This is a genomic window from Desulfosporosinus sp. BICA1-9, from assembly GCF_000802135.1.
In genome coordinates this window covers 1-46026 of the sequence record NZ_JUEE01000250.1, presented here as the reverse complement: position 1 = coordinate 46026, position 46026 = coordinate 1, and the positions used below count along the sequence as shown (strand labels likewise).

61 protein-coding genes and 1 other annotated feature are annotated in these 46026 nt (G+C 45.3%); all 61 genes read left to right on the top strand.

All coding sequences use genetic code 11. The features are described from left to right. Positions 1-98: 98 nt before the first annotated feature. On the top strand, positions 99-248 hold the full coding sequence (rpmG, locus tag JL57_RS31305) for a 50S ribosomal protein L33 (protein WP_014901220.1): 150 nt from the start codon (positions 99-101) through the stop codon (positions 246-248). An 84-nt stretch (positions 249-332) separates the two neighbouring features. Further along, the gene (gene secE / locus JL57_RS31300) at positions 333-554 is read left to right on the top strand and encodes a preprotein translocase subunit SecE (protein ID WP_034145786.1); all 222 of its coding nucleotides are present in this window, start codon (positions 333-335) and stop codon (positions 552-554) included. A 42-nt stretch (positions 555-596) separates the two neighbouring features. Continuing rightward, positions 597-1124 (top strand): transcription termination/antitermination protein NusG, encoded by a 528-nt coding sequence (nusG, locus tag JL57_RS31295; protein ID WP_034145785.1) that lies wholly within the window; start codon positions 597-599, stop codon positions 1122-1124. Between the two features lie 32 nt (positions 1125-1156). After that, entirely contained in the window at positions 1157-1585 is a 429-nt protein-coding gene (gene rplK / locus JL57_RS31290; protein WP_034145784.1) for a 50S ribosomal protein L11, read from the top strand. Positions 1586-1665: 80 nt separating this feature from the next. Next, positions 1666-2358, top strand: a complete 693-nt coding sequence (gene rplA / locus JL57_RS31285; protein ID WP_034145783.1) for a 50S ribosomal protein L1 — start codon at positions 1666-1668, stop codon at positions 2356-2358. A gap of 48 nt (positions 2359-2406) precedes the next feature. Next, positions 2407-2539 (top strand) — a sequence feature (ribosomal protein L10 leader region). 24 nt (positions 2540-2563) lie between these two features. Further along, complete coding sequence (gene rplJ, locus JL57_RS31280; RefSeq protein ID WP_034145782.1) at positions 2564-3091, top strand: 50S ribosomal protein L10; 528 nt, start codon at positions 2564-2566, stop codon at positions 3089-3091. A 56-nt stretch (positions 3092-3147) separates the two neighbouring features. Continuing rightward, on the top strand, positions 3148-3522 hold the full coding sequence (gene rplL, locus JL57_RS31275) for a 50S ribosomal protein L7/L12 (RefSeq protein ID WP_034145781.1): 375 nt from the start codon (positions 3148-3150) through the stop codon (positions 3520-3522). Between the two features lie 371 nt (positions 3523-3893). Then, complete coding sequence (gene rpoB / locus JL57_RS31270) at positions 3894-7268, top strand: DNA-directed RNA polymerase subunit beta (RefSeq protein WP_034145780.1); 3375 nt, start codon at positions 3894-3896, stop codon at positions 7266-7268. A 26-nt stretch (positions 7269-7294) separates the two neighbouring features. Beyond that, complete coding sequence (gene rpoC / locus JL57_RS31265; protein WP_034145779.1) at positions 7295-10729, top strand: DNA-directed RNA polymerase subunit beta'; 3435 nt, start codon at positions 7295-7297, stop codon at positions 10727-10729. A gap of 65 nt (positions 10730-10794) precedes the next feature. Then, positions 10795-11049: a ribosomal L7Ae/L30e/S12e/Gadd45 family protein gene (locus JL57_RS31260; protein ID WP_034145789.1), complete on the top strand. Its 255-nt coding sequence runs from the start codon at positions 10795-10797 to the stop codon at positions 11047-11049. A gap of 108 nt (positions 11050-11157) precedes the next feature. Beyond that, positions 11158-11577 carry a 30S ribosomal protein S12 gene (gene rpsL / locus JL57_RS31255; RefSeq protein WP_034145778.1) on the top strand — a complete coding sequence of 140 codons (420 nt, stop codon included), beginning with the start codon at positions 11158-11160 and terminating at the stop codon, positions 11575-11577. Between the two features lie 50 nt (positions 11578-11627). Then, positions 11628-12098, top strand: coding sequence for a 30S ribosomal protein S7 (gene rpsG / locus JL57_RS31250; protein WP_034145777.1), 471 nt, complete (start codon positions 11628-11630; stop codon positions 12096-12098). Positions 12099-12137: 39 nt separating this feature from the next. Next, complete coding sequence (fusA, locus tag JL57_RS31245; RefSeq protein ID WP_034145776.1) at positions 12138-14216, top strand: elongation factor G; 2079 nt, start codon at positions 12138-12140, stop codon at positions 14214-14216. A gap of 99 nt (positions 14217-14315) precedes the next feature. After that, on the top strand, positions 14316-15518 hold the full coding sequence (gene tuf / locus JL57_RS31240; protein WP_034145775.1) for an elongation factor Tu: 1203 nt from the start codon (positions 14316-14318) through the stop codon (positions 15516-15518). Positions 15519-15762: 244 nt separating this feature from the next. Beyond that, the gene (gene rpsJ / locus JL57_RS31235; RefSeq protein ID WP_034145774.1) at positions 15763-16068 is read left to right on the top strand and encodes a 30S ribosomal protein S10; all 306 of its coding nucleotides are present in this window, start codon (positions 15763-15765) and stop codon (positions 16066-16068) included. Positions 16069-16249: 181 nt separating this feature from the next. Continuing rightward, on the top strand, positions 16250-16879 hold the full coding sequence (gene rplC / locus JL57_RS31230; RefSeq protein WP_034145773.1) for a 50S ribosomal protein L3: 630 nt from the start codon (positions 16250-16252) through the stop codon (positions 16877-16879). Between the two features lie 23 nt (positions 16880-16902). Further along, the gene (rplD, locus tag JL57_RS31225; protein WP_034145772.1) at positions 16903-17526 is read left to right on the top strand and encodes a 50S ribosomal protein L4; all 624 of its coding nucleotides are present in this window, start codon (positions 16903-16905) and stop codon (positions 17524-17526) included. Beyond that, positions 17526-17813 (top strand): 50S ribosomal protein L23, encoded by a 288-nt coding sequence (rplW, locus tag JL57_RS31220; RefSeq protein WP_034145771.1) that lies wholly within the window; start codon positions 17526-17528, stop codon positions 17811-17813. The genes rplD and rplW overlap by 1 nt, the downstream gene beginning before the upstream one ends. A gap of 32 nt (positions 17814-17845) precedes the next feature. Then, on the top strand, positions 17846-18673 hold the full coding sequence (gene rplB, locus JL57_RS31215; RefSeq protein ID WP_034145770.1) for a 50S ribosomal protein L2: 828 nt from the start codon (positions 17846-17848) through the stop codon (positions 18671-18673). Positions 18674-18691: 18 nt separating this feature from the next. Further along, complete coding sequence (gene rpsS / locus JL57_RS31210; protein ID WP_034145769.1) at positions 18692-18973, top strand: 30S ribosomal protein S19; 282 nt, start codon at positions 18692-18694, stop codon at positions 18971-18973. Positions 18974-18994: 21 nt separating this feature from the next. Beyond that, positions 18995-19336 carry a 50S ribosomal protein L22 gene (gene rplV / locus JL57_RS31205; protein ID WP_034145768.1) on the top strand — a complete coding sequence of 114 codons (342 nt, stop codon included), beginning with the start codon at positions 18995-18997 and terminating at the stop codon, positions 19334-19336. A 3-nt stretch (positions 19337-19339) separates the two neighbouring features. After that, the gene (gene rpsC / locus JL57_RS31200; protein ID WP_034145767.1) at positions 19340-20002 is read left to right on the top strand and encodes a 30S ribosomal protein S3; all 663 of its coding nucleotides are present in this window, start codon (positions 19340-19342) and stop codon (positions 20000-20002) included. After that, positions 20003-20440, top strand: coding sequence for a 50S ribosomal protein L16 (gene rplP, locus JL57_RS31195; protein WP_034145766.1), 438 nt, complete (start codon positions 20003-20005; stop codon positions 20438-20440). It begins immediately after the preceding gene. Then, positions 20430-20633 carry a 50S ribosomal protein L29 gene (gene rpmC / locus JL57_RS31190; protein ID WP_034145765.1) on the top strand — a complete coding sequence of 68 codons (204 nt, stop codon included), beginning with the start codon at positions 20430-20432 and terminating at the stop codon, positions 20631-20633. The genes rplP and rpmC overlap by 11 nt, the downstream gene beginning before the upstream one ends. Before the next feature lie 23 nt (positions 20634-20656). After that, on the top strand, positions 20657-20920 hold the full coding sequence (gene rpsQ / locus JL57_RS31185) for a 30S ribosomal protein S17 (protein WP_034145764.1): 264 nt from the start codon (positions 20657-20659) through the stop codon (positions 20918-20920). A gap of 36 nt (positions 20921-20956) precedes the next feature. Continuing rightward, entirely contained in the window at positions 20957-21322 is a 366-nt protein-coding gene (gene rplN, locus JL57_RS31180) for a 50S ribosomal protein L14 (protein WP_034145763.1), read from the top strand. Positions 21323-21350: 28 nt separating this feature from the next. Next, entirely contained in the window at positions 21351-21704 is a 354-nt protein-coding gene (rplX, locus tag JL57_RS31175) for a 50S ribosomal protein L24 (protein WP_034145762.1), read from the top strand. Positions 21705-21724: 20 nt separating this feature from the next. Beyond that, positions 21725-22264: a 50S ribosomal protein L5 gene (gene rplE / locus JL57_RS31170; RefSeq protein WP_034145761.1), complete on the top strand. Its 540-nt coding sequence runs from the start codon at positions 21725-21727 to the stop codon at positions 22262-22264. A 20-nt stretch (positions 22265-22284) separates the two neighbouring features. Next, positions 22285-22470, top strand: a complete 186-nt coding sequence (locus tag JL57_RS31165; protein ID WP_034145760.1) for a type Z 30S ribosomal protein S14 — start codon at positions 22285-22287, stop codon at positions 22468-22470. Between the two features lie 28 nt (positions 22471-22498). Continuing rightward, positions 22499-22897: a 30S ribosomal protein S8 gene (rpsH, locus tag JL57_RS31160; protein ID WP_034145759.1), complete on the top strand. Its 399-nt coding sequence runs from the start codon at positions 22499-22501 to the stop codon at positions 22895-22897. Positions 22898-22920: 23 nt separating this feature from the next. After that, entirely contained in the window at positions 22921-23475 is a 555-nt protein-coding gene (gene rplF, locus JL57_RS31155) for a 50S ribosomal protein L6 (RefSeq protein ID WP_034145758.1), read from the top strand. Positions 23476-23529: 54 nt separating this feature from the next. After that, positions 23530-23898 (top strand): 50S ribosomal protein L18, encoded by a 369-nt coding sequence (rplR, locus tag JL57_RS31150; protein ID WP_034145757.1) that lies wholly within the window; start codon positions 23530-23532, stop codon positions 23896-23898. A gap of 25 nt (positions 23899-23923) precedes the next feature. After that, positions 23924-24424 carry a 30S ribosomal protein S5 gene (gene rpsE / locus JL57_RS31145; RefSeq protein WP_034145756.1) on the top strand — a complete coding sequence of 167 codons (501 nt, stop codon included), beginning with the start codon at positions 23924-23926 and terminating at the stop codon, positions 24422-24424. A gap of 12 nt (positions 24425-24436) precedes the next feature. Continuing rightward, on the top strand, positions 24437-24619 hold the full coding sequence (gene rpmD, locus JL57_RS31140) for a 50S ribosomal protein L30 (RefSeq protein WP_034145755.1): 183 nt from the start codon (positions 24437-24439) through the stop codon (positions 24617-24619). 18 nt (positions 24620-24637) lie between these two features. Next, positions 24638-25078, top strand: coding sequence for a 50S ribosomal protein L15 (gene rplO, locus JL57_RS31135; protein WP_034145754.1), 441 nt, complete (start codon positions 24638-24640; stop codon positions 25076-25078). Between the two features lies 1 nt (position 25079). Next, entirely contained in the window at positions 25080-26366 is a 1287-nt protein-coding gene (gene secY, locus JL57_RS31130) for a preprotein translocase subunit SecY (RefSeq protein ID WP_034145753.1), read from the top strand. Positions 26367-26381: 15 nt separating this feature from the next. Then, positions 26382-27023 carry an adenylate kinase gene (locus JL57_RS31125; RefSeq protein ID WP_034145752.1) on the top strand — a complete coding sequence of 214 codons (642 nt, stop codon included), beginning with the start codon at positions 26382-26384 and terminating at the stop codon, positions 27021-27023. Positions 27024-27028: 5 nt separating this feature from the next. Then, a complete protein-coding gene (gene map, locus JL57_RS31120; protein WP_034145751.1) occupies positions 27029-27775 on the top strand; it encodes a type I methionyl aminopeptidase in 747 nt (248 codons plus the stop codon). Positions 27776-27812: 37 nt separating this feature from the next. Continuing rightward, positions 27813-28031, top strand: a complete 219-nt coding sequence (infA, locus tag JL57_RS31115) for a translation initiation factor IF-1 (RefSeq protein ID WP_007778476.1) — start codon at positions 27813-27815, stop codon at positions 28029-28031. 21 nt (positions 28032-28052) lie between these two features. Further along, positions 28053-28166 carry a 50S ribosomal protein L36 gene (gene rpmJ, locus JL57_RS31110; protein WP_034145750.1) on the top strand — a complete coding sequence of 38 codons (114 nt, stop codon included), beginning with the start codon at positions 28053-28055 and terminating at the stop codon, positions 28164-28166. A 94-nt stretch (positions 28167-28260) separates the two neighbouring features. Continuing rightward, positions 28261-28632: a 30S ribosomal protein S13 gene (gene rpsM / locus JL57_RS31105; protein ID WP_034145749.1), complete on the top strand. Its 372-nt coding sequence runs from the start codon at positions 28261-28263 to the stop codon at positions 28630-28632. Between the two features lie 18 nt (positions 28633-28650). Continuing rightward, a complete protein-coding gene (rpsK, locus tag JL57_RS31100) occupies positions 28651-29040 on the top strand; it encodes a 30S ribosomal protein S11 (RefSeq protein ID WP_007778485.1) in 390 nt (129 codons plus the stop codon). A 13-nt stretch (positions 29041-29053) separates the two neighbouring features. Continuing rightward, positions 29054-29683, top strand: a complete 630-nt coding sequence (gene rpsD / locus JL57_RS31095; RefSeq protein WP_034145748.1) for a 30S ribosomal protein S4 — start codon at positions 29054-29056, stop codon at positions 29681-29683. Positions 29684-29752: 69 nt separating this feature from the next. Then, positions 29753-30700 (top strand): DNA-directed RNA polymerase subunit alpha, encoded by a 948-nt coding sequence (locus JL57_RS31090; RefSeq protein ID WP_034145747.1) that lies wholly within the window; start codon positions 29753-29755, stop codon positions 30698-30700. A gap of 26 nt (positions 30701-30726) precedes the next feature. Then, positions 30727-31065: a 50S ribosomal protein L17 gene (gene rplQ, locus JL57_RS31085; RefSeq protein WP_034145746.1), complete on the top strand. Its 339-nt coding sequence runs from the start codon at positions 30727-30729 to the stop codon at positions 31063-31065. 78 nt (positions 31066-31143) lie between these two features. After that, positions 31144-32691, top strand: coding sequence for an ABC transporter ATP-binding protein (locus tag JL57_RS31080; RefSeq protein WP_291300805.1), 1548 nt, complete (start codon positions 31144-31146; stop codon positions 32689-32691). Beyond that, complete coding sequence (locus tag JL57_RS31075; RefSeq protein WP_366557142.1) at positions 32675-33472, top strand: energy-coupling factor transporter transmembrane protein EcfT; 798 nt, start codon at positions 32675-32677, stop codon at positions 33470-33472. The genes JL57_RS31080 and JL57_RS31075 overlap by 17 nt, the downstream gene beginning before the upstream one ends. Positions 33473-33504: 32 nt before the next feature. Further along, a complete protein-coding gene (gene truA / locus JL57_RS31070; RefSeq protein ID WP_034145744.1) occupies positions 33505-34287 on the top strand; it encodes a tRNA pseudouridine(38-40) synthase TruA in 783 nt (260 codons plus the stop codon). Positions 34288-34439: 152 nt separating this feature from the next. Next, a complete protein-coding gene (gene rplM / locus JL57_RS31065) occupies positions 34440-34871 on the top strand; it encodes a 50S ribosomal protein L13 (protein ID WP_034145743.1) in 432 nt (143 codons plus the stop codon). 25 nt (positions 34872-34896) lie between these two features. Beyond that, on the top strand, positions 34897-35292 hold the full coding sequence (gene rpsI / locus JL57_RS31060; protein ID WP_034145742.1) for a 30S ribosomal protein S9: 396 nt from the start codon (positions 34897-34899) through the stop codon (positions 35290-35292). A 180-nt stretch (positions 35293-35472) separates the two neighbouring features. Beyond that, positions 35473-36204 (top strand): N-acetylmuramoyl-L-alanine amidase, encoded by a 732-nt coding sequence (locus JL57_RS31055; protein WP_034145741.1) that lies wholly within the window; start codon positions 35473-35475, stop codon positions 36202-36204. A 277-nt stretch (positions 36205-36481) separates the two neighbouring features. Further along, positions 36482-37138 carry a hypothetical protein gene (locus JL57_RS31050; RefSeq protein ID WP_291300804.1) on the top strand — a complete coding sequence of 219 codons (657 nt, stop codon included), beginning with the start codon at positions 36482-36484 and terminating at the stop codon, positions 37136-37138. Next, a complete protein-coding gene (locus tag JL57_RS31045) occupies positions 37135-37575 on the top strand; it encodes an endolytic transglycosylase MltG (protein ID WP_034145739.1) in 441 nt (146 codons plus the stop codon). The genes JL57_RS31050 and JL57_RS31045 overlap by 4 nt, the downstream gene beginning before the upstream one ends. 243 nt (positions 37576-37818) lie before the next feature. After that, positions 37819-38397 (top strand): RNA polymerase sigma factor, encoded by a 579-nt coding sequence (locus JL57_RS31040; protein WP_034145738.1) that lies wholly within the window; start codon positions 37819-37821, stop codon positions 38395-38397. Further along, positions 38351-38815: a hypothetical protein gene (locus JL57_RS31035; RefSeq protein ID WP_034145737.1), complete on the top strand. Its 465-nt coding sequence runs from the start codon at positions 38351-38353 to the stop codon at positions 38813-38815. Before JL57_RS31040 ends, JL57_RS31035 begins: the two co-directional genes overlap by 47 nt. Before the next feature lie 139 nt (positions 38816-38954). After that, positions 38955-40121, top strand: coding sequence for a M20 family metallopeptidase (locus tag JL57_RS31030; protein WP_034145736.1), 1167 nt, complete (start codon positions 38955-38957; stop codon positions 40119-40121). Positions 40122-40301: 180 nt separating this feature from the next. Beyond that, the gene (gene argC, locus JL57_RS31025) at positions 40302-41327 is read left to right on the top strand and encodes an N-acetyl-gamma-glutamyl-phosphate reductase (protein WP_034145735.1); all 1026 of its coding nucleotides are present in this window, start codon (positions 40302-40304) and stop codon (positions 41325-41327) included. A gap of 308 nt (positions 41328-41635) precedes the next feature. Then, on the top strand, positions 41636-42895 hold the full coding sequence (argJ, locus tag JL57_RS31020; protein WP_034145734.1) for a bifunctional glutamate N-acetyltransferase/amino-acid acetyltransferase ArgJ: 1260 nt from the start codon (positions 41636-41638) through the stop codon (positions 42893-42895). Between the two features lie 113 nt (positions 42896-43008). After that, entirely contained in the window at positions 43009-43902 is an 894-nt protein-coding gene (gene argB / locus JL57_RS31015) for an acetylglutamate kinase (RefSeq protein ID WP_291300806.1), read from the top strand. A 96-nt stretch (positions 43903-43998) separates the two neighbouring features. Further along, positions 43999-45207, top strand: a complete 1209-nt coding sequence (locus JL57_RS31010) for an acetylornithine transaminase (protein WP_034144116.1) — start codon at positions 43999-44001, stop codon at positions 45205-45207. Positions 45208-45409: 202 nt separating this feature from the next. Then, a partial coding sequence (locus tag JL57_RS31005) for a carbamoyl phosphate synthase small subunit (protein WP_034145733.1) occupies positions 45410-46026 on the top strand: 617 nt, incomplete at its 3' end.

Below are 46026 nucleotides of genomic sequence, written 5' to 3'. Positions count from 1 at the left end.
AAGACTTTTCTCTTGACAGTGGAATTGTCTTATGATAAAGTATTTTGAGTAACCGATTAAAATACAGCGTCCTACCGTTGTCCGGGAGGTGTTCGTGAATGCGTGTTGGCATTATATTAGCGTGTACGGATTGCAAGCACCGTAACTATGCTACGATGAAGAATAAGAAAAATAACCCTGATCGCTTGGAAGCTCAAAAGTTTTGCAAGTTCTGCAAAAGCCATACTCTCCATAAGGAAACCAAGTAATTTTTTTTTGCAATGGTTTAAAGGTACGCCAGGAGGCGTTGTCACTGGTTGATGGCATCGATGTCGTGTTAAGGATGTGAAGTGATGGGCGAGTTGAAGAAATCGGCTAATGCTCAGCGTCAGAAGGAAAAGGCTGCGGAGTATTTCCGCGGGGTTTTGAGCGAGTTGAAAAAGGTTCATTGGCCAAGCCGTATGCAATTGCTCACCTACACAGGAGTTGTGTTCTTAGCGGTGACGATTGTATCCATTCTAATGTGGATTGTGGATAGTGGTCTAAGCGCGGTCTTGACCAAGCTGCTGCCCTAACTGGCGAGTTTCTGCGGCAGAGTCTGAGGAGGTCCCTGGGAAATGGCAAAAGATTGGTTTGTTATTCATACGTACTCTGGCTATGAGAACAAAGTTAAGATGAATCTTGAAAAACGAGTCGAATCCATGAACATGGAAGAAAAGATCTTTCGAGTACTTGTTCCGATGGAAGATGAAATCGAGTTCAAGAACGGAAAGCAGAAAATCACGAAGCGCAAAGTATATCCGGGATATGTACTCGTGGAAATGGAAATGACTGATGATTCATGGTATGTAGTGCGTAATACCCCTGGTGTAACTGGCTTCGTTGGAACTGGTACTAAGCCAATTCCATTGCTGGAAACTGAAGTAATCAAGATTTTGCAACAGATGGGAATGGACGAGATCCATACTCGGATTGAATTTGAGATTAATCAAAGTGTCCAGGTCATCGCGGGTCCCTTTAAGGATTTTGTTGGGGTAGTCCGCGAGATTCTTGCTGACAAAGCGAAATTGCGTGTTGAAGTATCCATGTTTGGGCGAGAGACTCCGGTTGAACTTGAATTCACACAAGTTCAAAAGCTAGATTAATAAGATTATCCTATCAAGGAGGTGTAATGACAATGGCGAAAAAAGTAATTGGGATGGTAAAATTAGCGATAACAGCAGGAAAAGCGACACCGGCACCTCCAGTTGGTCCGGCTCTAGGTCAGCATGGAGTCAATATTATGGGCTTCTGCAAAGAATACAATGAGCGCACAAAGGATCAAGCAGGTTTAATTATTCCGGTTGAGATTACGGTCTATGAGGATCGCTCCTTTACCTTTATTACCAAAACACCACCAGCCGCTGTGCTATTGAAGAAAATGGCTAACATCAATTCAGGCTCGGCTGAACCAAATCGCAAAAAAGTTGCAAGTCTTCCAAAATCAAAAGTACGCGAAATTGCGGACATTAAGATGAAGGATCTGAATGCAGCGAGTATCGAAGCAGCAATGCGCATGGTTGAAGGTACGGCGCGAAGTATGGGTATCGATATCGTTGAAGGATAAAGATAGTTCATGCTTCTAACAGTAGGACTAAATTAATTGTGGGAGGGCTTAGCCCGCATTACCACAAGGAGGTTAAAAGAATGGCTAAAGTTGGAAAAAGGTATCAGGAAGCTATTAAATCGTTTGAACGCGCGACACTCTATGAGCCTACAGAGGCTATAGAAATTGTGAAAGCTAACGCAAAGGCGAAATTTGACGAAACAGTTGAGGTTGCCTTTAAATTAGGCATTGATACCCGTCATGCAGACCAACAAATTCGTGGTGCAATTGTACTCCCGAATGGCACGGGTAAAACCCGTTCAGTTTTGGTATTTGCTAAAGGGGACAAGGCCAAGGAAGCAGAATTAGCTGGTGCAGATTTTGTTGGAGCCGAAGATATGATTGCGAAGATCGAACAAGGTTGGTTTGGCTTCGAAGTCGTTGTTGCAACTCCAGACATGATGGGTATGGTCGGTAAATTGGGACGAGTTCTCGGACCAAAAGGACTTATGCCAAACCCTAAAACTGGAACAGTTACCCCTGATGTAACTCGTGCGATCAAAGAGATTAAAGCTGGTAAGATTGAATACCGCGCAGAAAAGGCAGGTATCATCCATGCTCCGATCGGTAAAGTATCGTTTGGCACGGAACAACTATTTGAGAACTACCGTACATTAGCAGAAACTTTAGTGAAGGCCAAGCCTTCTGCTGCTAAAGGTCAGTTTATTCGAAGTGTTACAGTCACCTCGACAATGGGTCCTGGTGTACGAATTAACCCTCTGAAAGCACTCTAATAGTTTGTAGGTTCTTGACATTGTTTTGCAAGTAGGATATGCTTACCAAGATTTAAATACAGTCCGCTGTAGAAAGCAGGTGCCGTAAGGCTTAATGTCCTGCCGAGGTTGGAAGACTAGCCGATAGATACTTATTTGGCATTCTTAACCTCTGCAACAGCGGAGGTTTTTTGATGAGTTTATCAGAAGGAAGGAGGTACACAGAATGCCTAATTTTGAAGAAAAAGGTCTAGTTGTCTCGGAGATTAAGGAAAAGTTCCAGCAAGCTTCCGGAGTTGTCTTAGCAGATTATCGAGGACTGACCGTAGCCCAAGTAACGCAATTGCGTGCTCAACTGCGCCAAGCAGGAGTAGAGTATCGGGTTATGAAAAATACACTCGTGCGTCGTGCTGCTGATGAACTAGGGGTTGAAGGGCTCGATTCTTATCTTAAAGGGCCAACAGCGCTGGCTTTTAGTGCAGATCCTGTCGCTCCAGCTAAAGTGTTAATGGAATTTGCCAAAGTCAATAAACTGAAGAAATTCCAAATTAAAGCTGGTGTCTTAGAGGGGAAAGTAATTGGGCCTGAGGGTGTTAAAGCTCTAGCCGAACTACCATCCCGCGAAGTGTTGCTCACTATGGTTTTACGCGGAATGCAGGCTCCTCTTGTTGGTATGGTCAATGTTCTCCAAGGGCCGATCCGAAAAATGGGATACGCATTGGAAGAGGTACGCAAACTCAAGGAAGCTCAGTAATTTAATAATTTAAGTAATTTATAAAAAAGCTTCATAATATTAAGGGGGAAATAAAAATGTCTAAAGTAAATGAAATTCTCGAAAGTGTTAAAGGTCTAACTGTCCTCGAATTATCCGAACTCGTAAAGGCATTCGAAGTAGAATTTGGTGTAAGCGCAGCTGCTCCAGTGGCTGTTGCTGGTGTTGCTGCAGCTGCAGTGGCTGAAGAAGTTGAAGAGAAAACCGAATTCGACGTTATGCTCATGAACTGTGGAGCTTCCAAAATTGGAGTTATCAAAGTAGTACGTGAAGCAACTGGCTTAGGTCTCAAAGAAGCTAAAGATCTCGTTGACAATGCTCCAAAGGCAGTCAAAGAGAAAATCTCCAAAGATGAAGCAGAAGCTTTAAAGGCTAAATTAACTGAAGCTGGTGCGACTGTAGAAGTTAAGTAAGTTTAGTAATAGAGAAGGTACTCTCTCTTGGAGGGTGCCTTCTTCTTTGTTTTATTTCAATTAAAATGCTTCAAAATAATATGGTAAATTGAATGAAAAGAAGCTTAGAAATTACTTGACAACATACTCTGATTTTGTTATACTTTATAAATGTTACTATGGATAAATGGAATTTATTACTTAATCCATCCATGGTATGGCAATCAATGCAAGCATTAGATAATAAGGAGACATTATCTTTGAAATTGTCGGAATGATGGTGGAACATCATAAACAGTTAAGCGAGGTTCTTTTTAAGGCCTTGCTTTTGGCTGTATATGTCAATATATTATCCTCAATGAGAGAAAACCGCACTGAGGGGTGAAACGTACATGTTCTATCCTGTTAAGGTTGGGACGAGAGAACGCTGGAGTTATTCCAGAATTCGAGAAGTCCTAGACATGCCAAATTTGATTGAAATCCAGCAGAACTCCTATCGTTGGTTTCTTGATGAAGGGTTGCGCGATATGTTCCGCGATATTTCGCCGATTCAAGATTTCACAGGCAATCTCGTTTTGGAATTTGTTGATTATAGCTTAGGAGAAGCTAAATACCAGGTGGAGGAGTGCAAGGAACGTGATGTTACCTTTGCAGCGCCTCTGCGAGTAAAGGTGCGTCTGATCAACAAGGAAACTGGTGAAGTAAAAGAACAGGAAGTCTTTATGGGGGATTTCCCGTTGATGACAGACAAGGGTACCTTTATTATCAATGGAGCTGAACGGGTTATTGTCAGCCAACTTGTACGATCGCCGGGAGTCTACTATGCGGAACAAATTGATCCGAGCGGTAAGAAGCTCTTTGGAGCAACGGTAATTCCGAATCGCGGGGCATGGCTAGAATTTGAAACAGATATCAACGATAATATCTTTGTAAGGGTTGACCGGACTCGGAAATTGCCGGGAACTGTCCTTATTCGAGCTTTAGGATATGCCAGTAACGGACAAATATTAGAGTTATTTCATGATAACGAATATATCCGTGCAACCTTAGAAAGAGATAACTCAGAGTCAACCGAAGAAGCCTTGGTTGAAATTTACAAACGCTTAAGGCCGGGTGAACCCCCGACAGTTGACAGCGCGCGCTCACTTTTGGAAGCGCTGTTCTTTGACGCCAAACGCTATGATCTTGCGAAAGTAGGCCGGTATAAACTCAATAAAAAGTTAGGTTTGGATATACCCATGGATGTGCGTCACTTGACGCGTGGGGATATCATAGCCAGCGTCCAGCGGATGCTAGCCTTGATGAACGGAGAAGGTTCTAAAGATGATATTGACCACTTGGGCAATCGTAGGTTGCGCTCAGTAGGAGAACTTCTTCAGAATCAATTCCGTATTGGCTTGTCACGTATGGAACGTGTCGTGCGCGAACGGATGACGATTCAGGATGTCGAGGTCATTACTCCTCAAGTCTTAATCAACATTCGTCCTGTTGTGGCAGCAATCAAGGAGTTTTTTGGCAGCAGCCAGCTATCTCAGTTTATGGACCAAACAAATCCTTTGGCCGAATTAACCCATAAACGTCGCTTGAGTGCCTTGGGACCTGGAGGATTGAGCAGAGAGCGCGCTGGTTTTGAAGTGCGCGACGTCCATCATTCCCATTACGGGAGGATGTGTCCTGTAGAGACGCCAGAGGGTCCAAACATTGGTTTGATTGGTAGCCTAAGCACCTTTGGACGGATCAATCCCTATGGATTCATAGAAGCCCCTTACCGGATGGCAGATAAAGAGAACGGCAGAGTTACAGACGAGATCCATTATTTAACCGCTGACGAGGAAGAAAAATATGTCGTAGCACAGGCCAATGCACCACTTGATGCAGACGGTAAGTTTTTAGGAGAAAAAATTGACGGTCGTCATGGCCCTGACTTTGTTCATGTTTCGCCGAACCAGGTTGATTACATGGACGTATCCCCTAAACAAATGGTATCCATCGCCACGGCGCTGATTCCATTCCTCGAACATGATGATGCCAACCGGGCTCTAATGGGCTCTAACATGCAACGACAGGCAGTACCACTACTACGTACGGACTCTCCTTACGTCGGTACAGGCATGGAGTATAAAACAGCGAAGGACTCGGGTGTTTGTGCGATAACCAAACAAGCAGGGGTTGTGGAACGAGCTACTGCGGATGAGATTATTGTCCTTCGTGCTGATGGTACAACAGAGAAACATAAACTCCTCAAATATTCACGTTCTAACCAAGGGACCTGCATTAATCAGCGACCCATTGTCATGAAGGGGGAAGTGGTGGAGGCCAGTCAGATCATCGCAGATGGTCCATCCACAGACCATGGTGAACTGGCCTTAGGGCGTAATGTTCTGGTTGCCTTTATGACCTGGGAAGGGTATAACTATGAGGACGCAATCCTGATTAGTGAAAAGCTCGTCAGAGAGGATTATTACACCTCCATTCATATAGAAGAATATGAATCAGACGCGCGGGATACGAAACTTGGTCCAGAGGAAATTACACGTGACATCCCCAACGTCGGGGAAGATGTTTTGAAAGATCTTGACGAGCGTGGAATTATTCGGATCGGAGCAGAAGTTCGTCCCGGAGACATTTTAGTCGGAAAAGTTACGCCCAAGGGTGAAACTGAGTTAACGGCAGAAGAGCGTCTACTCCGCGCAATTTTCGGAGAAAAAGCGCGTGAAGTACGGGATACCTCCTTACGAGTGCCGCATGGTGAAGCGGGTAAAATTGTAGATGTGAAGGTCTTTACGCGTGAAAACGGCGATGAATTATCTCCTGGAGTCAATCAACTTGTGCGCGTTTACATTGCTCAAAAGCGAAAGATTTCAGTGGGTGATAAGGTAGCTGGTCGCCATGGAAACAAAGGGGTTATTTCGAGAATCATGCGTCAAGAGGATATGCCGTTCATGCCGGATGGTACACCGATTGAAATTGTACTCAATCCCCTAGGCGTGCCGTCGCGAATGAATATCGGTCAGGTTTTAGAAACTCACCTCGGTCGGGCGGCCAAGGCTCTAGGGATTCGAATCGCGACTCCAGTCTTTGACGGTGCCACTGAAGATGATATTTTTGAAACTTTAGAGAAAGCAGGTCTTTCAAGTGATGGTAAGACCGTCCTGTACGATGGTCGTACAGGAGATCCGTTCGACAGCAAGATCACTGTGGGCTATATGTATGTGCTTAAGCTTCACCATTTGGTGGACGATAAGATTCATGCCCGTTCGACCGGTCCTTACTCTCTCGTGACACAGCAGCCGTTAGGTGGTAAAGCACAGTTCGGTGGCCAACGCTTTGGAGAAATGGAAGTTTGGGCACTGGAGGCCTATGGAGCAGCATATACTCTGCAAGAAATTTTAACGGTAAAATCGGACGACGTCGTAGGACGTGTGAAGACGTATGAAGCGATCGTTAAAGGAGAGAATATCCCTGAACCAGGAATTCCCGAATCCTTTAAGGTTTTGATCAAAGAAATGCAGAGTTTGGGACTTGACGTTCGAGTCTTAGCAGCAGATGATCGGGAAATTGAGATTCATGATACCGATGAGGATATAACGGAAACCGCAAAGGAACTTGGCATTGATTTACATGAGGAACTTTTACTCCCCTCGAGTCGCATAGCTGGTAAACTAGAGGAGGAGGAAGAGCTCGCAGTCGACGATGAAGATCCGCTCGATGAATTAAATGTGGAAGTCCTAGAGGACGAAGATATAGATCTTGGCGATCTCAAATAGTCCCCGGACGAAAGGAGCGATATGGATTGCTAGACGTCAATAACTTCGACCGTATGCGTATTGGCTTAGCTTCTCCCGATATGATTCGTGAGTGGTCGTTTGGAGAAGTAAGGAAACCTGAAACAATTAACTATCGGACCCTAAAGCCCGAGCGAGAGGGATTGTTTTGTGAAAAGATTTTTGGTCCAACTCGAGATTGGGAGTGTCATTGCGGAAAATACAAACGGGTCCGCTATAAAGGCATTGTCTGTGATCGTTGCGGAGTAGAAGTAACCCGATCTAAGGTTCGTCGTGAACGGATGGGACACATCATACTTGCTGCACCGGTATCTCATATTTGGTATTTTAAAGGGATCCCGAGTCGTATGGGATTACTCTTGGATATGTCTCCTCGTGCCTTGGAAAAGGTCCTGTATTTTGTCTCCTATATTGTGACAGACTCAGGCGATACGTCCTTGATGAAGAAACAACTTCTAACCGAAACAGAATATAGAGAATATCGTGATAAGTATGGGGATCGTTTCCGGGCAAGCATGGGAGCGGAAGCAGTTAAACAGTTGCTCGAAGAGATGGACTTAGATAAACTGAACGACGAGTTGCGCTTAGAATTAAAAGAAGTTTCTGGTCAACGTAAGATCCGGGCAATTCGTCGTCTAGAGGTTGTCGAGGCTTTCAAGTCTTCGGGAAACCGTCCCGATTGGATGATCATGGATGTAGTTCCAGTAATTCCACCAGAATTGCGACCCATGGTTCAGTTAGATGGTGGTCGGTTTGCTACATCTGACCTTAATGACCTTTATCGCAGGGTAATTAATAGAAATAACCGCCTAAAACGTCTTCTGGATCTTGGCGCACCTGATATTATTGTCAGAAACGAGAAGCGGATGCTCCAAGAGGCAGTTGACGCCTTGATTGATAATGGACGTCGCGGACGTCCAGTTACGGGTCCAGGAAATCGACCACTTAAGTCCTTAAGTGATATGTTAAAAGGTAAACAGGGGCGTTTCCGGCAAAACCTCTTAGGAAAACGGGTCGATTATTCAGGACGTTCTGTTATCGTGGTCGGACCAAATCTTAAACTTCATCAGTGTGGACTTCCCAAGGAAATGGCTTTGGAACTTTTCAAACCCTTCGTCATGAAAAAACTGGTCAATGAGGGACATGCTCATAATATCAAAAGTGCAAAACGGATGGTTGAGAGGGTACGTCCAGAAGTGTGGGATGTTCTCGAGGAAGTAATTACTGATCACCCGGTTCTTTTGAATCGTGCTCCAACCCTTCACCGCTTGGGCATTCAGGCCTTCGAGCCAATCTTAGTCGAGGGTCGAGCCTTACAGATTCACCCGTTAGTATGTACTGCCTACAATGCGGACTTTGACGGAGACCAGATGGCAGTTCACGTTCCACTCTCGGCAGAGGCTCAGTCCGAAGCTAGGCTGTTAATGTTATCTGCGCACAACATTCTAAACCCTAAAGATGGACGTCCAGTCGCCACTCCAACTCAGGATATGGTCTTAGGATCCTATTATCTAACGATGGAGCGACCAGGTGCTTTTGGAGAGGGAAAAATATTTAAAGATTATGATGAAGCAGTTTTAGCTTATGATACAAAAGCTGTTCACTTACAGGCTAGTATTAAAGTTCGCCGCGACGGGAAACTATTAGAGACGACCGTTGGACGATTAATTTTCAATTCCGTCATTCCTCCTCAAATAGGCTACTTCAATGAAGTCGTCGGTAAAAAAGGTCTGGCCGACATCGTTGCCAAAACCTACCGTAAGGCTGGATATGAAGCGACGGCTAGCTTATTAGATGGATTGAAGAGCCAAGGATTCAAATTCTCCACCCGGGCGGGGATGACCGTCGGTTTGACGGACATTACCGTTCCCAAGGAGAAGACAGAAATCCTCACCAAGGCTGATTTAGCGGTGGCTAAAACTGAGCAGCAATATCGTCGGGGTTTGATTACGAACGAAGAGCGCTATAATTTGGTCATCGATACATGGGCTAAAGCTACTAAAACAGTAACCCAAGCCTTGATGGATACTCTTGATGAGTTTAACCCGGTCTATATGATGGCGACGTCCGGTGCCCGTGGTAATATTCAACAGCTCAGACAATTAGCAGGTATGCGGGGACTCATGGCAGATCCGTCTGGACGTACTATTGAGTTACCAATTAAGGCAAATTTCCGTGAGGGATTGACAGTCTTGGAGTACTTCATTTCTTCACACGGTGCACGTAAAGGTCTTGCGGATACTGCTTTAAGAACTGCTGACTCAGGTTATCTGACCCGTCGTCTCGTCGATGTGTCACAAGATGTGATTGTTCGCGAAGAAGACTGCGGAACTTTAACCGGCATTATGGTTGAGGATATTAAAGATGGTCCGGAAATTATCGAACCTTTGGTAGATCGTCTTGTGGGACGCTTTGTACTTGAAAACTTGCTCCATCCTGAAACTGGAGAAGTACTGGCCACACCTGACACCGAAATAACCGAAGAACAGGCCATCGAAATTGCCAACACGAATGATTCAGCCATCATTCGTTCCGTTCTCACCTGTAAGTCGCGCTATGGAGTATGCAAGAAGTGCTATGGTCGAAACCTTGCAACTGGCCGACCAGTAGAGATGGGCGAGGCGGTCGGGATTATTGCAGCACAATCGATTGGTGAGCCTGGAACACAGCTGACAATGCGTACCTTCCATACTGGTGGGGTAGCAGGGGATGATATAACCCAAGGTCTTCCAAGGGTAGAAGAACTGTTCGAAGCTCGTAAACCAAAAGGGCAAGCGATCATTTCGGAAGCCATCGGTAAAGTATCCATCAGTGAAGTTAAAGGACGGCGTGAAGTTGATCTCCTGACTGAAACAGAAGAGCATATTATCTATACAATTCCTTATGGTTCACGCCTCTGCGTTAAAGAAGGTCAGATGGTTGAAGCCGGGGATGAGTTAACAGAAGGAAGCATCAATCCCCATGATATGCTCAAAGTCAAAGGTCAACGCGGAGTCCAAGTCTACCTATTAGGCGAAGTACAACGTGTCTACCGACTTCAAGGGGTCGATATTAACGACAAGCATATCGAAGTGATGGTACGCCAAATGTTGCGTAAGGTAAAAATTGATGATGCCGGGGATACAACCTTACTTCCAGGCGGCCTGATCGATGTCTTCGATTTCCAAGACGAGAACGCCAAAGCGATTGCTGGAGGTGGGGAACCTGCAGTAGCTCATCCGGTTCTTTTGGGAATTACCAAAGCTTCTCTAGCAACTGATTCATTCCTCTCGGCGGCCTCTTTCCAAGAGACAACCCGTGTTCTCACAGAAGCGGCCATCAAAGGGAAAGTTGATCCATTACTCGGCCTGAAAGAGAATGTGATCATCGGCAAATTAATCCCAGCTGGAACGGGCATGTTGAGGTATCAAAATATTAAAACTTTGGAATCTAAGCTGACTTAATTATTGACACCTTAGACCTCAAATGCTAAACTACTATAGTGTGATTAAGGGGGGAAAGCATTTTGGTGCTTGATGAAACCTTCAAACATGCCAAAAAGAAGACGGTTGGGTTAAAACAAACTCAACGTGCCTTGGATAAAGGGCGAGTTAAACGTGTTTTTATAGCAAAAGATGCTGAGACGCATGTCCTTCGACCCATCCTTGAGTGGTGTGACAATCATCATATCGAGCGTACTGACGTTCCTACGATGAAGGAATTAGGTAAAGCATGTGGGATAGATGTGGGCACTGCCGTAGCGGCTATCTTAGAAGATTCGTAAAGCGTTTAATTAATAGCTGGAACACATAAGCGGATTTTGGAATTGCTTGTAAAATGCTGCTGCAAGCAATTCCTTGTATATTGATTTCATTAGAAAGGAGGCGGAGACATGCCGACAATTAACCAACTCATCCGTAAAGGACGTAGTTCAATCGAGCAAAAATCGACAGCTCCAGCTTTACAGTGGGGCTATAACTCCCTTAGACGTAAGCAATATCCATCAGGAGGATCCCCTCAAAAACGAGGAGTCTGTACAAGGGTTTATACTACAACTCCTAAAAAGCCTAACTCTGCACTTCGTAAGGTAGCTCGTGTGCGCTTGACCAATGGGCTTGAGGTAACCACTTATATTCCGGGAATCGGACACAATCTGCAAGAGCACTCCGTGGTTCTGATCCGCGGTGGTCGTGTTAAGGACATCCCAGGTGTACGCTATCACGTTATCCGTGGAGCTTTGGATACAACTGCTGTTCAGAAACGAGCACAAGGTCGCTCTAAATATGGTGCAAAACGACCGAAAAAAGCCTAAGTTTAAGCTTATGCTGATGATCGGAAATACGATAAAAAGGAGGGAAAATTATGCCACGTAAGGGATATGTTGCAAAACGAGAAGTTCTGCCTGATCCGATTTACAAGAATCAAATTTTAACCAAGTTTATTAATCAGATTATGTTAGATGGTAAAAAAGGAACGGCAGAGGCTATTTGCTATAGCGCCTTTAATATGATTCAGGAAAAGTCTGGTAAAGATCCACTTGAAGTCTTCTCCACTGCCCTGAAAAATGTTATGCCAGTCTTAGAAGTAAAGGCTCGCCGTGTTGGTGGTGCGAATTATCAAGTCCCCATTGAAGTGCGTGCAGAACGTCGTACGACTCTGGGTCTTCGTTGGCTTGTTGCCATGGCGCGTAAGCGCGGTGAAAAAACAATGCAAGAGAAGATCGCTGGAGAGTTACTTGATGCCTCTAACAACACTGGTGGTTCTGTCAAGAAGAAAGATGATATGCATAAAATGGCCGAGGCCAATAAGGCTTTTGCGCATTACAAATGGTAATTTGATGCATACTGACTTTGACAGAAAGGGTGAATCACAGTGGCAAGAGCATTTTCACTAGACAATACGCGCAATATAGGAATTATGGCGCACATTGACGCCGGAAAAACAACCGTCACAGAACGAATTCTTTTCTACACCGGACGTGTGCATAAAATTGGCGAAGTTCATGATGGCGCAGCGACCATGGACTGGATGATCCAGGAGCAGGAACGTGGCATCACCATTACGTCTGCTGCTACAACCTGTGAGTGGAGAAATAATCGCGTTAACATTATCGACACACCAGGGCACGTGGACTTCACTGTGGAGGTCGAACGATCTCTGCGCGTTCTTGATGGCGCAGTGGCTGTGTTTTGCTCCGTTGGCGGGGTAGAACCTCAATCCGAAACTGTTTGGCGTCAAGCAGATAAATACAAAGTTCCGCGTTTAGCTTTTATTAATAAAATGGATCGTTTAGGGGCTGACTTCTTCCGCGGTGTTTCAATGATTAAAGACCGCTTAGGAGCAAACCCTGTTCCAATTCAGTTACCGGTTGGTAGTGAGGAAAACTTCAAAGGGATTGTCGATCTCGTCTCTATGACAACGACTATCTATACTGACGACTTAGGCAAGACCGAAGAGCACAATCAGATCGCGGATGACTTAGTCGAAATGGCTAACGAATATCGTGAGAAATTAATTGAAGCTGTCGCCGAAACAAGTGAAGAACTCATGATGAAGTATCTTGAGGGAACAGAAATCACTGAACAAGAAATTCGCGAAGGTATACGCCGCGGAGTTATCGGGAATAAGTTCATCCCAGTTCTGTGTGGATCTGCTTTCAAGAATAAAGGTGTACAGCCGCTCTTGGATGCGGTGGTGGACTATATGCCTTCCCCACTAGATGTACCACCTATTAATGGAGTGCATCCTGATACGGGAGAGGAAGATCATAGGACAGCTTCTGACTCTGAACCATTTTCGGCGTTGGCCTTCAAGATCATGTCTGACCCATTCGTTGGTAAGTTAGCGTTTTTCAGAGTATATTCGGGTGTGTTGAGTGCAGGATCTTATGTCTATAACTCAACTAAAGGCAAGAAAGAACGTATTGGACGGATACTCCAAATGCACGCCAATCACCGTGAGGATATTCAAGAGGTTCGTTCAGGAGACATTGCTGCCGCAATTGGTCTGAAAGACACTACAACGGGTGATACTTTATGCGATGAGAAGACTCCTATTATTCTTGAAAGAATGGTCTTCCCTGAACCGGTTATTCACGTGGCTATCGAGCCTAAAACTAAAGTCGACCAGGAAAAAATGGGCGGCGCACTCTCTCGTCTTGCGGAAGAAGATCCTACCTTTAAAATGCATACGGATACTGAAACAGGACAGACGATTATTGGGGGGATGGGTGAACTCCATCTTGAGATTATCGTTGACCGTTTACAGCGGGAGTTCAAAGTACAATGTGATGTAGGACGTCCACAAGTTGCTTACAAAGAAACCATTCGGAAGACGGTCAAAGCCGAAGGAAAGTTTGTTCGTCAGTCTGGTGGACGTGGACAATACGGTCACTGTTGGGTTGAACTTATGCCACTTGAACCCGGAAGCGGCTTTGAATTTGTCAACAAGGTGGTCGGCGGCGTTATTCCTAGGGAGTATATTAACCCGATTGGTGCCGGTATCCAAGAAGCCTTGCAAAATGGTATTCTGGCCGGATATCCAGTTCTTGATTTACGGGCAACCGTTTATGATGGTTCTTACCACGATGTTGACTCTTCAGAAATGGCCTTTAAAATTGCCGGATCCATGGCATTTAAAGCTGGAGCACTGAAGGCAGACCCTGCGATCATTGAGCCAGTCATGAAAGTAGAAGTGACTGTTCCTGAAGAATACATGGGAGATGTCATCGGCGATATTAGCTCGCGCCGAGGACGGATTGAAGGAATGGAAGCGCGTGGCAATACTCAGGTTGTTAGGGGATTTGTTCCACTTTCTGAAATGTTTGGTTATTCAACCGACTTGCGTTCCGCAACTCAAGGACGTGGAGTCTATGTGATGCAATTCGATCACTATGAGGAAGTCCCCAAAGGCATCGCTGATGGCATTATTGCCAAGCGCCATGGGTCATAGGCGAGGTTCGAGGCATTAAATGAAGTTCGAACTCTAAAGTCCGAACTTCGCAACCTCACTGAATTATAAAGTTACTATTATTTTAAAGGAGTGAAAAAAATGGGAAAAGCGAAATACGAACGTACTAAACCACATGTTAACGTAGGAACCATTGGACACGTCGACCACGGTAAAACCACCACTACAGCAGCGATCACTGTTGTTCTTTCCAAACACGGTGGTGCTGTAGCTACAGCCTTCGACCAAATCGACAAAGCTCCAGAAGAGCGTGAGCGTGGGATTACTATTTCAACAGCACACGTAGAGTATGAAACAGATAACCGTCACTATGCACACGTCGACTGCCCAGGACACGCTGACTATGTTAAAAACATGATCACCGGTGCTGCTCAGATGGACGGCGCAATCCTTTGCGTTTCCGCTGCTGATGGCCCTATGCCTCAGACCCGTGAGCACATCCTCTTGGCCCGCCAAGTTGGTGTTCCTAGTATCGTCGTTTGGCTGAACAAAGTAGACATGGTTGACGATGAAGAACTCATCGAACTTGTTGAAATGGAACTTCGTGAACTTTTAACTGCGCAAGAGTATGATGGCGACAATGTTCCCATCGTTCCTGGTTCAGGACTGAAAGCACTTCAATGTGGTTGTGGAAAACGCGAGTGCGAGTGGTGTGGAAAAATATGGAATCTCATGGATGCTGTTGATTCCTATATCCCGACTCCAGCACGTGACACTGACAAGCCTTTCTTAATGCCTGTCGAGGATGTCTTTACAATTACTGGACGTGGAACCGTTGCTACAGGTCGTGTTGACCGCGGACGAGTTAAAGTCGGTGACGAGGTCGAAATCGTTGGTTTGACTGACGCTGCTCGCAAGACTGTCGTAACAGGCGTTGAAATGTTCCGTAAACTTCTTGATTCAGCTCAAGCTGGAGACAACATTGGAGCTCTACTTCGTGGAGTTGAGCGTAAAGACATTGAGCGCGGACAAGTGTTAGCCAAAGCAGGTAGTATCAAACCTCACACCAAGTTCTCTGGTGAGGTCTACGTTTTGAATAAAGAAGAGGGTGGACGTCACACTCCATTCTTCCATAACTATCGCCCCCAATTCTACTTCCGGACAACGGACGTAACCGGTGTAATCACACTCCCAGAAGGTACTGAAATGGTTATGCCAGGAGACCGCGTGACGATTGATGTTGAACTTATCACACCAATCGCTATGGAAGAAGGACTTCGCTTTGCTATCCGTGAGGGTGGCCGTACCGTTGGTTCAGGCATCGTTGCCAAAATTACTGGCTAATTGAACTAAGGGATCTTGTAGAGAGGAAGAATTTCTTCCTCTCTACAACAAAGTTCAGATAAGGGTGCCCTTTTTATGAGGACTGTTCAATCCGCCCTCTGGCATCTGAGCTACGGCCTCGATGGCATCTGACTTCTGATTTCAGGTAAGGCGTAAGAGGTTGCTGCCAGGTGACTCCGCTGAATCAGGGAATTTTTACGCTTAAAGCCCGTATAACGGGAATTACGAGGAGGTATTTATACTAATGAGCCAAAAGATAAGAATCCGGCTTAAAGCATATGATCACAAAGCTCTCGACCAATCAGCAGAGCGCATTGTCGAGACTGCCAAGCGAACTGGTGCACAGGTTAGTGGTCCTATTCCACTTCCGACTGAGAAGAACATTTACACCATTTTGCGCTCACCTCATGTCAACAAAGATTCGCGTGAACAGTTTGAGATGCGCACTCATAAACGTTTGATTGACATCTTGGAACCTACGCCGAAAACAGTTGATGCCCTGATGCGTCTCGACTTACCTGCTGGCGTAGATATTGAAATTAAACTCTAATTGTCCATAAATTAGAAGTAGCTTAATAGTATGTTCTGTGATATACTATAGTTATGTTTGTCGCGTGAAACACCCGGTAGCGTGGAGTAGTTGCCGAGAGGTTAGCGATAAAATAATAAAACAAGCGCTCTCGTGCTCCGGTAAATCCGGCGCACTTCAAGGCGTTTAGGAGGTGGCATTCGTGTCAAAAGGAATTTTAGGCAAAAAAATTGGTATGACTCAAGTTTTCACAGCCGAGGGACGTGTGGTTCCAGTTACTGTCGTTGAAGCGGGTCCATGCCCAGTCGTTCAAAAGAAGACTGTAGCAACTGATGGCTACAACGCAATTCAGGTTGGCTTCTCGATGCTTCGCGAAACCTTGAGCAATAAGCCGCGTAAGGGACACTTTCAAAAGGCTTCACTGAAGCCGATGCGGTATGTTCGTGAGTTTAAAGTAAGCGATGTCGAAAGTTATGAAATCGGCCAGGAAGTAAAAGCGGATTTATTCACTGCTGGTGACAAAATTGATGTTGTTGGCACTTCTAAGGGAAAGGGCTTCGCAGGTATGATCAAGCGTCATAATGGAAGTCGTGGACCGATGGCGCATGGATCAAAATATCATCGTCGTACAGGTTCCCTTGGCGCGAAAGGCCCAGCTCGTGTATTTAAGGGCCGTGAGCTGCCAGGACGTATGGGTGGCGAACGTATTACTGTACAAAATCTGGAGGTAATCCGGGTTGATGTGGATAAAAACCTGATCTTAATCAAAGGATCTGTTCCAGGAGCGAATAAGTCGTTGCTCATTCTGAAGCCTTCTGTGAAGGCGAAGTAATACTGAGAAAGGAGGAATAAGCAATGCCGAAAGTTCAAGTGTTAAATATGCTAGGCGAAGAAGTTGGAGAAATCGAACTCAGCGAAAGCATATTTGGAATACAACCGAATATCCACGTTCTGCATTCGGCGGTCGTATCGCAACTAGCTGGCGCAAGACGGGGAACTCAGTCTGCGTTGTTACGTGGCGAAGTTCGCGGAGGTGGACGTAAACCATGGCGTCAAAAAGGAACGGGTCGTGCTCGATCTGGTAGCACTCGCTCTCCGTTGTGGAGAGGCGGCGGTGTGATCTTTGCTCCCAAACCCCGTAAATATGGCTTTAAATTACCTAAAAAAGTTCGCCGATTGGCTTTGCACTCGGCACTCTCTTCGAAAGTAATGGAGCAACAGCTGATTGTCCTAGATGTACTGAGTATGGGTGAAGCAAAAACTCGTGAGGTTGTAAAGGTACTCAAAGCACTTCATGTTGACAAGAAAGCCATGTTCGTCATGGATGAGTTGGACGAAGCAGTGTTTAGATCAACCCGTAACCTTGAAGGTGTCAAGGCAACAGATGTTGCTGGAATGAATATTGTTGATCTCCTTAACCATGATATCCTTGTAATGACCAAAGCAGCAGTAACTAAAACAGAGGAGGTGTTAGCGTAATGCGCGACGCACGTGATGTCCTCAAGAGTCCGGTAATCTCAGAGAAGTCTGTAGGACTTGTCGAAGAAAATAAATACACCTTCTGGGTAAATCCAGCTGCGAACAAAATCGAAATCAAAGCTGCGGTAGAAAAAATGTTCAAGGTGACCGTAGAAGAAATCCGTACATTAAGCGTTAAGGGTAAAATGAAGCGCGTTGGCAAGTATGCAGGAAAGACTTCCAACCGTAAAAAGGCGATTGCCACGCTTAAAGCCGGAGATAAGATTGACAACTTCGCAGGCCTGTAAGCAGCTTGAGCAAAGGAGGAAAATGAAAATTCATGGCTATAAAGACTTATAAACCAACGTCGCCAAGTCGTCGTAATATGACTGGGTCGACCTATGAAGAGATAACCAGGACCGAGCCAGAACGTTCTTTAGTCAAGCCGCTGCCTAATAAGGCTGGACGAAATAACGACGGTCGCCTGAGTGTACGCCATCAAGGTGGCGGACATAAACGGATGTTCCGCGTGATTGACTTTAAGCGTAATAAAGACGGAATTCCTGCTCGAGTTGCGAGTATCGAATATGATCCGAACCGCTCTGCGAATATTGCCTTGTTATACTATCGAGATGGTTACAAAGCGTATATCTTAGCACCGAATGGACTCCAGGTCGATCAAGTCATCGTTTCTGGTCCGGATGCAGATATTAAAGTCGGCAACACTCTGCCGCTTCAGAATATCCCTGTGGGTACATTGTTGCACAACATTGAAATGAAGCCTGGTAAAGGGGCTCAGATGGTTCGCTCAGCTGGAGGATCTGCACAACTCATGGCTAAAGAAGGCTCCTATGCTACCTTAAGACTGCCATCGGGTGAAATGCGCATGATTCGAATTGAGTGCAGAGCAACTATCGGTCAAGTTGGAAACTTAGACCACGAGAATATTAACGTCGGTAAAGCTGGAAGATCACGTTGGATGGGAATTCGCCCAACAGTCCGAGGTTCTGTCATGAACCCAGTCGATCACCCACATGGTGGTGGAGAAGGCCGTAACTCGATTGGTCGTAACCCGTGCACTCCTTGGGGCAAACCTGCTCTGGGAGCTAAAACACGGAAAAAGAAAAATCCGTCGAATCGCTTTATCGTGAAACGGCGCAGTAAGTAGTCGAAAGGAGGCCCATAAATGAGTAGATCTCTTAAAAAAGGACCTTTCGTCGAACCTCGTTTACTTGAACGCGTAGAAGCAATGAACGAATCCGGTGAAAAGCGCGTCATTAAGACGTGGTCCAGACGCTCAACAATATTCCCGCAAATGGTCGGACTCACCATTGCGGTTCACGATGGACGAAAACATGTTCCGGTTTATGTTACTGAAGACATGGTCGGGCATAAACTAGGAGAGTTTTCGCCTACTCGCACCTATAAGGGCCATGCTGGCAGCGAAAAATCCAGCGGCTTACGTTAATTCGAGAGGAGGTTAAGGCACATGCAAGCAAAAGCAATGGCGAAATATGTACGTATCTCTCCTCGTAAGGTGCGCCAGGTGGTCAATCTGATCCGCGGCAAAAAGGTCAGTGATGCGTTCGCTATTCTTCAGTTTACACCCAACGGATCCACTGATGATGTGGTGAAGGTACTGAAGTCTGCAGTCGCAAATGCAGGACACAACTATGATATGAATGTTGATGAATTGATAATTACTGAAATTTGTGTGGATCAGGGACCGACTTTAAAACGCATCAAGCCTCGAGCTATGGGACGTGCTGACCAAATCCGGAAACGGACGAGTCACATTACTGTGGTTGTGGGCGAGAAGAAGGAGGGCTAAACAGTGGGTCAAAAGGTAAATCCCAAAGGCCTCCGCGTCGGAATTATCCGCGACTGGGAAAGCCGTTGGTATGCAGGCAAGAACTACATGGAACTCCTTCATGAGGATTTGAAGATTCGGGAGTTCGTAAAGAAAAAACTTAAACAAGCTGGTTGTCCTAAAGTTGAGATAGAACGTGCAGCTAGTCGCGTCAAAGTTTCAGTCTATGCTGCCAAACCAGGTATTGTCATTGGACGCGGTGGTACAGAAGTTGAAAACTTGCGCAAGCAGCTTGAAGCCATTACCGGCAAACAAGTCGCTGTAAATATTGTAGAAATAAAGAAACCTGAAATGGACGCCACACTGGTGGCTGAAAACATTGCACTACAACTTGAAAAACGTGTATCCTTCCGTCGGGCCATGAAACAAACAGTTGGCCGAACAATGCGGACAGGTGCCCAAGGGATTAAAATTCAATGCAGCGGTCGATTGGCTGGAGCTGAAATTGCCCGAACCGAATGGTATCTTGAAGGAAAAGTACCCCTTCATACACTACGTGCCGATATTGACTACGGATTTGCCGAAGCCAATACCACATACGGTAAAATCGGTATCAAGGTTTGGATTTATAAAGGTGAGGTTCTTCCCGCCAAGAAGGTCGTCGCTCAGGTGGAAGGAGGAAACTAAATGCTAGTCCCAGCCAGAGTGAAACATCGGAAACAACATCGTGGTAAGTTATCTGGTAAAGCTACACGAGGTAACACCATTACTTTTGGTGAGTTTGGTCTTATGGCTTTAGAAAGTGCCTGGATTACGAACCGTCAAATAGAGGCTGCACGTATTGCAATGACTCGCTTTATTAAACGGGGTGGTCAAGTCTGGATTAAAATCTTCCCGGATAAGCCTATTACAGCAAAACCTGCTGAAACACGTATGGGTAGTGGTAAAGGTTCACCAGAATACTGGGTTGCAGTGGTAAAACCAGGTCGCGTGATGTTTGAGTTAAACGGCGTAACAGAAGAACAAGCACGTGAGGCTCTCCGCTTAGCCATGCACAAACTCCCGATCAAATGTAAGTTCGTTACCCGTGCAGATCAAGAAGGAGGTGACGCAAATGAAAACTAAAGATTTCCGTGATCTAACAGATGAAGAAGTACTAAAGGAAATCGACGACTTCAAAACCGAACTGTTTAATTTGCGTTTCCAATTGGCAACGGGTCAACTTGATAACCCAATGCGAATCAGAGAAGTCCGCAAAGGAATTGCTCGCGGTAAAACGATACTTCGCGAACGCGAGTTAAAGATTGAACGTGCCTAAGGTGAGAAAGGAGGCATTTTAACATGGAAAGAGCCCAACGTAAGCTACGGTATGGCAAAGTTATCAGTGACAAGATGGATAAAACTGTCGTTGTATCGGTAGAAATTACCGAACGTCACCCAGTATACAAAAAATCGATTACTCGCACAAAAAACTATAAGGCTCATGACGAGAACAATGATGCCCGCGTAGGGGATACTGTTTCGATCATGGAAACTCGCCTCTTGAGCAAGGATAAGTGTTGGCGTGTGGTTGAGATTACTGAGAGATCAGTTGCTGCTCTCTAAAACGGTCTATATAAGTTCGGAAGGGGGTCAATGGGAATGATCCAGGTACAAACTAGGGTTAGAGTTGGTGACAACTCCGGCGCTAAAGAGTTAATGTGTATTCGTGTGCTGGGCGGATCAATGCGCCGGTATGCTACGATTGGCGATATTATTGTTGCTTCGGTTAAACAAGCAACGCCAGGGGGCGTTGTCAAAAAAGGGGAAGTTGTTAAAGCTGTTATCGTACGGACTAGGAAAGAAATTCGTCGTTCCGACGGTTCCTATATTCGGTTTAGCGAAAACGCAGCTGTCCTCATTAAAGACGACAAGAGCCCTCGTGGCACCCGTATCTTCGGACCAGTTGCGCGCGAACTTCGCGATAATTATATGAAAATTATTTCCCTGGCACCGGAAGTTATCTAAGACACCATGATAGGTGGAGGTGAAGAAAGTGGCTGCTACAAAGCATAAGGTACAAACTGCAAAGATCCACGTTAAAAAGGGCGACTACGTCATGGTCATCAGCGGTAAGGATGCCGGCAAAAAAGGCAAAGTTATCGATGTGATTCTCAAGAAGGGTCGTGTGGTCGTTGAGAAGGCCAACCTCATTAAGCGTCATACCAAACCTTCTCAAAGTATGCCTCAAGGTGGCATTGTTTCCAAAGAGGCTCCGATGGCCAGTTCAAACGTCATGTTATATTGTCAAGAGTGTAAGTCCGTGACACGTGTCAGTGTCAAGGTGACGGAAAATGGTAAAGTTCGCATCTGTAAGCATTGCGGTGTGAATCTCCCGGATAAACACTAATTGCGAAAGGAGGGATCTCAGTGGCTCGTCTGAAAGATAAATACCAAAACGAAATAGCTCCTGCCCTACAGCAGAAGTTTGCTTATAAAAACGTTATGCAAATCCCTAAAATGGATAAAATTGTGCTTAACATGGGCGTTGGCGAGGCGGTTCAAAACTCCAAAGCGATCGATTCTGCAGTTGGAGACATGATGAAGATCTCGGGACAAAAACCGGTTGTCACACGGGCAAAGAAATCCATTTCAACATTCAAGCTTCGTGAAGGAATGCCTATTGGCTGTAAAGTGACTTTGCGTGGTCAACGGATGTATGAATTTATGGATCGACTCTTAAATGTTGCACTGCCGCGTGTTCGTGACTTCCGAGGTATTTCTGCGAAAGCCTTTGACGGACGTGGAAATTACACACTAGGAATTAAGGAACAGTTGATCTTCCCAGAAATGGAGTATGACAAGATCGATAAGCTTCGTGGAATGGATGTAGTCTTCGTAACAACGGCTAAGACGGACGAGGAAGCGCGTGAGTTGCTTCGCGGATTCGGAATGCCATACCGTGATTAGAGAAAAGGAGGTTCAAGAACGTGGCTAAGACATCAATGGTTGTCCGCCAAAACAGGGGACAAAAATTCGCAGTACGTTCGCATAACCGTTGCAAGCTTTGTGGACGTCCCCATGCTTACATGCGGAAATTCGGAATTTGCCGGGTTTGCTTCCGGGAGTTGGCTCACAAAGGGGAACTTCCTGGGATCACGAAGGCCAGTTGGTAAAACATTGTAAGGAAGGGGGACGACTAAAGTGTCAATGTCAGATCCGATTGCAGATTTTTTAACACGCATCCGCAACGCGGGAATGGTTTACCATGATAAAGTTGAGGTACCAGCATCTCGCGTTAAGAAAGAGCTAGCGGAGTTGCTCAAAGCAGAAGGGTACATCAAAGACGTAGAAATCATTGCCGATGACAAGCAAGGCGTGATTCGGATGTATTTGAAATATGGTCCAAACCGCGAACGTGTTATCACCGGACTTAAACGGATTAGCCGTCCGGGACTTCGCGTTTATGCGAAGAAGGATGAAATGCCGAAGGTTCTTGGAGGACTCGGAATTGCAATTATTTCGACGTCAAAGGGAATTATGACGGATAAGAAAGCTCGAAAAGAGGGCCTTGGCGGAGAAGTGATCTCCTACATTTGGTAATTATCGCAACGGAGGTGCAGTGAATGTCCAGAATTGGCAAGCGCCCCATTGGGATTCCCAGTGGAGTGGACTTCAAAATAGTGGAAAACGTCGTCACTGTTAAAGGACCGAAAGGAACTTTAACGAGAGAATTGCATTCATTAATGAACATTGTGGTTGAGGACAACCAAATTGTTGTTACCAGACCTAATGATGAACCACTGAGCCGCTCCTTACATGGATTGACCCGTACGCTGATCGCCAATATGGTAGAGGGCGTTACGAACGGATTTACCAAGGGTCTTGATATGGTAGGGGTTGGATACCGTGCTTCAAAACAAGGGAACAAGCTGGTATTAACGGTCGGTAAATCACATCCGGTAGAACTAATTCCTTTTGAGGGAATTGACTTTGAAGTTCCTGCACCCAATAAAATTTTGGTTAAAGGAATGGATAAAGAGCTCGTTGGTGCCTTCGCAGCGGTTGTACGTTCTGAGCGTGAGCCTGAGCCCTACAAAGGCAAGGGAATCAAGTACGAAGGTGAAGTCGTCCGTCGTAAGGTCGGTAAGACCGGGGGCAAAAAAGGCGGTAAGAAGTAAATAAACTAGGCAAGGGCCAAATCTCTTGCCAATCGTGAAAGGAATGAGTTCCCTTTGATTAAGCGTATAGATCGAAAGGCTCTCCGCATTAAAAAGCATAAGAGCATCCGCAAGAATGTCATTGGAGTTGCTGAGCGACCACGCTTAGCAGTTTTTCGAAGCTTGAATCATATCTACGCTCAAGTAATCAATGATGAGCTCGGTGTGACACTTGTAGCTGCTTCTTCCCTCGATCCAGAGTTTAAAACTGCAGATCTATCTGGTGGAAATACTGCTGGCGCTCAAAAAGTTGGCGAATTGGTTGCGAAGAAAGCCCTTGAAAAAGGAATTACGCAAGTAGTGTTTGATCGCGGGGGTAACATCTATCACGGTCGAATCTCAGCATTGGCAGAATCAGCGCGAGAAGCAGGACTTAGCTTCTAAGCTTTGGTAAAGGAGGTAAAATCAAGTGGCGAAATTCGAAGCAAATAAGTCGGACATGAATGAAAAGGTTGTTCATATAGCCCGTGTTGCCAAAGTTGTAAAAGGCGGACGCCGTTTCAGCTTTAGTGCTCTCGTGGTTGTAGGAGACGGCCAAGGTCGTGTCGGCGCAGGATTAGGAAAAGCTGGGGAAGTGCCTGAGGCAATTCGCAAAGGCGTAGAAGATGCGAAGAAGAACATGGTAAATATACCAATGCACGGAACCACGATTACTCATCCCATCATTGGAATCTTTGGCGCAGGACAAGTATTGCTAAAGCCTGCTTCTAAAGGAACCGGAGTTATCGCAGGCGGCGCTGTTCGTGCAGTACTCGAAGTTGCTGGAGTCCATGATATCCTAACAAAGTCTTTGGGTTCAGCAAACGCTCATAATATGGTCAATGCGACAATGGCAGCTTTAAAATCTCTCAAGCGTCCAGAGGAGATTGCCAAACTCCGAGGTAAGACCGTAGCAGAAGTTCTAGGTTAAGGAGGGTCGGTCATGAAAGTTAAAGTGACACTGACAAAGAGTCCGATCGGATATTCTAAAGCACAACACAAAGTGTTACAAGCACTTGGTTTAGGAAAAGTCGGATCAAGCGCTGTTCATGAAGACAGTCCTGGAATTCTAGGAATGATTCATAAATGCATGCACTTGGTAACGGTAGAAACAGAAGTTCAATAGAAGGAGGTGTGGGCAAGCATGAAACTGCATGAACTTAAGCCTGCTGAAGGATCAACACATGCACCTAAGCGTTTAGGCCGTGGAGTTGGATCCGGACATGGAAAAACTTCCGGTAAAGGACACAAAGGTCAAAACTCCCGGGCCGGCGGCGGTGTCCGTCCTGGTTTTGAAGGCGGGCAAAACCCACTGTTCCGCAGGATGCCTAAGCGCGGCTTTAATAATATCTCAAGAAAAGAAATTATTGCTGTGAATGTCCGAGATTTGAACCGTTTTGAAGATGGCGCTGAAGTGACGATTGAAAGTCTCTTCGCAAGCGGCCTCATCAAGGCTATCAAAGATGGCGTAAAAATTCTAGCAACAGGGGAATTGACCAAAGCACTGACCGTCAAAATTGACAAAGTCAGCCCAGCAGCGGCAGAGAAGATAGTTGCGGCGGGTGGAAAAGTAGAGGTGGAATAGGATGATTGTCGATTCCCTGAAGAATGCATGGAATGTTGCGGATCTCAGGAAAAAAATCGGTTACACCCTACTGATGTTCCTGATCTTTCGCATTGGAGCACATATTCCTACCCCCTTTATTGATCGTGACATTCTGAATGAAATGTTCGGATCGGGTGCCATGATGAATTTCATGAACACGATTTCCGGTGGTTCCTTCAAAAGTTTGTCTGTCTTTGCCCTGAGTATTACGCCCTATATTACAGCCTCGATTATTTTTCAGCTCTTGACGGTTGTTGTACCATCCCTTGAACGGCTCTCCAAAGAGGGTGACTATGGGCGTAAAAAGATAACTCAATACACACGTTATGCAACGGTTATCTTGGGATTTATTCAGGCATTTGGACTGACTTTTGGGATACGTGGTGCATTGACTATTCCTAGCCCTGCTATGAAGTGGCCAATTTATCTACTGGTGGCATTAGTATTGACTGCCGGAACCGCATTTCTGATGTGGCTTGGGGAGGCAATCACTGAAAAGGGTATTGGAAACGGTATTTCGCTGATTATCTTTGCAGGAATCGTTTCACAAATCCCTTCCGCCATTACTTCACTGTTTAGTATGTTGAGAGTTGGAGAAATCAATGTCCTGTCGATTATCGGCTTGCTGCTCATCGTTACATTTATCATAGCCGGCGTTATCTACGTACATGAAGGGCAACGTCGAGTTACTGTTCAGTATGCTAAGAGAGTAGTCGGTCGTCGAGTGTATGGAGGACAGAGTAGCCATATCCCACTCAAAGTAAACCAAGCTGGAGTAATTCCGGTAATCTTCGCTATTTCCTTACTGGCATTTCCGCAAACGATTGCCTCATGGATGCCGACTTCAGGATTTTCTAGGTTTGTTAACGTCTGGTTTAGCATGAATGGTAGTCTAACTTCCATCCCTTATTTACTGCTTTATGGTGCGCTCATCATATTCTTCACGTACTTCTACACAGCGATTACGTTCAACCCAGTTGACGTAGCAGAAAACTTGAAGAAGTACGGAGGATTCATCCCTGGCCTTCGACCTGGGCGACCTACGGCAGAATATTTATCAAAAATATTAAACCGTATTACACTAGCAGGTGGTTTATTTCTAGCTTTGATTGCAGTTTTACCGACACTAGTTATTGGACTCACTGGTCTTAAGAACATCTATTTTGGTGGAACTTCCCTTCTGATCGTAGTTGGGGTTGCGCTCGAGACGATGAAACAGATTGAATCCCAACTTATGTCGAGGCATTATCAAGGGTTTATGAAATAGAGGAGGCAGAGAGAGATGAAAATAATCTTAATGGGTGGCCCAGGAGCAGGTAAAGGAACTCAAGCTAATCCACTAGTCGAACGCTTTAATTTCCCTCATATTTCTACGGGTGACATGTTTAGAGCGGCTATTAAAGATGGTACTGCACTTGGTTTAAAAGCCAAATCGTTTATGGATGCTGGCGGATTAGTTCCAGATGAAGTGACGATTGGAATTGTCGCAGAAAGATTAGCTCAGCCGGATTGTGTCGAAGGATTTCTCCTTGACGGTTTCCCGCGTACTCTGGCGCAAGGCAGTGCACTAGCAGCCATTTTGGATAAACTCGGCATGAAGCTTGACGGTGTGATCAATATTGAAGTCGACGAAGCGGTGTTAATCCCTCGCTTAACAGGACGTCGCATCTGCCGTAAGTGTGGATCATCTTATCACATGGTCTTTAACAAACCCGAACAAGAAGGGGTTTGTGGTCAATGTGGAGGAGAACTTTATCAGCGAACAGATGACAACGTAGAAACTGCGCAGAATCGTTTAAGTGTTTACAATTCGCAGACTGAACCTTTGATTAATTTCTATCAAGAACAAGGTTTGCTTAAACGTATTAATGGCGACCAGCCAATTGACCAAGTTTTTGCGGATATTTTGAAAGCATTGGGCTAAACAGAATGATTGAGCTGAAAAATGCGAATCAACTAGAATTAATGCGTAATGCAGGGCGAATCGTTGCTGAAACACTTGAATTAGTGCGTGAGTACGCTAAGCCTGGGGTTACCACTCTTGAATTGGATCGCATAGCTGAGAATTTTATTCGTGCGCAGGGTGCCATACCAGCGTTCAAAGGATACAATGGTTTTCCGGCAACGCTGTGTACCTCTGTCAATGAACAAGTTGTTCATGGAATACCCAGTTTAAGGTATTTAGATTCTGGGGATATTATCAGTATAGATTGTGGAGCGCACAAAGATGGTTTTTTTGGAGATGCGGCTGTAACCTTAGCTATTGGGGAAGTCGATGAAGATATCCAAACACTCTTGAAGGTGACTCAAGAATCGCTGATGTTGGGAATTTCACAGGCGAGGATAGGTAATCGCCTCTATGACGTCTCACATGCGGTCCAAAAGCACGTGGAAGCGAATAAGTTTTCTGTAGTGCGAGACTATGTTGGGCACGGTATTGGTAGGGCCATGCATGAGGATCCCCAGATCCCGAATTTTGGCAAGCCCGGCCGGGGACCACGACTCGAGGTAGGTATGGCCTTGGCTATTGAGCCCATGGTGAACATGGGTACGCATGAAGTGCAGACGCTAAAGGATCGCTGGACCGTGGTTACCAAAGATAACCGGCCATCGGCCCATTTCGAACACACGGTTGCGATTACGGAAAATGGCCCAGAAATTCTAACTCGATGTTAGGTGCGAGGCATAGGATTGTCAGAGGAGGGATGATAGCATGTCAAAAGAAGACGTTATTGAAGTAGAAGGTAAGGTCTTGGAGCCGTTGCCCAATGCCATGTTCCAGGTTGAGTTAGCCAATGGACACAAGGTTTTGGCACATGTCTCTGGGAAGATACGTATGAATTTTATCAGGATTCTTCCAGGGGATCGGGTCACAGTGGAGCTTTCTCCCTATGATCTATCTCGAGGACGAATCACATACAGGTTTAAGTAAGGACCAAAGGGAGGGATTACAGTGAAAGTAAAGCCTTCTGTTAAAAAGATCTGTGAAAAATGTAAAATTATTCGTCGCCATGGTATAGTCATGATCATTTGTGAAAATCCGAAACACAAGCAAAGACAAGGCTAAAAAGTTTCGGTTGCGCGGCTGATTGGAGTGCAAACTTCAATTGCACCGATTTTATATTGAGACAGAACTAAATAGTTGGAGGTGTAAATTTTAGATGGCACGTATCGCTGGAGTAGACTTACCGCGCGAGAAACGTTTAGAGGTTGCCCTGACCTATATTTTTGGGATTGGGCTCCCAACTTCACATAAGATTCTCGCCAAAACAGGCGTAAGTCCAGATGTCCGAGTGCGTGACCTCTCGGAAGACGAGGTCAGCAAACTCCGGGAAGTCATTGATAAAGAGTTCAAGATTGAAGGCGACTTGCGTCGCGAAGTTTCCCTCAATATCAAGCGTCTTATGGAAATTGGCTCTTATCGTGGCTTACGCCATCGTCGTGGACTTCCTGTACGGGGTCAGCGCACGAAGACCAATGCTCGTACCCGTAAGGGGCCGGCTAAGACTGTTGGAGCAAAACGCAAAAAGTAAAAAGGGGGGATAACCGAGATGGCACGTAAAGTTGTCCGGACAAAACGCCGGGAACGTAAGAATATTGAAAGTGGAATTGCTCATATCAAATCTACTTTCAACAATACCATGGTGACCATTACGGATACCAGCGGGAATGCACTCTCCTGGTCCAGTGCGGGTTCCCTAGGTTTTAAAGGATCTCGCAAAAGCACACCATTTGCAGCTCAAATGGCTGCAGAAACCTGTGCTAAAGTTGCGATGGAACATGGCTTAAAAGACGTAGAATGCTACGTAAAAGGACCTGGAGCAGGACGAGAAGCTGCTATTCGAGCTCTTCAAGCGGCAGGTTTAGAAGTTAATCTCATTAAAGACGTGACACCGATTCCACACAATGGCTGTCGGCCACCGAAACGCAGAAGGGTATAGGAGGTGTGTAATCATGGCTAGATATACAGGACCAGTCTGTCGCTTATGCCGTCGAGAAGGAATGAAACTATTCCTCAAAGGGGAACGTTGCTATACCGGAAAGTGCGCGATTGACCGACGTGCTTACGCCCCTGGTCAACACGGTCAAGCCCGTGCTAAGAAGCCTACTGAATATGGTCTACAGTTAAGAGAGAAACAAAAAACTCGTCGCATCTACTGTGTAATGGAAAAACAATTCCGAAGCTACTTTGATGAGGCTGCTCGTACTAAAGGGGTAACGGGTGAAAACCTGCTGGCTTTGTTGGAACGTCGACTCGATAATGTCGTGTTCCATTTGGGTTTTGCATCATCCCGCCCAGAAGCTCGACAACTTGTCAATCATGGCCATTTTACCATTAACGGCAAAAAGGTTGATATTCCTTCTTATTCAGTACGTTCTGGAGAGGTTATTGCTGTTAAAGAGGGTAGTAAGAGTTCACCACGAATGAAACAACTTCTTGAAAATCTGGGTTCTCGTACTGTTCCCGGTTGGTTAAGCTTGGATTCCAATGCTGCTGCTGGAACTGTAGTCGGACTACCAACTCGTGAAGATATTCAACTGCCAATCCAAGAACACCTCATCGTGGAGAAATACTCCCGTTAATGTTGACGTTCTACCCATATGGGTCGGATGGTTTGTATATCAAGTTCCCGAGAAAGAAGGTGCATTCCGATGTTAGAAATCGAGAAGCCCAGAATCGAGTGTATCGAGCGTTCAGAAGATAACTCCTATGCAAAATTTATTGTTGAACCTTTGGAGCGTGGATATGGAATTACCTTAGGAAATTCCCTGAGGAGAATTCTACTATCCTCTCTTGAGGGGTCAGCGGTAACATCAGTCAAAATCGAAGGGGTACTCCACGAGTTCTCGACGATTCCGGGTGTTTTAGAAGACGTAACGGACATTATTCTCAATCTTAAGTCCCTCGCGCTGAAAGGCTATACGGATGAACCTAAAGTTATTCGTATAGAAGCTCAGGGCGAAGGGGTAGTAATGGCCGGAGATATCATAACCGACCCAGATATTGAGATCTTGAACACTGACTTGAAGATTGCCACATTAGATCATGATGGTCGGTTATTCATGGAAATGACAGTTGAACGTGGTCGCGGCTACGTTCCAGCTGACAAGAACAAGAAGCCAGATCATGTCATAGGAGTTATCCCTATCGACTCCATCTTTGCCCCGATTTATAAGGTCAACTACACGGTAGAGGATACCCGGGTTGGTCAAATCACGGACTATGACAAGTTAACTCTTGAAGCATGGTCCAATGGCAGTATTTCACCAGAGGAGGCCACCAGTTCGGCAGCTAAAATTCTGAGTGAACATCTGCGCCTTTTCATGGGACTCACTGATAAACTCAATAGCGTTGAGGTTTTGGTGGAAAAGGAAGAAGAAGCCAAAGATAAAATCCTCGAAATGACGATTGAGGAACTTGATCTGTCCGTTCGTTCTTACAACTGCCTCAAACGGGCAGGAATTAACTCGGTTGAAGAGTTGACTCAAAAAACGGAAGAAGACATGATTAAAGTGCGTAACCTTGGTCGTAAGTCTTTGGAAGAAGTGGAATTTAAACTTAAAGATTTAGGTTTATCGTTCCGACCTGCCGAGGACTAATTCGGTGCAAAAGGAGGGGAATGTAATTGGCTTACCGCAAGTTGGGAAAAAACACAGGTCATCGCGGGGCAATGTTGCGTAACATTGTCACTTCCCTGTTAAGACATGAGCGTATTCAAACGACTGAAGCACGTGCCAAAGAATTGAATGCCATTGCTGAAAAGATGATTTCACTTGGCAAACAAGGCGATCTGGCTGCACGGCGTTTAACGATGGCTTATCTGATGGATGAAGATGTTGTAACAAAATTGTTTGAGACCATTGCGCCGAAATATGCTGACCGTCAGGGAGGCTATACTCGTATCATGAGACTCGGCTTACGTCGGGGAGATGCTGCCACCATGGTAATCATCGAACTCGTATAATGCGTGTCGTTAAAGACCGGGTTGCTTACGTTGTGAAGCATGCCCGGTCTTTGCTGTACTATCTGAGGGGGTGATCTCGTGAAACATAGGAATGTGCTAAAAGTGCAGAATATCCGTTATCGTGATATATTAAACGGAGTAAGTTTAGACTGGCACCAGGGAGAGATCATTGCTCTATTAGGTGCGAACGGGTCAGGTAAATCGACCTTGGCGCGGCTCTTGGCCGGGTTATTGGAACCTGAGGTTGGAGAAATCCAGTTTACAGTGGATGGTACCGTCTGCACATGGAATACAGTACAGCGCTGGCAGAAGATCGGGCTTGTTGGGCAACATCCCAGACGACAAATGATTGGCGCAACGGTCGCCGAAGAGTTAAGCTTTGGACTTTTGAACCTTGGCAAAGATCCAAGGTGGGTGCGGCACAAAGTGCGGGAGTTAGCAGGCGCAATAGGTCTGCAGGGAAAAGAAGATCAGTCTCCTGCTACCCTTTCAGGAGGGGAACGTCAAAGACTTGTTGCCACTGCGATCTTAGCAATGCAGCCATCCTTTCTAGTTTTAGACGAGGCCTTAAGTATGCTGGATGCCCGATCACAAGCCAACCTGCTCGATCTTTTAATGCAGGCCCGTCCAGAAACAGGTCAACTGTGGATTACCCATGATGCAGAATTAGCAAGCAAAGCAGATCGAGTGCTAGTCTTGCAAGGGGGTAAACTTGATGATTTGAGTAAACCAGGTGAAGCCTTTAATGACACCCAGGTAAAATCGTTGTACGGTATCCAGAGCTTGTTGGACATGACATACTTTAATGACTTTCAGGACTCGGAAACATCAATAAAAGACATAGATGACAGGAACTGCAGGTATAACTCAGATAACCCAGGTGACTCAGGTAACTCAGATGACTCGAAGAGCTCTAACACAGCGGAGGGGCAAGATCAACCAATTATTAAGTGGAATCAGACTAATTTTGAATCCCGCTTATCGATTAATAAAGTGATTAAAGCCGGCGAATTTGTAGGTATAGTCGGACCATCAGGTTCGGGGAAAACGACCCTTCTCGAGAGTGTTATGGGCTTTATCCTGCCAACAGAAGGGCAGCTTACAGTTTGTGGAGAACGTTTATCAAAGTCATCCCTAAATACTTTGCGTAGAAAAACCCGTTTTTTACTTCAGGAGGCTGGCGAATACCTCATTGGCCGAAGTGTCTACCACGAAATTTATTATGGGGACACTATAAAAAACTTGAAGCTGAAAACTCAAGATAGACTATCATATATCGAAAGTTTTGGTATCCCGGCACGCTTAGCCGAGGTTTCCCCCGAGCGCCTAAGTGGCGGAGAACGACAAAAAGTTGCTCTGGCTGCTGCTTTGAGAACTCATCCAGAGATTCTTTTACTAGACGAGCCCTTAATAGGACTCGATGTAATGAGTCGCGCCAGTATTCAAGCCATCATCTCCGCTTTGGAGAATATTACGATTCTGTATGTTACCCATGACTTGAGAGAAATTATACAGGATGTTGATCGGATTTGGCTGGTGGAAGAAGGAAAGATAGTATTAGATTGTTCAGCAGAGTGTTGGCAAGAGCATAAGGAGCAATTACAAGCAGCTGGCGTCCGCTGTTAAAGGAGGGAGACTTGAAATTAAAGTCTTTGAACTCTACTGGCCAAGCAACAGCACCTTACACCGTCTAGACCCAAGAGTAAAGGTAGGAGGATTAGCTGTCTTGTCGTTATTAATGACAATGACGCAATGGCAGGGGCTTGCCTTAACTTCCCTTGTCCTTTTGGGGTTGGTTATTTTAGGACGTACCCCCCTTAGACTCTATCGTTCGCTCATGGTGGTCTTATTTTGGATGGGGTTGTTCTATGGACTGTCCATAGGATGGGTTTGGCCAGAAGGCAACGCCTTTTGGCAGGGACATTGGTCCATGACCGGCTTGACACAAGCGGCGGAATTGCTTTGGCGAGTTTTACTGATTTTTGGGTTAACACGCCTATATTCAGCCGTTACAAGGCCCCTCGAACAAGGATTAGGAATAGCGTATTTTTTTAGTCCACTGATCAGAATCAGTCCCAAGGCCTCTGATTTCGCTCTTTTACTAACGTTGACACTGAGATTTATTCCTCTCATCGTCGAAGAAGCCTTTATTTTATGGAAGGCGAGACTACTAAAAGGTGAGTGGCCTACTTCGTGGCTTAAACGCGTTAGTGAGGTAACGCAACTTATTGTGCCGCTTCTTCTCTTAAGTCTGAAAAGAGCAGAAGAACTTGCTGAAAATCTAATGGCAAGAGGGTATTGTACGGGAAAGTACCGACCTCTTATTCTTCAAGAGCGTTCTATTGATGATTATGCTGGAGTTCTAGTCATAGTGGTTTGGGGAGTATTATTGCTGATATTAGGTTAGACTGAATTCACTGACGCGGAGGCAGGAAATTAATGCGAAATATTCGTCTGAAAGTAGCCTATGACGGAACAAACTATCATGGCTTCCAGCGACAGGATAAAACTCATGGCCCAACCATTCAGGGAACCCTGGAATCGACCTGGGCGAGACTCGTAGAAGAAGAGGTAACTCTTGCTACAGCAGGACGCACCGATGCTGGTGTTCATGCCTCCGGGCAAGTCACGAATTATATGACAACTGCAAGGATACCTGAAGAGAAAATTCCTAAGGCCTTTAACAGCTTGTTACCAAGAGATATTCGCGTCCTTCAGGCAGATCGTGTACCCGATGATTTTAACGCGCGTTGGTCGGCTAGATGGAAACGTTATGATTATAATATCGACAATCGTCGAATCCCGGATATTTTTCAGCGACTCTATGCAGCTCATGAACCTATTCCCTTGAATGTTGATAAAATGCAACTAGCAGCCAGCTTTCTAGAAGGTCGTCATAATTTCAAAACCTTTGCAGCTGCTGGTGGTGTAAGTAAGACGTTTGAACGGACTATTTATCGGTGTCAGGTTAAAGAGGACCACCGTTTAATAAAGGTATCTTGTGTGGGGGATGGATTTCTTTATCACATGGTTCGTATCATGGTAGGAACGCTCATAGATGTAGGGAAAGGGCGAATCCTTCCTCAGGAAATTCCGGATATTATCGCCAGTCAAGAGCGGAAACGGGCACGTGTGATTGCTCCAGCCCATGGGTTAACCCTTGTTCATGTGAACTACACGGAAGAAACTCCGTTTGATGTCTTTGAGGACCTCAAAATATAACTTGACATCAGCGTGTAATTTTTATAGAATATAAACATGAGTTTTTATGTCTTGGTTATGATTGAGCCCCATGACTGAGCATTGGCCGCGAGCATGATTGAGCCCCATGCGAGTGAGAATAAAACAGAAAACTGCTAATTGGAGGGAAAGTAATGACTACGTTTTTTGCGAAAGCACAAGACCAGGAGCGCAAATGGTATATCATTGACGCTGAGGGAATCCCCTTGGGTCGTATTGCTACTGAAGCAGCACGTCTCCTGAGAGGTAAACATAAACCGACATTCACGCCTAATGTTGACACAGGGGACCATGTCATAATTATTAATGCAGAAAAATTAGTGTTAACAGGGAATAAACTCAACGATAAGATGTATCGTCGTCACTCCGGATATCCTGGTGGGTTAAAAGAAGTACCTTACAAAAAGTTAATGCAAATTATGCCTGAACGAGCTATGGAACATGCCGTGAAGGGAATGCTTCCTCATAACAAGTTGGGCGCCCAGATGTACACAAAGTTAAAAGTGTACAAGGGAGAATCACACCCCCATCAAGCTCAACAACCTGAAATCTGGACAATTCAGTAGATTCAAGGAAGGAGGAAGTTAAAACATGGCAACACAATTACAATATGCTGCAACAGGACGACGCAAAAATGCTATTGCACGCGTTCGCCTTATTCCGGGTGAAGGAAAGTTCATCATTAACAAACGTGAATTAGCGGAGTATTTCGGTAAGAAAACACTGGAAATGATTGTACAACAACCCTTCAACATTACAGACACCTTGGCTAAGTATGATGTTATCGCTCTCGCACACGGAGGTGGCACCACCGGCCAAGCTGGCGCGATACGTTTAGGTATTGCTCGTGCTTTACTGAAGGCGGACAGTAGTCTTCGTCCAAGTCTTAAAAGAGCTGGTTTCCTGACACGTGACCCACGTATGAAGGAACGTCGTAAATACGGCTTGAAGAAAGCTCGTAAGGCTCCACAATTCTCGAAACGTTAAGATTCACTATTACGACGGCAAAATTATTCATATTGTCTCAGCAAGGAAGGGATTTATCCCTTCCTTTTTTACGTGTTTACTACCGGTATTGAGAAAAAGACAGTATTTTGACAAGCCAAACGCATATTCTGATTATCTCTCCCATAAGGTAAGACGGAATAGACTAGGGGAGGGATAAGCATGAGACCGATTTGGGTTGTAACTGTGAAACGACGTAAGGTATATTTAGGAATTGTGCTTGCGCTATTTTTGACGTTTGTTCTCGTGGGCGGTTTCGGGGGACAGGATAAAGAAATATGGAGCTGGACATTAGGGGACCGCGTTGTCTTGATTGATGCTGGTCATGGGGGCGTGGATCCGGGCGCGGTGGGTATAAGCAAGGTGCTGGAAAAGGATGTTACTTTGGCCGTGTCCAAACGCCTGCAAGCCCTTATTCAGCAAAGTGGAGCTAAGAGCATAATGGTTCGAGTGGAGGACCGCGACTTAGGAAGCTCTCAGGGACTCGCGAAACGTAAACGAGAGGATTTAGCGCAACGTATTCAGCTGGCAATGGATACTCAAGCTGAAGTCTACCTTAGCATTCACGCTAATAGTTTTCCTGACGCAAAACTCACTGGAGCACAGACCTTTTATCATGCAGATTCACCGGAAGGAAAGCTACTAGCTCAATCAATTCAACAGGAATTGAATATCATGACCAAGGGTAAACGAGTAATTAAAGGAAATCAGGATATCTATGTTTTGAAAAAGGCAAACCAGGCTGCAGTCACAGTTGAACTCGGTTTTCTTTCTAATCTTGAGGAAGAACAGTTATTAACGACACCTGAATATCAACAACAGCTTGCTGTTGCTATTTATAAAGGTTTAACAGTATATTTTAGCAAACAATTTGAAGGGTCTAAAAATCCATGACGCTTGAAAATATTTATGGAATAAACATTGAAAATGTTTAAGAGATAATCAGAGAAGAATAAGGAAAATGTGACTTAGGAAATGTAAGGAAATAATTAGTAAGAATATCTTGCAGAAGATTGTTGTATTTTGCAGGAAATTCTATTTAAAATAGCGAATAGTGTTTTGGTAGATAAACCTTCAATATTCAGAGACAGATAATGAAGGTCTTATTGGATAAATGGAGGAGGCGCTTGACATTATTCCTTTGGGATTATTTCTTTTAGGGGTTGTATTTTTGTTAATAGGATGGCGTTGGCAGAGTCCGCGCAGTGAGGAAAATCTTACTGTATTTAAAGGGTTGGCATATTTGAGAAGCGAGATTTTAAGAGTACAGGATCGGGTTCATGTTTTGGAAGACGAAGTTCTAAAAACAAAACTATTGTACAATAGTGGTGAAAATAAACCAGTAGTCGTCGATAACAAGGACTTAGATATCAAGGCAAATAATGAAAAGGTTGCAGTCTCCAAGGAACTACAAGATCAGAAAACTGGCCTAAAAAAACTTGAGCATCAGGAAATCGGGCTGAAAGAGCCAGAGCACCAAGAAATTAAGCTTAATGGAGTTGGACCTGGTAAAGTTGAACTTAAAAAGGTAGGCCTTAATGGCGCAGAACCCATACAAAAGGCTAGAATCTATTCTATTAGTCCTCAGGAACAAAGAGAACGAAGTAATACTGCTGCTAAACGGCGGCTCGACGAAAAAGCTGAATCAAGGCTACGGGCTTCCAACGACGCTCCTCTAGCGGATCATCATATCTCAGGGAAATTCAGAGAGGTCATAGAGCTTGCTGCTCAAGGGCAACGTATTCCTGAAATTTCTCAGCGCTTATTAATCAGCCAGGATGCGGTAAGGATGGTCTTGAGTATGCAGTCTAAGGGAGGAGTCCGATGAAAATAACACGCTCCTATTGGCTCGGTTTAGGTTCTGGGCTTATATTAAGTGCGTTGTTGACTATGGTTTTCTCCCCGCTACAGGGACAAGCTCTAGCGCCTAGGGATTCTTCGCCTGTTACTGACGTGAAGCAACCACTTCCTACCCCCTCTGAGCCTGATCCCATAAAATCTCCAGAAGCAACACAACCCACTCAGGTTGACCAATCTAGTGAGCAAAGTACCACCACCCCTATTGATCGGCAGTTTGTCATTCCTAAGGGGTCAAGTGCTGAAAAGATAGCAGATCTGTTAGTGGCGCAAGGTTTTATAAAGGATAAGGAAACCTTCTTATTAGACGCTCGTCAACAGAGGGTTGAAAGACGATTCACGGCAGGGACGTTTAATTTGTCAGAGGGTCTTACCACTGAAGAATTGCTACATCGCCTAGTTAAATAATAAAAAGGACAAGGAATTTTGCGAGACCGCAAAAGTACCTTGTCCTTTTATTTGCCCTCTTTTTAGAATTTAAAGGGTTAATTTTGGATAATTTAGTAATATGATTGCCAAGAAAAAGGATTGTGGGTTAAAATGGAATTGCCAAGATTATTACTTCCTGTGAAACATTTGATGGCAGTTAAACGTACTAAAGAGTGAGAGGATACTGCGAGTTTTAAAACTCAAGATTGGAGCCTGAATGGAATGAAAGATGCCGAGATAATTCGGCAAGTACTAGCAGGTCATCACGAACAATATGCTGGCCTTGTCCAACGTTATCAGGAACCGTTAGTACACTTTTTGCGGCGAATGCTAGGATCAGACGAGGATGTATTTGATTGTGCACAGGAGGCCTTTATAGCTGCCTATCGAAATCTATACCGCTACTCTGAAGAACACCCGTTTCGGGGCTGGTTATATGCGATAGCGCGCAATAAAGCCCTTGACCTTTTACGTAAACGAGGTAGAGAGGTTGCGGTGATCTTAGATGAAAATCTCCCAGATCAGCAACCAAGACCAGAGGATATTTTGTTAGCGAAAGAGCAAGCTACTATGCTTTCCAAGGTGTTGAATGAGCTTCCGGAACATTATGCGCAGGCACTTTATCTGCGCTTTCATCAAGAACTTTCCTACAAGGAAATCGCTGTCGTCTTACAAGTACCTGTAAGTCGAGTCAAGACTTATATCCACCGTGGAAAAGATAGACTGCGTCAGCAACTGGAAAGGAGGGATATCCATGAAGAAGACGAACGACATACTGTGGACTCAAATATTTCAGGATAAACCCATCCCACGGGAAACCATGGGGAATTTCCACACTGAGCTAATGGCCAAGATTTTAGGACACCCAGTAAATTTTGCAGAGGAAATTCATCTTGGGCAGCGTAGAAAATGGGGGATTGGGTTAGCCGCTTGCTTAATGATTTCCGGAGTTGCTTTCGGAATTTTTTTGTGGTTGGGAAGTGATGTGCTCTATCGAGGACTCAATTCATTGCTGATTATGCTGTCTGGATTACCTTATGTTGCTGATCTCCTGCAAGTTGGAAATCAAATTGTCCAAAATATGTTACTTTTACGAGAGCTGAAAATAGGTATAAGTCTTCTCTGGGGAGTGCTATCTTGGCCGCTGCTAGGAATTTTATCCGTTATTGTGGTCTTTAAACGTTCAAACTCGGTGTATCATGAAAGGCCCTTAGTTTAATATCGAGCGTCTTCATTCGATGGCATATCCAGGGCGCTATGCCCTGGAGAGTTTAAACTAGATTTCGGATGGAGAGGAACTCCCCCGAAGTAAGTTTTCTAGATATAATGAGAAATAGAGAAGAGAGATGGGATGCTCCATGGATGCGATTAAGGCTTTTTTTAGAGATCAGGCACAGCATCTACGTAATGAAGTATGGGAAGTAGCCCGTCAAATCGGGGAGCATCCCGAGCTCGGCTATAAGGAATACTTTGCCTGCGAAGCGTTAAGTCGCTTTCTTCAGAAGCACGGGTTTAAAGTGAGCCGAGGGATCGCGGGAGTGGAGACGTCGTTTATTGCTCGTTTTTCAGGTACCCGTCCTGGGCCCAAGATTGCTTACTTAGCAGAATATGATGCTTTACCGGATGTTGGCCACGGTTGTGGGCACAATTTAATTGGAGCCAGCAGTGCAGGGGCTGCGGTCATTTTGAGTAAGAGTTTAGAACTGTCTGGGGAAGTTTTAGTGATTGGTGCTCCTGCGGAAGAAACTAGTGGCGCAAAAGTGACCTTGGTTGAGAAGGGAATCTTTGCTGACATTGATGTGGCCATGATGGTTCATCCAGGCAGTCAATACGTCCCTATTATTACTAGCCTTGCGCTAGATGCCTTAGAGTTTACGTTTCATGGACGAGCTGCCCATGCAGTGGCTGCTTCTCATTTTGGGATTAATGCTTTGGATGCTTTAATTAATTTCTTTGTAGGTATCAACGCGCTCAAAAAACAGATTCCTCAGGACATGAAAGTTAATGGGATCATAACTGAGGGGGGAACAGCCCCTAATATTGTTCCGGAACGTGCTGTGGCAAGGTTTTACCTACGGGCTCGAAAGCGTAAAGATTTAGATGATTTGAGAGAACAGGTGATTCGTTGTGCTGAAGGGGCTGCTTCGATGGTCTCAGCTCATATGACTTGGCAAAAATTTGAGTTTTCCTATGATGAAATGCATACGAATTTATCCTTAGCAGAATGCTTTACCAGAAACCTCCTCAAAATGGGGGTTTCTCAAGTAGCACCACCGCAAACTGCTATGGGGTCCGTAGACATGGGAAATGTCAGTCGTGTCGTACCGTCAATCCATCCCTATCTTACGTTAGGGACAGGAACAGAAATCCCACATACGCGTGATTTTGCTCAAGCCTCGCTCTCTTCGGATGGGGAAAGCTTAGTTTTGCTAGCAATGCAAATACTAGCCTTAACCGGCTGGGATGTTCTAACGGACAAAAAACTTTTACGACAAATCAAGCGAGAATTTCGCTTGAATAAGTGATTTTTCGATCGATACTGGGTACATTATTAAAGTGGATACATAAATAATATCAGAAAAGAGGGGAAGAACCCCCTCTTTTCTTTAAGGTAGTATTGAATTTTTATGCATATATATGTATAATTATTAAAATTAGAATGAGCAAAATATCTGCTGGGCATGATCCAGTAAGGGGGGCAAGATATGAAAGTTGGAGTGTTAGGTGCCACAGGGTATGCAGGGCAAGAGTTAGTGCGGTTATTGTGTAGACATGAAGAGGTGAATGATTTATATCTCGCCTCGTCTAGTGTAGCCGGTGAAGCATATGAAGCGATTTATCCCCATTGGCATAATCAGAACGTAGGGATCTTACAGGATGAAAATGTTCCGGATCTGGATGTGCTGTTCTGTGCGCTTCCTCATGGTTTGACGGCGGAGAGAACGAGTGCCTTTTTGGCCCGTAAGATAAAAGTGATTGATCTGGGAGCAGATTTTCGTTTGAATTCAGCAGAGGTCTATGAGCAATGGTACAAGATTAAGCATCCAGCGACTGAGCTTCTTAAAGAGGCAGTTTACGGTTTACCAGAACTCTATCGTGAGCAAATTAAAGGACACTCCCTAATAGCTAATCCAGGTTGTTATCCGACCGCTACCTTGCTTGCTTTAGTCCCCTTGTTACGTCAGAAGTTGTTGCAGACGAGGAATTTGATCATTGATGCAAAATCAGGTGTTTCAGGGGCCGGAAGAGGGGTCTCGTTAGGGGTTCACTATTCTGAGGTCAATGAAAATTTTAAGGCTTACGGAGTGGCAAGTCATCGTCATACTCCAGAAATCGAACAAGAACTTTCGCGCGCTGCTGGGCAACCACTCCTTGTAAATTTTACGCCCCATTTAGTCCCCATGACGCGTGGGATGCTAGTTACTATCTATGCTACGGTTCAGGAGGGGGTCCAAGAAGCGGATTTGCGCAAGTGTTGGATGGAGCAGTATGAAGAAGAGCCCTTCATTCATATCTTGCCAGAGGGTACCTGGCCCCAAACGAAGTTCTCCAGTGGGAGTAACCATGCCTTTTTACAATTGACCGTTGACCAAAGAACTGGCAATGCGATTATCGTGGCAACGATCGATAATCTAATGAAGGGTGCAGCAGGTCAGGCCGTACAAAACATGAATCTAGCAATGGGCTGGCCTGAAGGGAAAGGCCTTCAAGGAACCGCCTTATGGCCCTAATGCAAGCTGAGGACGGTTCCTGACTTGCATATCACTATCATGACTTGCACTTCACGTGCATCCTAACTGACATCAGGGACCTGTTCAGTGCAAGTCGGAGTGAAAGTCGAAAACGCTGCTAACTTGCACCAGATGCATTAAAACCATTTGTAATTTTAATCTTAGGGATATGTTCGTGCTAAGGGGTTGTGATAACTAAAAACGATCGCTTATCCAATCGATGGACATACACGTCTACAAGTGGGTGTGGGACCCCGGTGGAATGGCGCTAGAAACTAACTTATATTAGTAAAGGAGAGTGTGAATTAGTGGATAACACAGAAAAAGCTTGGAAGTTGATTGACGGCGGCATAGCTGCCCCCAAAGGATTTTATGCTGCTGGTGTCCAAGCAGGAATTAAAAGTAAGGATAAGTATGATGTAGCGCTTATTTTTTCTGATGTTCAAGCGCAAGCGGCTGGTGTATATACTCGAAACCTGGTCAAGGCTCACCCTCTATATTTAACTCAGCGCCATTTGGAGAATGGCCTAGCCCGAGCAATTGTCGTTAATAGTGGGAATGCCAATGCCTGTGTTGGAGAATTTGGCGATAAGGCGGCCTTTGCCATGGCTGAAGTAGCAGGTATGTATTTGGCTGTACCGACTGAGGACGTACTGGTAGCCTCGACAGGTGTGATCGGGGTTGAAATGCCGCTCGATCGAGTCTTAAATGGTATTCGGTCGGCGAGTTCACTTCTACTTAACGATGTGGTCAAAGGGATTCGTGGGCAGAAGGAAACGGCTGATGAAGGGGCACACCGGGCAGCTCTAGCGATTATGACAACGGATACGATGGTGAAAGAATATGCATATGAGCTTCCCTGTGCACAGGGAGGTGTGATTCATCTTGGAGCGATCGCCAAAGGATCGGGGATGATTCACCCCAATATGGGTACTATGTTAGGCTTCTTAACGACGGATGCGCTCCTGCCTTCAGAAGAATTGCAGGATATCCTGCGTGAAGCGGTAGAAGAAAGTTTCAATATGGTGACGGTCGATGGGGACATGAGTACAAATGATATGGTGCTCTTGATGGCAAACGGGGCTTCTGGAGTGGCTCCGACCGGAGAAGACCGCTCTAACTTCGAGAAGATGATCAAAATGATGTGTATTAAGCTCGCCCAAGATATTGCTCGAGATGGAGAAGGGGCCAGCAAGTTTATGGAAGTGACGGTATCGGGGGCCAAAACAAAAGACGATGCCCGAAAGATCGCACGGAGTATTTGTGGTTCGAGTTTGGTCAAGACCGCAATGTTCGGAGAAGATGCCAATTGGGGACGGATTTTAGCGGCTGCTGGCTATGCTGGTGCAGAGTTTGATCCTGAAAAGGTCGATGTCTTGCTGGGGAATCTCATCGTTGCCGAAGGGGGCAAAGGAGTCGAGTTTTCAGAAGAGCAGGCCAAGGTAATTCTAAGTGCAAAAGATGTCCTGATTAGCTTGTATCTTCACAACGGGGAAGAACAAGCTACAGCCTGGGGATGCGATCTTACGCACGAGTACGTCACCATTAATGGGAGTTATAGAACTTAAGAACTCGGTAACAGTTAGAGTTTAGATGCGTTGAAGGGTAGGGGCAATTCATGAATTGCCCATGCTAGCGATAAGAGTCATAGTTGATGATGGAGGTGGTACTTGAGATGGAAATGACACCGATGGAACAAGGTTTAGGTAAAGCTCGGGTTTTAGTAGAAGCTCTTCCGTATATTCAAAAATTTGCAGGTAAAACTGTGGTTATTAAGTATGGTGGGCATGCCATGGTGGATCCGGTATTGAAGGAATCCGTCATTATGGATGTTCTACTCTTGCATTCTGTGGGGATACGTCCCGTTTTGGTCCACGGAGGAGGCCCGGAGATCAATGCCATGTTGAAGAAGATGGGGATTGAAAGTCAGTTTGTACGGGGGCTAAGAGTGACCGATGCCCAAACCATGGAGATCGCCCAAATGGTCTTACTCGGTAAATTGAATACAGAGATGGTATCTCTGCTCAATCGCTTTGGTGGAAAGAGTGTTGGTTTATCGGGCAAAGATGCACAGCTACTTGTTGCAACTAAGAAGCCCATGCAGATGCCCAATGACCAAGGGAAGATGGAAGAAGTAGATTTAGGGTGTGTCGGAGAAATCCAGAATGTTAATCCAGATATTCTCGAGACCTTACTCGGACAAGGCTATATTCCCGTGATTTCACCTGTTGCCAGCGGGGAAGGCGGGGAAACGTATAATGTCAATGCAGATACGGCTGCCGGGAAAATTGCAGAGGCACTAAAGGCAGATAAGTTGCTTCTGCTCACAGATGTTAGCGGGATTCTGCGTGATCTTTCGGATAAGGACTCTCTTATTTCCACAATTTCCAGAGCAGAAGTCGATCAACTGGTGGAGCAGGGAATCTTGAGCGGAGGAATGCTGCCTAAAGTTGAGTGCGCTGTTTCGGCGTTAGAAAGTGGCGTGGGCAGTGTGCATATCCTTGATGGACGGTTAAGTCATGCTATATTACTAGAATTATTCACGGATGGCGGTATTGGAACGATGTTCGTATAGGCTATCGCCAGAAGTCAGTGATCAGAGGCCAGAGGCCAGAATTCGTGGTTCGAACACCGAATAGCGAATATCGAATATCGAAAAAGGGGGATGGAGATGTTGAAAGACTTGTCGACTGAAGTAATCATAGAGCATGGAAAAAAAGTTGTGATGAATACCTATGGTCGTCTGCCAATGACGATCGTCAAAGGGGATGGCGTATGGGTTTGGGATTCAGAAGGGAAACAATATTTGGATTTCGTGACAGGACTAGCCGTTAATTCATTGGGGCACAGCCATCCAGCGATTGTTCGTGCTATACAAGAACAGGCTAAAGAGCTTTTACACACTTCAAATATTTACTGGATTCCGAACCAAGTCGATTTGGCAGAACGCTTAGTGCAGAACTCCTTTGCAGATAAAGTCTTCTTCTGTAACAGTGGAGCAGAGGCGAATGAGGCGGCTTTTAAGCTTGCTCGGAAATATGCTAAGAAACATTATGGGGCGCATAAACACGAGGTAGTTACCCTGGAAAATTCCTTTCACGGCCGGACCTTAGCAACTCTCACACTCACAGGACAGATAAAATATCAGGAAGGGTATGATCCGCTTCCCGTAGGATTTGCCTATGCCGCTATTAATGATATCGACGACCTTCGTTCTAAGGTCAATCAAAATACAGCTGCCGTCTTTATTGAACCCATTCAGGGAGAAGGTGGAGTGATTCCTTGCTCGATGGAGTTTCTACAAGAAGCACGAGCTTTGTGTGACGAATTTGGGGCCTTGCTAATTTTTGATGAGGTTCAGTGTGGAGTTGGACGGACAGGAAAGCTCTTTGCCTATGAGTGGAGCGATGTGACACCAGATATTATGACCTTAGCGAAAGCTCTGGGTGGTGGGGTTCCGATAGGGGCGATGCTTGCTACTGACAAAGTGGCCTCAGCGTTTCAGCCCGGTGATCATGCTTCTACCTTTGGCGGTAACCCTTTGGCCACAGCAGCAGGGTGTGCAGTGTTAGATGTAATGCTCGAAGATGGATTTATGGCAGGAGTACAGGAGCGTTCAGAAGAGTTTAAAAAGGGACTTGAACAATTAGCTCAGAAATTTCAGACAGGAGGGCCTGTTAGGGGACAAGGGTTCATATTGGGTTGGCCAGTTTCCAAGTTAGGACCAGAAATTGTGGAGGCTTGCTTACAAAATGGACTACTGATTAACTGTGTTGGTGGTAAAATCTTACGTTTCCTTCCCCCACTGAATGTTGAGAAGCCAGAAATGGATAAAGCCTTGGGCATTCTAGATGATGTGTTAAAAAAGATTTGGAAGTGATTCCAGAAGTCGGAGGTCGGATACCAGAGGTCGGATAGAGGGCAGAAACCTGATGCCAGGGACCAGAAGGAAGAAATCTGAGACCGAAGGTTGATAAGCCAGATACAAATAGCAAACGGCTTTAATAAGTTGGCTTAGATCTAGTTATAGAGGTAGCGGGCTGGCACTAAATAAATAGAGATTTTTCTTCGAGGAGGATGGAATGAAAGCAGCACTCGTACTTGAAACCGGAAAAGTCTTTATAGGGGAGTCTTACGGAGCGACGGGAGAAGCTGTGGGAGAAGTCGTTTTTAACACAGGAATGACAGGTTACCAAGAGGTGTTAACCGACCCATCCTATGCGGGACAGATGGTATGTATGACCTATCCACTAATTGGGAATTACGGTATAAACAGTCAGGATGATCAATCGAAGAAAGCCCAAGTTCAGGGGTTTATCGTGAAAGAGGCAGGTCGTCATCCAAGTCACTGGCAGATGGAGAAAAATCTTTCGAGGACATTAGCCCAATTTGGGGTTGTGGGGATTAAAGGGATTGATACACGCGCTTTAACACGGATTATTCGTGAACACGGGGTTTTGCGCGGAGTAATTACAACACAGATTGAACATCTAGAGGAGTGGATCCCAAGGTTGACGAAGTGGATTTCTCCTACGGATGTTGTGGCTAAGGTCAGCACCCCTGAAATCTACACCTTACCCGCTATATCTGGTGCCCGTACCGAGAGTGAATCGTACCATGTCGTGGTGATGGATTTTGGGATTAAGAAAAATATTTTACAGGCTATGCAGGAGAGTGGGTTCAAATTGACAGTGGTTCC

What these genes read in the sequence shown, in the direction of transcription:
- rpmG (WP_014901220.1), top strand. Translation starts at nt 99, where the DNA reads ATGCGTGTTGGCATTATATTAGCGTGTACGGATTGCAAGCACCGTAAC.
- secE (WP_034145786.1), top strand. Translation starts at nt 333, where the DNA reads ATGGGCGAGTTGAAGAAATCGGCTAATGCTCAGCGTCAGAAGGAAAAG.
- nusG (WP_034145785.1), top strand. Translation starts at nt 597, where the DNA reads ATGGCAAAAGATTGGTTTGTTATTCATACGTACTCTGGCTATGAGAAC.
- rplK (WP_034145784.1), top strand. Translation starts at nt 1,157, where the DNA reads ATGGCGAAAAAAGTAATTGGGATGGTAAAATTAGCGATAACAGCAGGA.
- rplA (WP_034145783.1), top strand. Translation starts at nt 1,666, where the DNA reads ATGGCTAAAGTTGGAAAAAGGTATCAGGAAGCTATTAAATCGTTTGAA.
- rplJ (WP_034145782.1), top strand. Translation starts at nt 2,564, where the DNA reads ATGCCTAATTTTGAAGAAAAAGGTCTAGTTGTCTCGGAGATTAAGGAA.
- rplL (WP_034145781.1), top strand. Translation starts at nt 3,148, where the DNA reads ATGTCTAAAGTAAATGAAATTCTCGAAAGTGTTAAAGGTCTAACTGTC.
- rpoB (WP_034145780.1), top strand. Translation starts at nt 3,894, where the DNA reads ATGTTCTATCCTGTTAAGGTTGGGACGAGAGAACGCTGGAGTTATTCC.
- rpsL (WP_034145778.1), top strand. Translation starts at nt 11,158, where the DNA reads ATGCCGACAATTAACCAACTCATCCGTAAAGGACGTAGTTCAATCGAG.
- rpsG (WP_034145777.1), top strand. Translation starts at nt 11,628, where the DNA reads ATGCCACGTAAGGGATATGTTGCAAAACGAGAAGTTCTGCCTGATCCG.
- tuf (WP_034145775.1), top strand. Translation starts at nt 14,316, where the DNA reads ATGGGAAAAGCGAAATACGAACGTACTAAACCACATGTTAACGTAGGA.
- rpsJ (WP_034145774.1), top strand. Translation starts at nt 15,763, where the DNA reads ATGAGCCAAAAGATAAGAATCCGGCTTAAAGCATATGATCACAAAGCT.
- rplD (WP_034145772.1), top strand. Translation starts at nt 16,903, where the DNA reads ATGCCGAAAGTTCAAGTGTTAAATATGCTAGGCGAAGAAGTTGGAGAA.
- rplW (WP_034145771.1), top strand. Translation starts at nt 17,526, where the DNA reads ATGCGCGACGCACGTGATGTCCTCAAGAGTCCGGTAATCTCAGAGAAG.
- rplB (WP_034145770.1), top strand. Translation starts at nt 17,846, where the DNA reads ATGGCTATAAAGACTTATAAACCAACGTCGCCAAGTCGTCGTAATATG.
- rpsS (WP_034145769.1), top strand. Translation starts at nt 18,692, where the DNA reads ATGAGTAGATCTCTTAAAAAAGGACCTTTCGTCGAACCTCGTTTACTT.
- rplV (WP_034145768.1), top strand. Translation starts at nt 18,995, where the DNA reads ATGCAAGCAAAAGCAATGGCGAAATATGTACGTATCTCTCCTCGTAAG.
- rplP (WP_034145766.1), top strand. Translation starts at nt 20,003, where the DNA reads ATGCTAGTCCCAGCCAGAGTGAAACATCGGAAACAACATCGTGGTAAG.
- rpmC (WP_034145765.1), top strand. Translation starts at nt 20,430, where the DNA reads ATGAAAACTAAAGATTTCCGTGATCTAACAGATGAAGAAGTACTAAAG.
- rpsQ (WP_034145764.1), top strand. Translation starts at nt 20,657, where the DNA reads ATGGAAAGAGCCCAACGTAAGCTACGGTATGGCAAAGTTATCAGTGAC.
- rplN (WP_034145763.1), top strand. Translation starts at nt 20,957, where the DNA reads ATGATCCAGGTACAAACTAGGGTTAGAGTTGGTGACAACTCCGGCGCT.
- rplF (WP_034145758.1), top strand. Translation starts at nt 22,921, where the DNA reads ATGTCCAGAATTGGCAAGCGCCCCATTGGGATTCCCAGTGGAGTGGAC.
- rpmD (WP_034145755.1), top strand. Translation starts at nt 24,437, where the DNA reads ATGAAAGTTAAAGTGACACTGACAAAGAGTCCGATCGGATATTCTAAA.
- rplO (WP_034145754.1), top strand. Translation starts at nt 24,638, where the DNA reads ATGAAACTGCATGAACTTAAGCCTGCTGAAGGATCAACACATGCACCT.
- secY (WP_034145753.1), top strand. Translation starts at nt 25,080, where the DNA reads ATGATTGTCGATTCCCTGAAGAATGCATGGAATGTTGCGGATCTCAGG.
- JL57_RS31125 (WP_034145752.1), top strand. Translation starts at nt 26,382, where the DNA reads ATGAAAATAATCTTAATGGGTGGCCCAGGAGCAGGTAAAGGAACTCAA.
- map (WP_034145751.1), top strand. Translation starts at nt 27,029, where the DNA reads ATGATTGAGCTGAAAAATGCGAATCAACTAGAATTAATGCGTAATGCA.
- infA (WP_007778476.1), top strand. Translation starts at nt 27,813, where the DNA reads ATGTCAAAAGAAGACGTTATTGAAGTAGAAGGTAAGGTCTTGGAGCCG.
- rpsM (WP_034145749.1), top strand. Translation starts at nt 28,261, where the DNA reads ATGGCACGTATCGCTGGAGTAGACTTACCGCGCGAGAAACGTTTAGAG.
- rpsK (WP_007778485.1), top strand. Translation starts at nt 28,651, where the DNA reads ATGGCACGTAAAGTTGTCCGGACAAAACGCCGGGAACGTAAGAATATT.
- rpsD (WP_034145748.1), top strand. Translation starts at nt 29,054, where the DNA reads ATGGCTAGATATACAGGACCAGTCTGTCGCTTATGCCGTCGAGAAGGA.
- JL57_RS31090 (WP_034145747.1), top strand. Translation starts at nt 29,753, where the DNA reads ATGTTAGAAATCGAGAAGCCCAGAATCGAGTGTATCGAGCGTTCAGAA.
- truA (WP_034145744.1), top strand. Translation starts at nt 33,505, where the DNA reads ATGCGAAATATTCGTCTGAAAGTAGCCTATGACGGAACAAACTATCAT.
- rplM (WP_034145743.1), top strand. Translation starts at nt 34,440, where the DNA reads ATGACTACGTTTTTTGCGAAAGCACAAGACCAGGAGCGCAAATGGTAT.
- rpsI (WP_034145742.1), top strand. Translation starts at nt 34,897, where the DNA reads ATGGCAACACAATTACAATATGCTGCAACAGGACGACGCAAAAATGCT.
- JL57_RS31055 (WP_034145741.1), top strand. Translation starts at nt 35,473, where the DNA reads ATGAGACCGATTTGGGTTGTAACTGTGAAACGACGTAAGGTATATTTA.
- JL57_RS31045 (WP_034145739.1), top strand. Translation starts at nt 37,135, where the DNA reads ATGAAAATAACACGCTCCTATTGGCTCGGTTTAGGTTCTGGGCTTATA.
- JL57_RS31040 (WP_034145738.1), top strand. Translation starts at nt 37,819, where the DNA reads ATGAAAGATGCCGAGATAATTCGGCAAGTACTAGCAGGTCATCACGAA.
- JL57_RS31035 (WP_034145737.1), top strand. Translation starts at nt 38,351, where the DNA reads ATGAAGAAGACGAACGACATACTGTGGACTCAAATATTTCAGGATAAA.
- JL57_RS31030 (WP_034145736.1), top strand. Translation starts at nt 38,955, where the DNA reads ATGGATGCGATTAAGGCTTTTTTTAGAGATCAGGCACAGCATCTACGT.
- argC (WP_034145735.1), top strand. Translation starts at nt 40,302, where the DNA reads ATGAAAGTTGGAGTGTTAGGTGCCACAGGGTATGCAGGGCAAGAGTTA.
- argB (WP_291300806.1), top strand. Translation starts at nt 43,009, where the DNA reads ATGACACCGATGGAACAAGGTTTAGGTAAAGCTCGGGTTTTAGTAGAA.
- JL57_RS31010 (WP_034144116.1), top strand. Translation starts at nt 43,999, where the DNA reads ATGTTGAAAGACTTGTCGACTGAAGTAATCATAGAGCATGGAAAAAAA.